Source organism: Nocardioides aequoreus (genome assembly GCF_000720335.1).
Classification (GTDB): domain Bacteria; phylum Actinomycetota; class Actinomycetes; order Propionibacteriales; family Nocardioidaceae; genus Marmoricola; species Marmoricola aequoreus.
Window position 1 is genome coordinate 340,382 of record NZ_JOJN01000001.1, and the last position, 54,904, is coordinate 395,285.

General features: G+C 72.6%; 64 protein-coding genes (2 of these 64 cut by a window edge). 48 read left to right on the top strand and 16 right to left on the bottom strand.

Annotated features, from left to right (window positions below; all coding sequences use genetic code 11):
• From IG63_RS21210 to IG63_RS0101615, 18 genes are all read left to right on the top strand, one after another.
• Positions 1-56: the end of a hypothetical protein gene (locus IG63_RS21210; RefSeq protein ID WP_051706026.1), read on the top strand. Its footprint begins 283 nt before the window's first position; the window shows 56 of its 339 coding nt (coding positions 284-339); the start codon falls outside the window, past its left edge; its stop codon occupies positions 54-56.
• A gap of 1 nt (position 57) precedes the next feature.
• Positions 58-426, top strand: coding sequence for a response regulator (locus IG63_RS0101535; RefSeq protein ID WP_030482620.1), 369 nt, complete (start codon positions 58-60; stop codon positions 424-426).
• An 11-nt stretch (positions 427-437) separates the two neighbouring features.
• The gene (locus IG63_RS0101540) at positions 438-959 is read left to right on the top strand and encodes a hypothetical protein (protein WP_051706027.1); all 522 of its coding nucleotides are present in this window, start codon (positions 438-440) and stop codon (positions 957-959) included.
• Between the two features lie 128 nt (positions 960-1,087).
• Positions 1,088-1,456: a flagellar basal body rod protein FlgB gene (gene flgB, locus IG63_RS0101545; protein ID WP_030482622.1), complete on the top strand. Its 369-nt coding sequence runs from the start codon at positions 1,088-1,090 to the stop codon at positions 1,454-1,456.
• Positions 1,456-1,848, top strand: coding sequence for a flagellar basal body rod protein FlgC (locus IG63_RS0101550; protein WP_030482623.1), 393 nt, complete (start codon positions 1,456-1,458; stop codon positions 1,846-1,848). Before flgB ends, IG63_RS0101550 begins: the two co-directional genes overlap by 1 nt.
• Positions 1,848-2,183, top strand: a complete 336-nt coding sequence (gene fliE / locus IG63_RS0101555) for a flagellar hook-basal body complex protein FliE (protein ID WP_030482624.1) — start codon at positions 1,848-1,850, stop codon at positions 2,181-2,183. Before IG63_RS0101550 ends, fliE begins: the two co-directional genes overlap by 1 nt.
• A complete protein-coding gene (gene fliF, locus IG63_RS0101560) occupies positions 2,183-3,769 on the top strand; it encodes a flagellar basal-body MS-ring/collar protein FliF (protein WP_030482625.1) in 1,587 nt (528 codons plus the stop codon). The genes fliE and fliF overlap by 1 nt, the downstream gene beginning before the upstream one ends.
• Positions 3,769-4,782 carry a flagellar motor switch protein FliG gene (fliG, locus tag IG63_RS0101565; protein WP_030482626.1) on the top strand — a complete coding sequence of 338 codons (1,014 nt, stop codon included), beginning with the start codon at positions 3,769-3,771 and terminating at the stop codon, positions 4,780-4,782. Before fliF ends, fliG begins: the two co-directional genes overlap by 1 nt.
• A complete protein-coding gene (locus IG63_RS23765; protein ID WP_030482627.1) occupies positions 4,766-5,470 on the top strand; it encodes a FliH/SctL family protein in 705 nt (234 codons plus the stop codon). The genes fliG and IG63_RS23765 overlap by 17 nt, the downstream gene beginning before the upstream one ends.
• Entirely contained in the window at positions 5,467-6,783 is a 1,317-nt protein-coding gene (locus IG63_RS0101575) for a FliI/YscN family ATPase (protein ID WP_051706028.1), read from the top strand. The genes IG63_RS23765 and IG63_RS0101575 overlap by 4 nt, the downstream gene beginning before the upstream one ends.
• A gap of 20 nt (positions 6,784-6,803) precedes the next feature.
• On the top strand, positions 6,804-7,220 hold the full coding sequence (locus IG63_RS0101580) for a flagellar FliJ family protein (protein WP_169741742.1): 417 nt from the start codon (positions 6,804-6,806) through the stop codon (positions 7,218-7,220).
• On the top strand, positions 7,217-8,209 hold the full coding sequence (locus IG63_RS0101585) for a transglycosylase SLT domain-containing protein (protein WP_030482630.1): 993 nt from the start codon (positions 7,217-7,219) through the stop codon (positions 8,207-8,209). The genes IG63_RS0101580 and IG63_RS0101585 overlap by 4 nt, the downstream gene beginning before the upstream one ends.
• Positions 8,206-9,627 carry a flagellar hook-length control protein FliK gene (locus IG63_RS23770; RefSeq protein WP_030482631.1) on the top strand — a complete coding sequence of 474 codons (1,422 nt, stop codon included), beginning with the start codon at positions 8,206-8,208 and terminating at the stop codon, positions 9,625-9,627. The genes IG63_RS0101585 and IG63_RS23770 overlap by 4 nt, the downstream gene beginning before the upstream one ends.
• Before the next feature lie 9 nt (positions 9,628-9,636).
• Positions 9,637-10,116, top strand: a complete 480-nt coding sequence (locus tag IG63_RS0101595; RefSeq protein ID WP_051706029.1) for a flagellar hook capping FlgD N-terminal domain-containing protein — start codon at positions 9,637-9,639, stop codon at positions 10,114-10,116.
• 42 nt (positions 10,117-10,158) lie between these two features.
• Positions 10,159-11,013, top strand: coding sequence for a flagellar hook-basal body complex protein (locus IG63_RS0101600; RefSeq protein ID WP_030482633.1), 855 nt, complete (start codon positions 10,159-10,161; stop codon positions 11,011-11,013).
• Between the two features lie 112 nt (positions 11,014-11,125).
• On the top strand, positions 11,126-11,500 hold the full coding sequence (locus IG63_RS0101605) for an ArsR/SmtB family transcription factor (RefSeq protein ID WP_157209990.1): 375 nt from the start codon (positions 11,126-11,128) through the stop codon (positions 11,498-11,500).
• A complete protein-coding gene (locus IG63_RS0101610; RefSeq protein WP_084596481.1) occupies positions 11,497-12,231 on the top strand; it encodes a cation diffusion facilitator family transporter in 735 nt (244 codons plus the stop codon). The genes IG63_RS0101605 and IG63_RS0101610 overlap by 4 nt, the downstream gene beginning before the upstream one ends.
• Before the next feature lie 64 nt (positions 12,232-12,295).
• Positions 12,296-13,204 (top strand): cation diffusion facilitator family transporter, encoded by a 909-nt coding sequence (locus tag IG63_RS0101615; protein WP_030482636.1) that lies wholly within the window; start codon positions 12,296-12,298, stop codon positions 13,202-13,204.
• Positions 13,205-13,243: 39 nt separating this feature from the next.
• Here IG63_RS0101615 and IG63_RS21220 read toward each other — a convergent pair whose 3' ends face one another.
• A complete protein-coding gene (locus tag IG63_RS21220; protein WP_051706030.1) occupies positions 13,244-13,924 on the bottom strand; it encodes a M23 family metallopeptidase in 681 nt (226 codons plus the stop codon).
• A gap of 86 nt (positions 13,925-14,010) precedes the next feature.
• Complete coding sequence (locus IG63_RS0101625) at positions 14,011-14,568, bottom strand: TlpA family protein disulfide reductase (protein ID WP_051706031.1); 558 nt, start codon at positions 14,566-14,568, stop codon at positions 14,011-14,013.
• A 231-nt stretch (positions 14,569-14,799) separates the two neighbouring features.
• Between IG63_RS0101625 and IG63_RS0101630 the strand changes: the two genes are divergently transcribed.
• Both IG63_RS0101630 and IG63_RS0101635 read left to right on the top strand, forming a co-directional pair.
• On the top strand, positions 14,800-15,462 hold the full coding sequence (locus IG63_RS0101630) for a DsbA family protein (protein ID WP_036194277.1): 663 nt from the start codon (positions 14,800-14,802) through the stop codon (positions 15,460-15,462).
• A gap of 91 nt (positions 15,463-15,553) precedes the next feature.
• Positions 15,554-16,333, top strand: coding sequence for a cytochrome c biogenesis CcdA family protein (locus IG63_RS0101635; RefSeq protein ID WP_030482640.1), 780 nt, complete (start codon positions 15,554-15,556; stop codon positions 16,331-16,333).
• A gap of 18 nt (positions 16,334-16,351) precedes the next feature.
• Here IG63_RS0101635 and IG63_RS0101640 read toward each other — a convergent pair whose 3' ends face one another.
• The 4 genes from IG63_RS0101640 to IG63_RS0101655 form a co-directional block, all read right to left on the bottom strand.
• Positions 16,352-16,972 (bottom strand): DUF305 domain-containing protein, encoded by a 621-nt coding sequence (locus IG63_RS0101640; protein WP_211249163.1) that lies wholly within the window; start codon positions 16,970-16,972, stop codon positions 16,352-16,354.
• 86 nt (positions 16,973-17,058) lie between these two features.
• A complete protein-coding gene (locus IG63_RS0101645; protein ID WP_030482642.1) occupies positions 17,059-17,709 on the bottom strand; it encodes a thioredoxin-like domain-containing protein in 651 nt (216 codons plus the stop codon).
• A 162-nt stretch (positions 17,710-17,871) separates the two neighbouring features.
• Entirely contained in the window at positions 17,872-19,671 is a 1,800-nt protein-coding gene (locus tag IG63_RS0101650; protein WP_169741744.1) for a bifunctional copper resistance protein CopD/cytochrome c oxidase assembly protein, read from the bottom strand.
• A 280-nt stretch (positions 19,672-19,951) separates the two neighbouring features.
• Positions 19,952-20,524 carry a copper resistance CopC family protein gene (locus IG63_RS0101655; RefSeq protein WP_030482644.1) on the bottom strand — a complete coding sequence of 191 codons (573 nt, stop codon included), beginning with the start codon at positions 20,522-20,524 and terminating at the stop codon, positions 19,952-19,954.
• A 202-nt stretch (positions 20,525-20,726) separates the two neighbouring features.
• Between IG63_RS0101655 and IG63_RS0101660 the strand changes: the two genes are divergently transcribed.
• The 23 genes from IG63_RS0101660 (at position 20,727) to IG63_RS0101770 (ending at position 41,703) form a co-directional block, all read left to right on the top strand.
• On the top strand, positions 20,727-21,092 hold the full coding sequence (locus tag IG63_RS0101660; protein ID WP_030482645.1) for a BlaI/MecI/CopY family transcriptional regulator: 366 nt from the start codon (positions 20,727-20,729) through the stop codon (positions 21,090-21,092).
• 5 nt (positions 21,093-21,097) lie between these two features.
• Entirely contained in the window at positions 21,098-22,075 is a 978-nt protein-coding gene (locus tag IG63_RS0101665) for a M56 family metallopeptidase (RefSeq protein WP_051706033.1), read from the top strand.
• A gap of 62 nt (positions 22,076-22,137) precedes the next feature.
• Entirely contained in the window at positions 22,138-23,721 is a 1,584-nt protein-coding gene (resB, locus tag IG63_RS0101670) for a cytochrome c biogenesis protein ResB (RefSeq protein ID WP_084596487.1), read from the top strand.
• On the top strand, positions 23,718-24,710 hold the full coding sequence (ccsB, locus tag IG63_RS0101675) for a c-type cytochrome biogenesis protein CcsB (protein ID WP_030482648.1): 993 nt from the start codon (positions 23,718-23,720) through the stop codon (positions 24,708-24,710). Before resB ends, ccsB begins: the two co-directional genes overlap by 4 nt.
• 170 nt (positions 24,711-24,880) lie before the next feature.
• Positions 24,881-25,183 (top strand): flagellar FlbD family protein, encoded by a 303-nt coding sequence (locus IG63_RS0101680; RefSeq protein WP_030482649.1) that lies wholly within the window; start codon positions 24,881-24,883, stop codon positions 25,181-25,183.
• Positions 25,183-25,950: a motility protein A gene (locus IG63_RS0101685; protein WP_030482650.1), complete on the top strand. Its 768-nt coding sequence runs from the start codon at positions 25,183-25,185 to the stop codon at positions 25,948-25,950. The genes IG63_RS0101680 and IG63_RS0101685 overlap by 1 nt, the downstream gene beginning before the upstream one ends.
• Positions 25,951-25,952: 2 nt before the next feature.
• Positions 25,953-26,840, top strand: a complete 888-nt coding sequence (locus tag IG63_RS0101690; RefSeq protein ID WP_030482651.1) for an OmpA/MotB family protein — start codon at positions 25,953-25,955, stop codon at positions 26,838-26,840.
• Positions 26,837-27,283 carry a flagellar basal body-associated FliL family protein gene (locus IG63_RS0101695; RefSeq protein ID WP_030482652.1) on the top strand — a complete coding sequence of 149 codons (447 nt, stop codon included), beginning with the start codon at positions 26,837-26,839 and terminating at the stop codon, positions 27,281-27,283. The genes IG63_RS0101690 and IG63_RS0101695 overlap by 4 nt, the downstream gene beginning before the upstream one ends.
• Positions 27,284-27,328: 45 nt before the next feature.
• Complete coding sequence (locus tag IG63_RS0101700) at positions 27,329-28,249, top strand: flagellar motor switch protein FliM (protein ID WP_036194140.1); 921 nt, start codon at positions 27,329-27,331, stop codon at positions 28,247-28,249.
• Positions 28,250-28,277: 28 nt separating this feature from the next.
• Positions 28,278-29,105 (top strand): flagellar motor switch protein FliN, encoded by an 828-nt coding sequence (fliN, locus tag IG63_RS22965; protein ID WP_051706036.1) that lies wholly within the window; start codon positions 28,278-28,280, stop codon positions 29,103-29,105.
• 2 nt (positions 29,106-29,107) lie between these two features.
• Positions 29,108-29,725 carry a flagellar biosynthetic protein FliO gene (locus IG63_RS21225; RefSeq protein WP_051706037.1) on the top strand — a complete coding sequence of 206 codons (618 nt, stop codon included), beginning with the start codon at positions 29,108-29,110 and terminating at the stop codon, positions 29,723-29,725.
• Complete coding sequence (gene fliP, locus IG63_RS0101715) at positions 29,722-30,594, top strand: flagellar type III secretion system pore protein FliP (RefSeq protein WP_030482656.1); 873 nt, start codon at positions 29,722-29,724, stop codon at positions 30,592-30,594. The genes IG63_RS21225 and fliP overlap by 4 nt, the downstream gene beginning before the upstream one ends.
• A gap of 8 nt (positions 30,595-30,602) precedes the next feature.
• Positions 30,603-30,872: a flagellar biosynthesis protein FliQ gene (gene fliQ, locus IG63_RS0101720; RefSeq protein ID WP_030482657.1), complete on the top strand. Its 270-nt coding sequence runs from the start codon at positions 30,603-30,605 to the stop codon at positions 30,870-30,872.
• A 1-nt stretch (position 30,873) separates the two neighbouring features.
• Positions 30,874-31,641 carry a flagellar biosynthetic protein FliR gene (locus tag IG63_RS0101725; protein WP_030482658.1) on the top strand — a complete coding sequence of 256 codons (768 nt, stop codon included), beginning with the start codon at positions 30,874-30,876 and terminating at the stop codon, positions 31,639-31,641.
• A gap of 3 nt (positions 31,642-31,644) precedes the next feature.
• Positions 31,645-32,814 (top strand): EscU/YscU/HrcU family type III secretion system export apparatus switch protein, encoded by a 1,170-nt coding sequence (locus IG63_RS0101730; RefSeq protein ID WP_030482659.1) that lies wholly within the window; start codon positions 31,645-31,647, stop codon positions 32,812-32,814.
• An 81-nt stretch (positions 32,815-32,895) separates the two neighbouring features.
• Positions 32,896-34,935, top strand: coding sequence for a flagellar biosynthesis protein FlhA (flhA, locus tag IG63_RS0101735; protein ID WP_030482660.1), 2,040 nt, complete (start codon positions 32,896-32,898; stop codon positions 34,933-34,935).
• On the top strand, positions 34,932-35,201 hold the full coding sequence (locus IG63_RS0101740) for a hypothetical protein (RefSeq protein ID WP_030482661.1): 270 nt from the start codon (positions 34,932-34,934) through the stop codon (positions 35,199-35,201). The genes flhA and IG63_RS0101740 overlap by 4 nt, the downstream gene beginning before the upstream one ends.
• 82 nt (positions 35,202-35,283) lie before the next feature.
• Positions 35,284-36,309, top strand: coding sequence for an AAA family ATPase (locus IG63_RS0101745; protein ID WP_281174258.1), 1,026 nt, complete (start codon positions 35,284-35,286; stop codon positions 36,307-36,309).
• Positions 36,309-37,253, top strand: coding sequence for a DUF58 domain-containing protein (locus tag IG63_RS0101750; protein WP_030482663.1), 945 nt, complete (start codon positions 36,309-36,311; stop codon positions 37,251-37,253). Before IG63_RS0101745 ends, IG63_RS0101750 begins: the two co-directional genes overlap by 1 nt.
• Complete coding sequence (locus tag IG63_RS0101755) at positions 37,250-38,209, top strand: VWA domain-containing protein (RefSeq protein ID WP_030482664.1); 960 nt, start codon at positions 37,250-37,252, stop codon at positions 38,207-38,209. The genes IG63_RS0101750 and IG63_RS0101755 overlap by 4 nt, the downstream gene beginning before the upstream one ends.
• A gap of 89 nt (positions 38,210-38,298) precedes the next feature.
• Positions 38,299-39,639 (top strand): crotonyl-CoA carboxylase/reductase, encoded by a 1,341-nt coding sequence (ccrA, locus tag IG63_RS0101760; protein WP_030482665.1) that lies wholly within the window; start codon positions 38,299-38,301, stop codon positions 39,637-39,639.
• Between the two features lie 34 nt (positions 39,640-39,673).
• Positions 39,674-40,318: a dihydrofolate reductase family protein gene (locus tag IG63_RS0101765; RefSeq protein ID WP_030482666.1), complete on the top strand. Its 645-nt coding sequence runs from the start codon at positions 39,674-39,676 to the stop codon at positions 40,316-40,318.
• A gap of 122 nt (positions 40,319-40,440) precedes the next feature.
• Entirely contained in the window at positions 40,441-41,703 is a 1,263-nt protein-coding gene (locus tag IG63_RS0101770) for a coiled-coil domain-containing protein (RefSeq protein ID WP_030482667.1), read from the top strand.
• A gap of 96 nt (positions 41,704-41,799) precedes the next feature.
• Here the strand turns inward: IG63_RS0101770 and IG63_RS20310 are convergent, their stop codons facing one another.
• The 5 genes from IG63_RS20310 to IG63_RS0101795 form a co-directional block, all read right to left on the bottom strand.
• Positions 41,800-42,000 carry a hypothetical protein gene (locus IG63_RS20310; RefSeq protein WP_036194142.1) on the bottom strand — a complete coding sequence of 67 codons (201 nt, stop codon included), beginning with the start codon at positions 41,998-42,000 and terminating at the stop codon, positions 41,800-41,802.
• Positions 42,001-42,095: 95 nt separating this feature from the next.
• The gene (locus tag IG63_RS0101780) at positions 42,096-42,962 is read right to left on the bottom strand and encodes a hypothetical protein (protein ID WP_030482668.1); all 867 of its coding nucleotides are present in this window, start codon (positions 42,960-42,962) and stop codon (positions 42,096-42,098) included.
• A 38-nt stretch (positions 42,963-43,000) separates the two neighbouring features.
• A complete protein-coding gene (locus IG63_RS0101785) occupies positions 43,001-44,383 on the bottom strand; it encodes an MFS transporter (protein ID WP_211249164.1) in 1,383 nt (460 codons plus the stop codon).
• Positions 44,380-45,462 (bottom strand): PDR/VanB family oxidoreductase, encoded by a 1,083-nt coding sequence (locus tag IG63_RS0101790; RefSeq protein WP_084596488.1) that lies wholly within the window; start codon positions 45,460-45,462, stop codon positions 44,380-44,382. The genes IG63_RS0101785 and IG63_RS0101790 overlap by 4 nt, the downstream gene beginning before the upstream one ends.
• A 3-nt stretch (positions 45,463-45,465) precedes the next feature.
• Positions 45,466-46,593, bottom strand: a complete 1,128-nt coding sequence (locus IG63_RS0101795) for an aromatic ring-hydroxylating dioxygenase subunit alpha (RefSeq protein WP_030482671.1) — start codon at positions 46,591-46,593, stop codon at positions 45,466-45,468.
• A gap of 47 nt (positions 46,594-46,640) precedes the next feature.
• Between IG63_RS0101795 and IG63_RS23170 the strand changes: the two genes are divergently transcribed.
• On the top strand, positions 46,641-46,802 hold the full coding sequence (locus IG63_RS23170; RefSeq protein ID WP_211249165.1) for a hypothetical protein: 162 nt from the start codon (positions 46,641-46,643) through the stop codon (positions 46,800-46,802).
• A gap of 15 nt (positions 46,803-46,817) precedes the next feature.
• Here the strand turns inward: IG63_RS23170 and IG63_RS0101805 are convergent, their stop codons facing one another.
• Complete coding sequence (locus IG63_RS0101805; RefSeq protein WP_030482672.1) at positions 46,818-47,762, bottom strand: helix-turn-helix transcriptional regulator; 945 nt, start codon at positions 47,760-47,762, stop codon at positions 46,818-46,820.
• Positions 47,763-47,823: 61 nt separating this feature from the next.
• On the opposite strand from IG63_RS0101805, the gene IG63_RS0101810 reads away from it, so the two are divergent.
• On the top strand, positions 47,824-48,384 hold the full coding sequence (locus IG63_RS0101810; RefSeq protein WP_211249166.1) for a DinB family protein: 561 nt from the start codon (positions 47,824-47,826) through the stop codon (positions 48,382-48,384).
• Here the strand turns inward: IG63_RS0101810 and IG63_RS0101815 are convergent.
• Together IG63_RS0101815 and IG63_RS0101820 are read right to left on the bottom strand one after the other, a co-directional pair.
• Complete coding sequence (locus IG63_RS0101815) at positions 48,369-50,162, bottom strand: 3-hydroxyacyl-CoA dehydrogenase family protein (RefSeq protein ID WP_030482674.1); 1,794 nt, start codon at positions 50,160-50,162, stop codon at positions 48,369-48,371. The genes IG63_RS0101810 and IG63_RS0101815 overlap by 16 nt on opposite strands.
• Before the next feature lie 47 nt (positions 50,163-50,209).
• Positions 50,210-51,136 carry an FAD-dependent oxidoreductase gene (locus IG63_RS0101820; RefSeq protein WP_030482675.1) on the bottom strand — a complete coding sequence of 309 codons (927 nt, stop codon included), beginning with the start codon at positions 51,134-51,136 and terminating at the stop codon, positions 50,210-50,212.
• A 31-nt stretch (positions 51,137-51,167) separates the two neighbouring features.
• Here IG63_RS0101820 and nucS point away from each other — a divergent pair, with 31 nt between their 5' ends.
• The 3 genes from nucS to IG63_RS0101835 all read left to right on the top strand — a co-directional run bounded on the left by nucS (position 51,168) and on the right by IG63_RS0101835 (position 52,984).
• A complete protein-coding gene (gene nucS, locus IG63_RS0101825) occupies positions 51,168-51,851 on the top strand; it encodes an endonuclease NucS (protein ID WP_030482676.1) in 684 nt (227 codons plus the stop codon).
• 83 nt (positions 51,852-51,934) lie between these two features.
• Positions 51,935-52,450: a hypothetical protein gene (locus IG63_RS21230; RefSeq protein ID WP_030482677.1), complete on the top strand. Its 516-nt coding sequence runs from the start codon at positions 51,935-51,937 to the stop codon at positions 52,448-52,450.
• Between the two features lie 36 nt (positions 52,451-52,486).
• Complete coding sequence (locus tag IG63_RS0101835; protein WP_030482678.1) at positions 52,487-52,984, top strand: hypothetical protein; 498 nt, start codon at positions 52,487-52,489, stop codon at positions 52,982-52,984.
• A 9-nt stretch (positions 52,985-52,993) separates the two neighbouring features.
• On the opposite strand, the gene IG63_RS20320 is transcribed toward IG63_RS0101835, so the two are convergent.
• The gene (locus tag IG63_RS20320) at positions 52,994-54,448 is read right to left on the bottom strand and encodes a PAS domain S-box protein (protein WP_036194147.1); all 1,455 of its coding nucleotides are present in this window, start codon (positions 54,446-54,448) and stop codon (positions 52,994-52,996) included.
• Positions 54,449-54,580: 132 nt separating this feature from the next.
• Positions 54,581-54,904, bottom strand: the final stretch of a protein-coding gene (locus tag IG63_RS0101845; RefSeq protein WP_030482679.1) for a protein meaA. Its footprint extends 1,686 nt past the window's final position; 324 of the gene's 2,010 nt are visible here — the last part of the coding sequence; its start codon lies off the right edge, out of view; it ends in the stop codon at positions 54,581-54,583.

Genomic DNA, 54,904 nt, shown 5'->3' on the forward strand with positions numbered 1-54,904 from the left:
TCACCACCGCCCAGCCCGCCGACGAGCGGCCCCGCTACATCGACCTGGTCGGTTGAGGTGAAGATCCTGGTCACCGACGACAGCCGCGTGATGCGGCAGATCGTCGTGCGCACCCTGCGCCAGGCGGGGCTCGGCGGGCACGAGGTGGTCGAGGCCGAGAACGGCCGCGACGCCCTGGAGAAGATCCGCACCGAGGAGCCCGACGTGGTGCTCTCGGACTGGAACATGCCGGTGATGGACGGCATCACGCTGCTCGCCACGCTGCGCCGCCGCGGCCACGCCCTGCCCTTCGGCTTCGTGACCTCCGAGGGCTCGCCGGAGATGCGCGCGCGGGCCGAGCAGGTCGGCGCCGACTTCGTGATCGCCAAGCCCTTCACGCCCGACGCCTTCGCCGAGGCGCTCGCGCCCGTCCTGGGCGGTCGTTGAGCCGTGGCCCCGTGACGACCGGCTCCGTGACCACCGGCTCCAGCACGCTGGTGCACCTGCCCACGTCGCAGGAGGTCCGCGAGCTGCTCGAGGGCCTGCTCGGGCGGGCCGTCGAGGTCGCCCCGTGCTCCCCGCTGGCCTCCAGCGCGCGCAGCCCCGTCACCGTGGCGTCGTACGTCGACGACCGGGGACTGCCACGCGGCGTCTGCTGCATCGACCTCACCCTCGGCGCCGCCGCCGGGGCGGCGCTGGGCCTGGTGCCGGTACGCCGCGTGGTCGCCGCGACCCGCGAGGGGATGCTCGACCCGGAGCTGGAGGAGAACCTCGACGAGGTCCTCAACGTGTGCGCCACGGTGCTCAACGCCCCCGGCGCGCTGCACACCCGGCTGGCGCACGTGCACCACCCGGGGCGGCTGCTGCCCGCCGAGCTGCACGTGCGCACGCTCACCCTCGGACGTCGCCTCGACCTGGCCGTCGAGGTGCAGGGGTACGGCGCGGGACGACTGTCCTTCGTGCTCGACGTCCCGCGATAGGGACGTATATCCCTATTCGGACCAAAAGCCTCAGTTCCTGACGCTGCTGGCCGAGAGTTCTCGTGAGCAAGGAACGCTCACCCCCCGCCGAAGGACCGGCACCCGTCACCTCCTCAGAGAGGCACACCGTGTCCTTCGCCGTCTCCGATGCGGTCAGCCGCATCCTCGGCACCGCGCTGGACGGCGTCTCGCTCCGACAGAGCGTGATCGCCGACAACATCGCGAACGTCGACACCCCCGGCTACCGGGCCTCGAGCGTCGACTTCGAGTCCTCGCTGCGCCGGGCCGTGGAGGGGGGCGGCTTCGACGCGCCGGGCACCGGCGGGGTCGAGATCGAGAAGACCGCCACCAACACCCCGGTGGGCGTCAACGGCAACAACGTCGACCTGCGCAAGGAGACGCTGGCCGCGGTCCAGTCGCAGTTCCAGTACCAGATCGTCTCGCGTGCGGTGACCGACCGCCTCGAGGTCCTGCGCAGCTCCATCGGGGGCGTGTGATGGGCGCCTTCGACATGCTGCGCATCGCCGGCTCGAGCCTCGGCATGCACCAGACCTGGCTGGACTCGCTGGCCAACAACATCGCCAACGTCAACACCGTCAAGCCCACCGACGAGGAGGCCTTCCGGGCGCAGTACGTGCGCGCCGGGGCCGTGCGGGGCGGCGGCGTCGAGGTCGAGGCCATCGTCGAGGGCGACCCCGAGGGCCGCATGGAGTACTCCCCCGACCACCCGATGGCCGACGAGAACGGCTACGTCCGCGCTCCCGAGATCGACCTCGCCAGCCAGATGAGCCAGCTCGTCATGGCCCAGCGCGGCTACCAGGCCTCGGTGCAGGTCACCAAGCAGGCCCAGGACACCTACACCACGGCACTCCAGATCGGACGCGGCTGATGAGCATCGGTGGCATCGAGTCCCTCGGCGGCTTCCGGCCGCTGGCCACGCCGTCCCTGGACGCCGCGACCGCCGGACCCACCGTCTCGGCGACGCAGGGCCCGGAGGGTCCCAGCGGCGAGTTCGGCGCCCTGCTCGTCGACGGCATCGACCGGCTGCAGCAGGTCCAGTCGACCAGCGACAACCTCGCCGTCCAGGCCGCCACCGGTGACCTCGACGCGATCCACCGCTACACCATCGCGGCCTCCGAGGCCGCGGTCACCACCCAGCTGACCGTCGCGATGCGCAACAAGGCGCTCGAGTCGTTCACCGAGATCATGCGGATGCCTGTCTGATGAAGACCTCCCTGACCCGTTCGCTCGGCAAGCTGTCGGAGAGCCTCGCCACCTTCACCCTCGCGCAGAAGGTCATCGCCGGCGTCGGCATCGTCGCGCTGCTCATGGGCGGCGTGATGCTCTTCCGCTGGGTCGCGCAGCCGCAGTACTCCCCGCTCTTCACCAACCTCGCCCCGGCCGACGCCTCGGCCGTCGTCGACCAGCTCGAGACCAACGGCACGCCGTACGAGCTCGGCAACGACGGCACCACGATCCTGGTGCCCCGCGACGAGGTCTACGGCACCCGCATCGCCCTGAGCGGCGAGGGCCTGCCCGCCAGCTCCGGCGACGGCGGCTACTCCCTGCTCGACGAGCAGGACCTGTCGACCTCGCAGTTCCAGGAGCAGACCGACTTCAAGCGGGCCATGGAGGGCGAGCTCTCCAAGACCATCATGGCGATGGACGGCGTCTCGAGCGCGGTCGTGCACCTCGCGCTGCCGGAGAAGGAGGTCTTCTCCGACGAGCAGGCCCCGCCCACCGCGTCGGTGCTGCTCAAGACCCGGGCCGGCCAGACGATGGGCCCCGAGCAGGTGCAGTCGATCGTGCACCTGGTCGCGTCGAGCATCGACGGCATGGAGCCCGAGAAGGTCACCGTGGCGGACTCCAGCGGCACCCTGCTCTCCGCCGACGACGACAACGGCGGTGCCTTCGCCAGCTCGCGCGAGCAGTACACCCAGGACGTGCAGACCAAGTACAAGCAGCAGGTGCAGTCGATGCTCGACCGCGTCCTCGGCCCCGGCAACTCCACCGTCGAGGTGACCGCCGACATCGACTTCGACAAGTCCACCACCGAGTCGCGCACCTACCGCCAGCCCGAGGGCGGCGGCCTGGCCCTCTCGACCAACCGCAACACCGAGCGCTACACCGGCACCGCCCCCGGCGGCGGGGCGACCGGCGTCGTCGGCCCCGACGGCCAGATGGACCCCGCGGCGGCCGGCACCGGCGGCGACGCCTCCAGCTACGACAAGACCTCCGAGACCTCCGACAACGCCGTCGACACCACCGTGGAGCAGCGCGAGAGCGCGCCGGGCTCGTTGGAGTCGCTCAACATCGCCACGGTCATCGACCGCACCGCGGCCGCCAACAACGACCCGCAGGAGATCGAGCGGATGATCGCCTCCGCCCTGGGCATCGAGCCCGAGCGCGGCGACACCAACCGGGTCTCGGTGCTGCCCTTCGACCGGACCGCCGAGGAGGCCGCCGCCGCCGAGCTCGAGGCCCAGGAGGCCGCCGCCGCGCAGGCCGGGCGGATGGACATGTTCCGCAACATCGGCATCGCGGCCGCGGCCGTGCTGGCCCTGCTGCTCGGCTGGCTGCACAGCCGCCGCCGTGCCAAGCAGCGGCGCGAGGCCACCAACTACGTCGTCGAGCACCTGCGCGCCGAGCCCGTCCAGCAGGCCCCCGAGGCCCTGGAGAGCCCCGCCTCGGCCCTGCTCAGCCTCGAGCGGGCCCAGGACCAGGACACCCGTGAGGAGCTCATCGCGCTGGTCGAGAGCCAGCCCGAGGACGTCGCCAACCTGCTGCGCGGCTGGCTGGTGGAGCGCTGATGCCCGCCACCATGACCACGAACGGCGCCCGCAAGGCCGCCATCGTGCTGATCCAGCTCGGTCCCGAGCGTGCCGCCACGGTGCTGAGCCGGCTCAGCGAGACCGAGGTCGAGGCCGTGACCTCGGAGATCGCCCGGCTCAAGGCAGTGGAGGCCGAGGAGTCCTCGCAGGTGCTCAGCGAGTTCCGCGACCTGGCGATGGCGCGCGCGCACATCGCCACCGGCGGGCTCGACTTCGCCAAGAGCCTGCTCGAGCAGTCCCTCGGCCCCGAGCGGGCCGCCGCGATGGTCGAGCGGCTGCAGGCCGTCGCCATCCAGCTGCCCTTCCAGTTCCTGCACCAGGCCGACCCGATGCAGCTGCGCTCCTTCATCGCCGACGAGCACCCCCAGCTGATCGCCCTGGTGATGGCGCACATGACGGCCGACAAGGCCTCGATGCTGCTCGCCGGCCTCCCCCCGCAGCAGCAGGCCGACGTCGCCCACCGGCTCGCGGTGATGGACCGGACCTCGCCCGACATCGTCAAGATCGTCGAGGCCCGGCTCGAGCGCCGGATGTCCTCGATGCTGCAGCCCAGCAGCGCCTCCCGCGTCGGCGGCATCGACCCGCTGGTCAACATCATCAACCGCTCCGACCGCTCCACCGAGCGCCAGATCGTCGAGGGCCTGGAGTCGCTGGACGCCGCGCTCGCCGAGGAGCTGAAGAGCCGGATGTTCATGTTCGAGGACATCGTCACCATCGACGACCGCTCGATGCAGCTGGTGCTGCGCCAGGTCGACACCGGCCAGCTCGCGCTGGCGCTCAAGGGTGTCGCCGACGCCGTGCGCGGCAAGATCACCGGCAACCTCTCCGAGCGGGCGGCCACCGACCTGCTCGAGGAGATCGACATCCTCGGGCCGGTGCGCCTGAGCCAGGTCGAGGAGGCCCAGCAGCTGGTCATCCAGACCATCCGGGAGCTCGAGGAGCAGGGCCAGATCACCATCCACCGCGGGGGCGACGATGACCTCGTCGTCTGAGCGGACCGCGGCCCGCGTCTACCCCGCCGGCACCGGCACCGTCACGAGCGTGGCGACCCCCGACCTGCGCAGCGGGCAGTGGACGCGCCACGTCGGCGCCACCCTCAGCGGCGCCGGCCTGGGCGACGAGGTCACCGAGCGCACCCTCGCCGCCGCCGCCGACGAGGCCCGACGGGTGGCCCGCGCCCAGGGCTGGAGCACCGGCTGGGCGGAGGGCGTGCGCGCCGGCCGCGAGGCCGCCGCCCGCGACGCCGAGCGCCGCGACGCGCTGGCGCGCCAGGAGCAGGCGGTGCTGCGCGCCGAGCTGGCGGGCTCCGCCCAGGCTCTCGTCGACGCCGCCCGCGCGCTGGAGCGGGGGCTCGCCGCCCACGAGCAGCGCACCACCGAGACCGCGCTCGACCTCGCCTTCGCCGTCACGGCGGCCGTGCTGGGAGAGGCGGCCGCCGCCCAGCTCCCCCAGGAGGTGCTGCGCCGCGCCCTGGCCGAGGTACGCCGCGGCGAGACCGCCGTCGTCCGGCTCGCCCCCGCGGTGGTCGACGCGGTCGACGTCACCGACCTGCCCGCCACCGTCACCCTGCGTGCCGACGGCGCCCTGGGTCGCGGCGACGCCGTCGTCGACCTGCCCGACTCCGTGGTCGACCTCCGCGTGGAGACCGCGCTCGACCGGGTGCGCGAGGTGCTCCGGTGAGCGCCACCGCCGCCACGGTCGCGACGGGCCTGGTCGAGCGTGCCGCCGCCGCGGCCCGCCCCGCACGGCTGGGCCGCGTCTCCGAGCTGCTGGGCCTGCAGCTGCGCGTCACCGGCGTCGACGCCGCGGTGGGCGAGCTGGTGCAGGTGCAGGGCCGCCACGAGCCGCTGCTGGCCGAGGTCGTCGCCGCCGACGCGCGCGGGCTCTCCTGCCTGCCGCTCGGCGAGACCGCCGGCCTCGTCCTCGGCTCGCCGGTCCGCGCCTGCGGCGGACCGCTCACCATCCCCGTCGGCGAGGAGCTGCGCGGGCGGGTGCTCGACGGCCTCGGACGCCCGATCGACGGCGGCCCGCCGCTCCACCACCTGCCCTTCGTCCCGGTCGACCACCCCGTCCCGGAGGCGCTCTCGCGCCCGCGCATCGACCAGCAGATCGGCGTGGGCGTGCGCGCGCTCGACGCCCTCGTGCCGGTCGGGCGCGGTCAGCGCGTCGGCATCATGGCCGGCTCCGGCGTCGGCAAGTCGAGCCTGCTCTCGATGATCGCCCGCGGCACCGACGCGCAGATCTCCGTGATCGCCCTGGTCGGCGAGCGGGGCCGCGAGGTCCGCGAGTTCATCGAGAACGACCTCGGTCCCGAGGGCCTGGCCCGCTCGGTCGTCGTCGTGGCCACCTCCGACGCCCCGCCCGTCGAGCGGCTCCGCTCGGCCTTCGTCGCCAGCCGCATCGCCGAGCACTTCCGCGACGCCGGCAACGACGTGCTGCTGATGATGGACAGCCTCACGCGCGTCGCCATGGCGCAGCGCGAGATCGGGCTCTCCGCCGGCGAGCCCCCGGCGACGCGCGGCTACCCGCCGAGCGTCTTCGCGCTGCTCCCCCGGCTGCTCGAGCGCGCCGGCACCAGCGCCGCCGGCAGCATCACCGGCCTCTACACCGTGCTCGTCGAGGGCGACGACCTGCAGGACCCGATCGGCGACACCACGCGGTCGATCCTCGACGGCCACGTCGTGCTGGCCCGCCGCCTGGCCACCTCGGGCCACTTCCCCGCCATCGACGTGCTCGAGTCGGTCTCGCGCGTCTCCTCGGCGGTCACCGACCGCGCCCAGCAGTCCGACGCCCGCACCCTGCGCCGGCTGCTCGCCGCGCACCGCGAGGTCCGCGAGCTCGTCGAGATCGGTGCCTACGTCGCCGGTGCCGACGCCGACGCCGACCGGGCGCTGCAGCTGCTGCCGCAGATCGACGGCTTCCTGCGCCAGGACATGGACGACGCCAGCGAGGTCGCCCCGACCTGGTCCCGGCTGCGGGAGCTGGTGGCCTGATGGCGCGGCACCGTGACCCGATGGAGAGCGTCGCCCGCGTGCGGCGCGTGCGCGAGCGCGACAGCCTGCTCGGCCTGCTCCAGGCCCACCGCGAGGCCGACGCGGCCCACGAGCGCCACGCCGCGGTCGTCGCCCGGCTGACCCACGACGCGGCGACGGCGGTCGTGCCGGCCGACGCGGCGGCGTACACCGCATCCCGGCTGGCGCTGACCGAGCTCGAGCGCCACGGCACGCAGCTCCGCGAGGCCGACGAGTCGGCCGGGCTGATCGCCGCCGCCGCGCAGTCGCACTGGCAGCACGACCGGGTGCGCCTGGAGGCGATCGAGATGCTGCTGGAGCGGCGTACCGCCGCCCGGCTCGCCGAGCGCCGGGCGCACGAGGCCCGCGAGCAGGACGAGATCGCGCTGCAGACGTGGGTCCGGGGGGCGGGCGCATGAGCATCGCCGACGTGACCTCGCGCATCCAGCAGCTGCAGTCGCAGCTGGCCGTGATGCGTCCCGTGCAGCCGGCCGCCACCTCCGGCGCCTTCGCGACCGCACTCGACAGCGCCCTCGCCGGTGGCGCCACGACCGGTGGCACCACCGCCGGCCAGGCCGTCGTCGACGCCGCCAGCAAGTACATCGGGCTCCCCTACGTCTGGGGCGGCACCGACCCGACCAAGGGCATGGACTGCTCGGGCCTGGTGCAGACGGTCTACAAGCAGTTCGGCATCGACCTCCCGCGCGTCTCCGCCGACCAGGCCCGCCAGGGCACGCCGGTGGCCAGCCTGGCCGAGGCCAAGCCCGGCGACCTGATCGCCTGGGACCGCTCCAACCGCAACGTCGGCGCCGACCACATCGCCATCTACGCCGGCAACGGCAAGATGATCGAGGCCCCGCGCACCGGCCTGGACATCCGCCTCGTCGACGTCCCCTCGGAGCCGACCTACATCCGGCGCGTGCTGCCCAACCCCGACGCCCCCGTGGCGGGCGGCGTGGGCGGCGTGGGCGGCGTCGTCAACGCGAGCACCGCCGGGGCCCGCACCGCGGGGACGGCCCAGGTCGGCGGGGTGCCGTACGCCGACCTCTTCAACGCCGCCGGCGCCCGCTACGGCGTCAGCCCGACGCTGCTCTCGGCCGTGGCCAAGCAGGAGTCCGGCTACCGGTCCGACGCGGTGAGCCACGCCGGGGCCCAGGGCCTGATGCAGCTGATGCCCGCCACGGCCAAGGGCCTGGGCGTCACCAACTCGATGGACCCGGCCCAGGCCGTCGACGGCGCCGCCCGGCTGCTCAAGGACCTGCTCGGCCGCTTCGGCAGCACCGACCTCGCGCTCGCGGCCTACAACGCCGGGCCGGGTGCGGTCATGAAGTACGACGGCATCCCGCCGTACGCCGAGACCCAGAACTACGTGCGGAAGGTCATGGCCTCCGCCGGGATGAGCGCATGAGCCCCCAGATCTCCACCCCCGCCGCCGGCAGCGCCGGCCCCGCGAGCGCGCTCGCCGCCGTGGCCCCCGACGGCACCCCCAGCACCCAGGCCGCGGGCGACGCCTTCGCGGCGCTGATGTCGATGATGCTCGGCCTGGGCACCGCCGGTCCCGCCCAGCCCGCGCTCCCCCAGGGCGAGGTGCCGGTCGAGACGACCGCGCCCGGCCAGGCCGACGCCGCGGGCGAGCCGACCGACGCGGACGCCGACGCCACCTCCACCGGCACGGGTACCGGCGGCACCGTCACCCTCGCCACGACCGACGCCGCCCTGCTGCTGGCGCTCGGGGGCCTGACCAGCGGTGTCACCCCGGCCGTCACCAGCGCCGTCACCAGCGCCGTCACGAGCGCCCCTGGGACCACCGGCGACGCCGTCGTGGACGCCGTCCAGGCCGGCGCCCAGACCGGCGCCCAGACCGTGGTCGCCACCGCACCGACGACCGAGCCGGGCACCAGCGCACAGCCCGTGACCGAGCAGCCCGCCGACGCCACGACCCAGCCCGCCACCGAGCAGCCCACCACCGAGCAGCCCGCCACCGAGCAGCCCACCACCGAGCAGCCCACCACCGAGCAGCTCCTGACTGAGCAGCTCCTGACTGAGCAGCCCGCGACCGAGCAGCCCACCACGGAGCAGCCCGCGACGGACCAGCCCGCGACGGACCAGCCGGTCGACGCCCCCGTCGAGAGCCCCGTCGAGAGCCCCGTCGCCGCGGCACCCACGGCGGTGCCGGCCGAGGCCCGCACGTCGGGCGCGCTGGCGGACCCGGCGCCGGTCACCGGCGTCGGCGCGACCGCGGCCCCCGCGGCTCCCGCCACCCCGGCTGCGGCTCCGCCCGCCGACGCCGCTCCCGCCCGCGCCGTCGCGGCCCAGGTCGTCCCGGAGGTCGCCCGGCTCGCCACCCGCGGCGACGGCACCCACCGGATCACCCTCGAGCTCAACCCCCGGGCGCTCGGCGAGGTGCGCGTGGTGATGACCGTCCGTGACGGCGCCGTCCAGGTCCGCCTCGCCGCCGGCGAGCGCACCCGCGACCTGCTGACGCACGCCGCCGGCGACCTCGTCCGCGCCCTCGAGCGGGCCGGCTTCGAGGAGCACCGCATCGTCCTCGCGACCAGCGGCGATGCCGCGGCCGCCTCCGTCGTCCGCGAGCGCGGCCACGACGACCGCACGCCCCACGAGGGCTTCCACGACCAGCTCCAGCAGCACCGACGAGGAGGAGACGCCCAGCAGCACGAGCACGACCACCACTCAGGGAAGGGTGTTGGTTCCAGTTCCACCGCCATGGAAGGCAGTCCCATCCGCAGCACCGTCGCCGCAGCGACCGTGCCCAGCTCCCCACTCGAGGCCCACGGCGTACGCCGCGCGCTCGACGTGAGGATGTGAGGAGGAGCCATGTCAGTCTCGGCCACCGAGGCGATGGGCACGGCCGGCATGTTCGGCCCCACCGCCACCGGCACCACGACTGGAGCCACCACGACCACGAGCTCGTCCGCTGACAAGGACATGTTCCTGCAGCTGCTCGTGGCGCAGATGAAGTACCAGGACCCGATGAACCCCACCGACTCCAGCCAGTTCCTGGCCCAGTCGGCTCAGTTCACCGCCCTGGAGAAGATGCAGACGGTCGCCGACCAGACCGCCCAGCTGGTCACCACCCAGATGGCCTTCGGCGCCAGCAGCCTCGTCGGCCGCACCGTCAGCTGGACGAACGCCGACGGGACCACCGCCACCGGTGCCGTCAGCGGCGTCAACTTCGGGACCAACGGACCCGTGCTCGCCGTCGGCGGGCAGGAGGTGCCGCTCGGCCAGGTGACCTCGGTCGCCCAGACGGCCTCCGCGGCCGCCTCCGACGGCTCCACCGCCGCGTCCGCCTGACCACACCCACCCCAGCACCACCCCTTCCCGAGAGGAACCACCATGCTTCGCTCGCTCTTCGCCGGCATCAGCGGTCTGCGCGTCAACCAGGTCGCGCTCGACGTCACCGGCAACAACATCGCCAACGCCAACACCGTCGGCTACAAGTCCAGCAGCACCGTCTTCCAGGACACGCTGAGCCAGATGCTCACCGCGGCCTCCGGCGAGAACGCCGCCCGCGGCGGCACCAACCCGGTGCAGGTCGGCCTCGGCGTCTCGGTCTCCGGCACCGCGCTCAACCTCAACCAGGGCGGCACCCAGACCACCGGCCGCACCACCGACCTGCTGATCCAGGGCGACGGCATGTTCGTGGTGAAGAAGAACGGCGAGAACCTCTACACCCGCGCCGGCTCCTTCACCTTCGACGAGGGCGGCACCCTGACCACCCCGACCGGCTCGCGGGTGCAGGGCTACGCCCTCGACGGCAACGGCAACCCCACCGGCGGCCTGATCGACATCACGCTCGACACCGCGAACGCGACGCCGCCGGTGCCCAGCGGCGTCGCGATGACGTCGTTCACCATCGGCAGCGACGGCAAGCTGCGCGGCGTCTTCAACGACAACGTGCAGCGCGACCTCGCGCAGGTGGCGTTGGCCACCTTCAACAACCCGATGGGCCTGGAGAAGGTCGGCGAGACCAGCTTCCGCGAGTCCGCCAACTCCGGCAACCCGCAGCTGGGCATCCCCGGCGAGGGCATGCGCGGCGACATCGTGGGCGGCGCGGTCGAGATGTCCAACGTCGACCTGGCGGCCGAGTTCACCAACCTGATCCTGGCCCAGCGCGGCTTCCAGGCCAGCTCGCGGGTGATCACCACCTCCGACCAGGTGCTCGAGGAGCTCGTCAACATCAAGCGCTGAATCTCGAGGAGGGTCGTGCGCGGGTCTCGCCGCCGGCTCACGACCCTCCTGCGCCGGATCCGTCACGGGTTGACAGATCAATGCCCCCACGGAATAACATCGCTCCATGGCGATGCACAGTTCAACCGCGCTCCCTCTCACCCCTGACCTCGACGAGAGGGCCGCCGGCAGCGCGGCAGCCTGCCTGTTCCGCGGGATGAGCGACCCCTCGCGCGTGGCGATCCTCAGGCACCTGCTGCTCGGGGAGCACAACGTGACCGAGCTGACCGCGCATCTCGGCCTGGCGCAGTCGACCGTGTCGAAGCACCTCGCCTGTCTCCGCGACTGCGCCCTGGTCGAGTCCCGACCGGTGGGCAGGGCGTCGGTCTTCTCCCTGACGCACCCGGATGCCGTGCTGAAGGTCTTCGCCGCCACGGAGGAGCTGCTCGCCGCCACCGGCGACGCGGTGGTGCTGTGCCCGTCGTACGGCGAGCAGGTGGACCCGTGAGCACGTCGCCGGGTGCGGGCGAGCGACTCTCCGACCCGGCACGGCGGCGACTCGAGCGCCGCGCACAGCTGCTGGCCGCCGGCTCGGTCGCCTACAACGTGGTCGAGGCGGTCATCGCTGTCACGGCAGGACTGGCCGCAGGCTCCGTGGCCCTGGTGGGCTTCGGTCTCGACTCCGTCGTCGAGGTCAGCAGCGGCCTGATCATCCTGTGGCAGTTCCGCCACCACCTCCCCGAGAGCCGGGAGCGGCTCGCCCTCCGACTGATGGCGGTGTCGTTCTTCGCGCTGGCGGCCTACGTCACGGCCGAGTCGCTCCGAGCGCTGCTCGGCGGTCACGAGCCCGACGCGTCCTCGGTGGGCATCGGGCTGGCAATCGCGTCGCTGATGATCATGCCGTTCCTCTCGTGGGCGCAGCGCCGCACCGGACGCGCCCTGGGATCCGGCGCGGTCGTCGCCGACTCCACCCAGACGCTCTTGTGCACCTATCTGTCGGCCGTCCTCCTCGCCGGACTGGTGCTCAACGCGACGTGGGGCTGGAGCTGGGCCGACCCCCTCGCGGGGCTCGTCATCGCCGCGGTCGCGGCGCGGGAGGGCCTGTCCGCGTGGCGAGGCGAGGGGTGCACCTGCGGACCTGGTGTCGCAGCGTCCCAGCCCCTCCTCACGACGACCTCCGCTGGGACGTGCGCCGACGCCCGCTGTGCCCACGGCGCGTCCGCCGCTCGAGAGGGATGAGGACGGTGGAGCGGCGTGCACTCCTCCCGGCAGTGAGGCACACGTGCGGACGGACGGTCGCCTGATGGGACACGGTCACGGTCACGCGCCGTCTGGACACGCGGGCGGCAAGCACCGTCGGCGACTCGCGCTCGCTTTCGCGATGGTGGCGACCTTCTTCATCGTCGAGCTGATCGCCGGCCTGTGGTCAGGATCGCTCGCGCTGATCTCGGACGCGGGGCACATGGCGGCCGACGTGGTGGCCCTCGGTGCCGCGCTGGTGGCGACGCGGATCGCCACCCGGGTCGACACCTCGGGGCGTCGTTCCTACGGGTCCTACCGTGCCGAGGTGTTCGCGTCCGGCCTCACGGTGCTGATCATGTTCGGGGTCGCCGTCTACGTCGTGGTGGAGGCGCTGTCCCGCGTCGGATCGAGCGTCGACGTGCAGACCGGCACCATGCTCGTCGTCGGTGCGCTAGGGCTGGTCGTCAACGTCATCTCGATGGTCCTCCTCAGGGCGGGAGCGGCGGAGTCGCTCAACGTGAAGGGCGCGTACTACGAGGTCGTCGCCGACGCCGCAGGCAGCGTCGGGGTGATCGTGGCGGGACTGTTGGTCATGGCAACCGGGGCGGTGTGGTGGGACACCGTGGTGGCCGTCGCAATCGGCCTCTTCGTCGCCGTGAGGGCCGTGGTCCTGGGTCGGCAGGTCTTGGCCGTCCTCGGGCAGCACGTGCCTGCCGAGGTAGAGCTCGCTCGGGTGATTGCCGATCTTGAGGGCGTCCGTGGCGTGCTCGATGTGCACGACCTCCACGTGTGGACGTTGACCTCGGGGATGAACGTGGCCACGGCCCATCTGGTGGTGGGCCCGCTCGGTGACGCACAGACGGTCCTCGTCGAGGCCCAGCATGTGCTGTGGACCGCACACCATGTCGAGCACGCGACCCTGCAGGTGGAGTCCGCACCGACCCGTCAGTGCGACGAGGTGCAGTGGTAGGACGCGGCTGGGCTCCTTGACCCCTTGGTGGGTGTGCCGTCAGGGTCGCAGTCCACGCGCGCGCATCGCGCTCTCGGGGTCGCCCGGACTGCCCGCCGACCGCACCTCGAGATGCAGGTGAGAGCCGGTCACGTTGCCGGTCGCACCCACGGCACCGATCAGCTGCCCCGCCACCACGACGTCACCGACCCCGACGTCGAGGCGGCTCTGATGGCAGTACCACAACTCCTCGCCGGAGTCGGCGCGCACGACCGTGCGCAGTCCATAGGAGCCGGCGTCGCCGGCACTCGTGACGGTGCCTGCGGAGATGCTCCGGATCGACGTGCCTGTGGGCGCGGCAAGGTCCAGTCCCGTGTGAGTGCTGGACCAGAGCCCGCTGCTTTGGCCGAAGCGAGCCGTCTTGCGGTAGGCCGCGATCGGGAGCACCCACCGTCTGGCGGCCGCCAACTCCTCGGTCCGGCGGTCGGCCTGCCTGCCGAGACGGGTGCGCGCCTCCCGGAGCTGACGCACCTCAGCACGCAGGAGCCGAGCCCCAGGTGGCGCGGCGGAGCCGCGCACGGCGTCCCGGCTCACGGCGCGTTCGCGCCGTTCGGGATCGGTCTCGATGAGGGGCGTGCGCACCGCGACGCGCGACGGTTGCTCGTCGTCGGTGGCCACACCCGTGAGGTCCAGGAGCCCGGCGTCTCCATGACCCACGTGCGGAATCAGCAGGCCCACCACCCCCGTGACGACGATCGCCGCCCTGGCCAGGACGACCGCTCCCGCACGGCGTCCGAGGTGGGGTCGGGCGCCGCGTCGTTCGTGACTCACCGCTCCTCGCCGAGCGTCGTGTCGATCAGTGCTCGCAAGGTCCCGGCAGACACCTCGCCGGTGACGCGTGCGGCGACCCGTCGATCCGCGCTGATCACCAACGTGGTCGGGACGGCACTTGCCGAGAGGAGCCCCCCGAAGGCCAACGACACCCGCGGCGAGTCGGCGGAGGTGATGCTGGGATAGCCGATCTCGAAGCGCTTCTCGAAGGCGCGTGCAGCAGCGTCGTTGTCGCGTACGTTGAGCCCGAGGAACTGCACGCCACGCTGCTCGTAGCGCTCGTGAGCCGCCCGGAGCACCGGCGCCTCGGCACGGCACGGGGCGCACCACGACCCCCAGACGTTCACGACGGTCACCCGCCCCACCAGGTCGTCCGAGGAGGTCCGGCCCCCGCCGAGCAGTTCACCCTCGAAGTCGTCGACCAGCGCGCGGTCGCCGGGCTCGTACTCCTGGACATAGCCCCCCGCGCCGTTGGCGATCGCCGGACTGTCGGGGGCGTCGGCCTCGCGCGACCTACCGGAGCAGGCGGAGGCCACGAGCACGAGCGGCAACACCGCGACGACGAGGCTCCGGCCGCGACGCGATGAGCGTGCGGGACGTGGGCAAGTGAACACGCTGACCCACAGTACTATGCCACTTAGTAATGGCCGAATCCCGCGCACCTCGACTCCGCGAGCGCCGCTGGGCCGGATCCGAGGCCTCGCCTTCCTTGCTCCAGGGCCCGACCAGCGCCTTGTGGAGGCACGACTACTATCGCATCTAGTAATCGTGGAATGGAGCGACGCGTGCGCACACAGACGAAGCTGGCCGTGGCCCTGGGCACCGCCGTCGTCCTGATCCTGGCCGTCCTCGTGGTCGGGGTGCTCCGACAGAGCGGCGAGGGGCCTCGGGCGGTGGAGACCGGAGGCACGGCGGACACACCGCTCATGCGTGCGGACAGTCGGATCCTGGGCGGCGCAGGCAGCAGCGCCGTGACGGTGGTGGAGTTCCTCGACTTCGAGTGCGAGGCGTGCGGCGCCGCGTACCCCGTGGTGGAGCAGCTGCGCGACGACTACCAGGGCAAGGTGACCTTCGTGGCCCGGTACTTCCCGCTCCCGGGGCACTTCAACTCCGAGCGAGCAGCATGGGCCGTCGAGTCGGCTGCTCGGCAGGACAGGTTCGAGGAGATGTACCAGAAGATGTTCGAGACCCAGGCCGAGTGGGGCGAGCAGCGCGTGGGCAAGGACCGGCTGTTCCGTGGCTTCGCCGAGGACCTTGGCCTGGACATGGCGAAGTTCGACCGTGACTACGCCTCGGACGAGGTGCGCGAGCGCGTGCAGCGCGACGTCGACGACGGCGAGGAGTTGGGGGTGACCGGTACGCCCACGTTCTACATCGACGGCGAGCCGTTCCAACCCAGCAGCGTCCAGGACTTCTACGACCGCATCGACGACGCGCTGTCCGCGTGACGCGGCGGGCACTCAGCAGCCACCGAGCGGCGGATCCGGTCGTCGGGCGACCAGGCGCCCGGCTCCGTCCGAGCCGTCGACGGCGCGTGTGATGCAGCAGGTGCAGGACGCGATCATCGACGGCTCCCTGCTCGTCGCGACCCCGATCGCCGTCGCAGCCGGCGTGCTGTCCTTCTTCACCCCGTGCTCGTTGCCCCTGGTGCCGGCGTACCTGTCGTACGTGGCCGGAATGTCGGGCGCAGAGGTGCCCCCGGGTCACGAGGGAGGCACGACCGTCCTGACCGGGCGTCGTCGGACGGTGATCGGCGCCGGGCTCTTCGTGCTGGGGTTCGCCACGGTCTTCACCGCCTACGGTGCGCTGTTCGGGGCACTGGGCTCCCAGCTGGTCCTCCACCAGGAGGTCGCGCTGCGGGCGACCGGGGTGCTCACCATCGCCCTCGGCCTGCTGTTCGCCGGGGTGGGACAGAGGCTGCCCGTCATGAGCCGCACGCTGCGACCGCAGTGGCGGCCGCGCGTGGGGCTGGCGGGCGCTCCGCTGCTGGGCGCCGCCTTCGGGGTCGGCTGGACGCCCTGCATCGGTCCTGCGCTCGCCGCGGTGCTGGCCCTGGCCACGTCGTCGGCGACCGCCGGACGCGGCGCCCTACTCTCCCTCGCCTACGCTCTGGGGCTCGGTCTGCCGTTCATCGTCGCGGCACTGTCGATGGACCGGGCCATGCAGGCATTCGCGTGGGTACGACAACGCTCTCGCGCGATCTCCACGGCGGGCGGGGTGATGCTGGTGGCAGTCGGCCTGCTGCAGGTCACTGGCGCGTGGTCGGCACTGATCGCGTCACTGCAGGGTGTCGTGACCAGCTGGCGGCCGCCCATGTAGGACTGCCGAGGGCGAGCCTCATTCCCGTTGGCCGAGCAGCCCGCGCATCAGGCTGATTTCGGACTGTTGCCCCCGCTGCATCGACCTCGCCAACTGGCCAACCTGTTGGTTCTCCACCACGCCGAGAGCCGACTGTGCCATGTCGACGCCGGCCTGGTGGTGACGGATCATGAGCTCGAGGAACTGCCGTTCGGCTGTGGCCCCGCGACTCGTCCGAAGCTCGTCGAGCTCGGCGGTCGTAGCCATCCCCGGCATGGGAACCTCGCGGTCCACCCCCGCGCCCCCCATGTCCATCTCGTCCATGCCGCGACTCTCTCCACCGTCGGGCATCCAGGACATGTACCCGTCCAAGGGCACTTGGGAGAGGTCCCACGACCGCAGCAGGGCGTACATCTGGCCGACCTGCTGCTGCTGCCCCAGGGCGATGTCATAGGCCAGGCGGCGCACGTCGGGATCGTCGGTACGGTCGCGCACGATCATCGACATCTCCACCGCTTGCGCGTGGTGGACCTGCATGTCGCGCAGGAACCCCGCCTCGACGCTGCCGTCCGCAGGCTGTTCCTCACCTCCGAGCCGGACCCCGAGCAGGAGGGCACCCGCCGCGACGGCCGCGGTGACGACGAGAGCGATCCCACGCACCAACGCCAGGCGAGTCGGGCTCGGCCCGTCCCCTCCGCCCCCCTCGCGGTCACCCTGGCTCGACGACGGGGACATCTTCTGACCGCTCAGCTCTCCACCGACTCGCCTTGCAGCGGGACTGCGGTGTCGACGCCACCCGTGCAGGCAGCCCCGGGCTCAGGGACGTCGCCCGCTTGCGTGAACTCGCGGATGAACTGCTCGAGCCGGGGGTCATCGGCGCCGTCGAGCTGGATCTGTCGTCCCCAGGCGGAGGCGACGACGGGAGCCGGCAGGTCGGGGTAGGGCGAGAGGATGCCGTAGGTCGAGGGCATCGCCTCCGTGAGCCGCTCGATGTCGTCGGCGGGGAGCTCGGGGTCGTAGGTGACCCACACAGCACCGTGCTCCTGCGAGTGGACGGCGTTCTCACTCTGCACCGGCTCGTCGTAGATGCCGCAGTTCAGCCAGGCGCCGTTGTGCTTCCCTCCTGCCGGAGGCGTCTGCGCGTAGTCGACCGGGGAGGCGACGTGCTCGCTGTCGACATCGAACTCCTCGACCGTCGCGGCGAAGGCGTCCTGCTCCTGGGACGCCGACCGCAGCCCCCAGGCCGTGCCACCCGCGAGGAGGACCAGCACCGCCGCGACACTCAACCAGATCACCAGGGTGCGCCTGCGCTCACCGCGCCGCTGCTGCGCGCGCAGCTGCTCCGCGCGCTCCCTGCGTGTCTGCTCCACCTCGCGGCGCGAGCTCTTCTTCGGCATCAACATCTCCCGTCGGGTTGCGGCACCACGTGCCGAGGAACGTGCAGAAGCAGCATGCACCGTCGACCAAGTCTCACGGCGCGAGGTCGGCGCGGCCGGGATGCGGCACAACGACCGGTGCGAGCCGGGCCTTCCGGCAGGTGCGATCACCATCGAGGATGCTCAACCGCGCTCCCGTCGTGAGACCGTGTCGCGGGTCTGGGCCAGCTCCGCCAAGTACGCGTTGTACGACGCCAACGTGGCGTCGCCGTCACGATCGACCCGGCGATCGACCTGTCGTTGCTCGCGCAGGTCGTGGCGGAACCACTGGACGATGAGGGCGACGCCGATGATCAGCAACGGATAGTCGCCCAACGCCCAGCCTATCGAGGCCCCGGTGTACTGGTCGCGCTCCAGCGAGGCGCCCCAGTCACGACCGAGCGAGGCGAACCAGTCCTCGGCGAGGATGGTCGTGCTGGCCATCAGCGAGACCGAGTAGAACGCATGCGCCCCGAACGTCACCATCAGGATCAGCACACGGTAGGGGAAGGCCGGTCTGCTGATCCCCGGATCGATGCCGATCAACCCCGAGGCGAACAGGTATCCGGCGACCACGAAGTGGATCACCATCACCACGTGCGCGGTGTGAGATCGCAGCGACAGCTCGAAGAGCCCCGTGGAGTAGAAGACGACCAGGCTGCCCACGAAGGCCGGTGCCGCGACGAGCGGGTGCGACAGGAGCCGGGCGAGCGGCAGGTGCACCAGGACCAGCAGCCACTCCCGAGCGCCGCGACTGCCGTCACGGCGACTCGGGATCGCGCGCAGTGCCAGGGTCACTGGTCCGGCCAGGACGAGAAGCGCGGGCACGGCCGTCGCGATCGTCATGTGCTGCACCATGTGCATGCTGAAGAGCACACGGCCGTACACCCCGGGGGCGCCGCTGGTGGCCCACACCAGCAGCCCCCATCCGGCGACCCAGGCCAGGGTGCGGCCCACGGGCCAGCGGTCCCCACGGCGGCGCAGGCGCCGAACCTGTCGGAGATAGACCCATAGCGCGAGCAGGGCGAAGGGTGCGAAGAAGGTGTCGATCCGCCAGTTGAGCAGCCAGTCCGACGCTTCCAAGGCTGGGGGTAGCGCGAAGCCGAGCAGGGCCTCGGGGGTGGTCAGCGCCCTCGCAGGGCCGCCGGCGGGGTCGGTGCGGGACAAGACCACCCCGAGACCCAGCGCCAGGCACAGCACGACGACCTCGCCGGCCACCATGCGCACGAACGCACCCGGTCGACCGGCGTCGAGCTGGTGCAGCAGCCGCCCACGGTGCCAGCAGCCGGCTATTCCGAGCAGACCCAGCAGCAGCACCTTCGTCGTCAGCAGCGCTCCGTACGGGGAGGCCAGCTGACCGGGCGTGTCCACCTGGAGCAGTGCGGACGTCAGACCGGACGCCGCGACCAGGACGAAGCATGCTCCCGCGATGGGTGAGAAGTGGCGCGCCGCGGCGGGCAGGCTGTCCGGCGCCCGGCGCGCGAGGATCCCCAACCCCACCACGCCGCCCGCCCACACGGTGATTCCCACGAGGTGACCGAAAAGGGAGTTGACGCCGACATCGTGATTGAGGTCTCCGGCGGAATGACCCACCGTGGCCAACGGCCAGAGCGCCACCAGCGCCATGACGGCCAGGACGCCGAGGGCCGTGGTGCGCCGGACCCGCATGGCAGCGACGGCGATGGCCGCTGCGAAGGTGGAGCTCACGAGCAGTGCGCGTCCGAGCTCGAACTGCAGTGCGAAGTGGGCGACCTGCTCCAGCGCTCCCGGCGTCAGCAGCGGCCAGCCGGCGGCATCGGACCACGAGAGTGCCAGCAGGGCCAGGCAGGCAACGCTCCAGCCGGCCGCCGCCACCGCGACCGGTGCCAGCAGCACGGCCCGCGCACCGTCGACCGCGCCGGGGTTGCTCGCGCTGCGCCCCGTGGCGCAGGTGGCCGCCAGCACCAGCAGTCCCACCGTCAGGGCAGCCGCGAGGTCGCGCAGCGACTGCGCGATGCGAAGTCCCCACGTCGTGACCACCCCCGGATCGGGCAATCCCTGCAGCTCGGTGCTGGGCACTCCCCCGGCCGCCCAGGTCGCAGCGAGGACGACGAAGGGCGTGAGCAGGAGCGTCAGGGCGATCACCGGCCAGGCGCGTCGAGCAGTGACCGTCGCTGGTCTCGAGGCACGGGTGACGCGCACGGTCTCCCGATCCAGCCTCGTCGCCATCGTCGTCGTCCTGCCCTCAGTCGCGACGCCGCGGCCCGCGCGACAACAAGCTGAGCGCGGCGACCACGACCACCACCGTGATCCCACCGATGATCAGCGTCGACATCCACGCCCTGTCGTTATCGACACCGGCATCGGCGGCGTTCTGCCCCGGCGTCACCTCGTCGGGGGAGGTGTCCGTCGCCTCCGGCTCGGGCGTGGTGGGCGGCGCTGTCGAGGTCGGCGCTTCCTGGCCACCGGTAGCGGCGACGGTGAACCTGAGCGATCCGGTGATCGGGTGTCCATCGGCGGAGACGACGCGGTAGTCGACCTGCCATCGGCTCGCACCCGCGGACTGGGCTCCCATCGCGGGCATCTCCGCCGTGATCTGAGCGCCGTCGGTGCCAGCGCTCAGACGCTCCGGGGTAGCGCCGTCCCTGCGCAGACTGACGGCGACGAAGGACGGCTCGATGTCTTCCGAGAACCTCAGCGTCACCGTCTGCGGGACCTGGTCGAGCACAGCGCCGTCGCCAGGGTCGGTCGCGACCAACGCGGCATGGGCTACCGCCGGCCCGGCACCGAGCACGACATGTACAGCCAGCAGGCTCACGACAGCGAGCAATCCCCACGGACGACGCACAGCCCTCGAGGAGCCGAGGAGACGTGCGCTGACCCGAACCATGTGATGTCCTCTTCCCGCGACGGCGGACGCCGTGGCGGGAATCTACTATGACGCCTAGGACTTGGCGGCTCGTCGGCGGGTCCGGCAGGTCCGGCGAGTCGGGCGGCGACAGCAGAACGGAGGTTTCGACATGCGGGACCTGGGGACGCTCGAGGCGGCCGTGATGCAGCGTCTGTGGGCCTGGGACCGCGAGGTCACCGTGCGGAAGGTGGTGGAGGACCTGGAGCGTGAGCGTGACATCGCCTACACCACCGTCATGACCGTGATGGACAACCTGCACCGCAAGGGCCTGGTACGCCGCACCAAGGTGGGCCGCGCCTTCCGGTACGCCGCGGTCGAGACCCGCGAGGCGCACACCGCGGCACTCCTCGAGGACGTGCTGGGCGGTGCCAACGACCGCACCGCGACACTGCTCCGCTTCATCGACAACCTCGAGCCCGCCGAGCAGGCGGAGCTGCGCCGCCTGCTCGACGCCGACGAAGGACCGAGGAGTTGACGGCGATGACCGGACTGTGGACCGCACTGGCACTCCTCGCCGTGGCCGGCCTCGGATCGGCGGCCGCTCATCGTCTCGCCGACGCCCGGTGGCCGATGCGTGCCCCGGGGCTCGGCATCCTGGCCTGGCAGAGCCTGAGCCTGAGCCTCGTGTCGAGCCTCACCCTCGCCAGCATCGCTCTGGTGATCCCGCAGCTGCCTGCCAAGTCGAGCCTCGCCGAGCTCATGCACCTGTGCACCACGGTGCTCACCGAGCAGCTCCGGCGTCCCGAGACCGGGGTCCTGACCGTGCTGGGCCTGGCGGGCGTCGTCGGCCTCACCACCCGCTTCGGCTTCCTCCTCGTGCGCGGTCGGCTGACAGCGCGTCGACGACGCCGCCGCCAGCATGCTTCGCTGCTCCTCACCGGCACCCACCGCGTCGACGGTCTGATCGTCATCGAGCACCACACGCCCGTCGTGTACTGCCTTCCCGGTCGACGGTCTCGCATCATCGCGACCACCGGTGCCACCGAGTCGCTCACGGCCGTTGAGCTCGACGGAGTGATGGCGCACGAGCGCGCCCACCTGCGACTCCGTCACGACCTTGCGCTCGCCGTCGCCCAGGCGCTTGCTCGCACCTTCCGAGGCGTTCGCACCTTCGAGCTCGCCGCCTCCCAAGTCGCGCGTCTCGTCGAGATGCAGGCCGACGACGCTGCGGGGATGACAGCCCGCCCCCATCTGGCGCGAGCCATGCTGCACCTGGCACAGGGCCCGTCGGGCGCACTGAGTGCCGGGGGAGCCACCGTCGACCGAGCTCGTCGTCTCCTCACGCCCATGGCGCCACTGCCACCCGCCCACCGCCTCCTCATCGCCGGCACCGCGCTCGCCGCGATCGTCGCCCCCGTGGCGCTCGGCCTGCTGCCCAGCGCTAGCACCATCGGTCAGCAGTGCTGCCTGACGACGAGCGACACCAGTCACCGCTGGGACCTCGAAGGGCGACACTGAGACCGGCGGACCCTCCGCTCGGGCGTCCGATCTACTACACGTCCTAGTAGTAGGCTGCACTCGTGCCCGCCACCTCCCCCACCATCCTCGCCAGGTGGGCATGGCGCCAGCTCACCTCGATGCGCACGGCAGTGGCGCTGCTGGCCCTGCTGGCCCTGGCCGCCGTGCCCGGGTCCTTGCTCCCCCAGCGCAACGTGGCCAGCGATCCCGGCGCCGTCGCCGCGTTCATCCGCGAAAACCCCCGCATCTCCCCGCTCCTGGACCGGCTCGGCCTGTTCGAGGTGTACGCCTCACCCGGCTTCGCCGCGGTCTACGTGCTGCTGCTGGTCTCCATGACGGGATGTGTGGTGCCCCGCTGCCTGAAGCTCTGGCGTGACTCACGCCGATCCACTCCGGCTGCCCCCCGCACCCTGGTCGGGACCACGTCCGGTCGACGCGTTGCCCTCGAGACCGACGTCTCCACCGCACTGGACTTGGTCGTCCCGCTGCTGCGCCGCCGGCACCGCCGAGTGCGTGTGGTCGACCACGAGGTGCGCGCCGAGCGCGGACAGGTCCGCGAGCTCGGCAACCTGCTGTTTCACCTCTCCATCTTGGTCCTGCTCGCGGGCATCGCGCTCGGCAAGCTGGCGGGATTCGAAGGACGCGTGGCGATCATCGAGGGGCAGAGCTTCACCAACTCGGTCGCCCAGTACGACGAGTTCACGCCGGCAGCGCTCACCGACGTCGACGCCCTGGAGCCGGTCTCCCTCACCCTGGAGCAGTTCGACGCGAGCTTCGCCGGAGACCCGGAGTCCCGGGGCGAGCCGCGCTCCTTCGAGGCGACGGTGCGGTGGTCGGGCGCCGACGGCGAGGAGGCCGAGCAGGTGATCCGTCCCAACGCCCCACTGGACGTCAACGAGACGAAGTTCTTCCTGACCGGACACGGCTACGCCCCGCGCATCACCGTCACCGACGGCCGCGGTGAGGTCGTCTTCTCAGGCCCCACGATCTTCTATCCCATCGACAGCAGCTACACCTCCGACGGGATCCTGAAGGCACCGGACGCGCGCCCCGGACAGCTCGCCTTCCAGGGCCTGTTCCTCCCGACGGCCGAGCAGGTCGACGACGGGGCGCCGTTCTCCTCGTTCCCGGCGCCCGTCAACCCACGGCTGCTGCTCACCGGCTGGACCGGGGACCTGGGACTGGACACCGGAGAGGCCCAGAACGTGTTCACCCTTGACACCAGTAACTTGGAACGCATCGGTGGTGGTGACGACCGGACGATGCTCGCGCCGGGGGAGACCATGCGGCTGCCCGACGGACTGGGCAGCGTCCGGTTCGACGGGGTCAGCCGCTTCGCCAACTTCCAGATCGCCCACGACCCGGGCAAGGAGATCTCCTTGGTCGCGGGGCTGATGCTGCTGCTCGGCCTCACGGTCTCGCTCACGGTGCGGCGGTGGCGCGTCTGGGTGCGGGTGCAACCCGACCCGCAGGTCTCCACGGGGCTCGTGATCGTCGAGGTCGGCGGTCGCTCGCTCACCAAGCGGCGGTCGGACGAGCAAGCCCTGGCCGCCGAGATCGACCGGATCACCGACGATCTCGTCGAGGCAACAACGCCGATTCCCGGCCGGGCATCGACACGTGAGCACGAGGGAGCCATCCAGTGACGAGCTCGACCTACGCCCTTGTCAGCGACCGACTCGTGCTCTGCGCCATGGTCGTCTACGTCCTGGCGATGCTGTCGCTCGCCGTCGGCAGCGCCCTGACGTCGCGTGGTCGACGACGCGCCGCGGTCGCGGACCGGCTGCCCTCGGCCGTCGCCCTCACCGCGGCACGGGGAGCGACCGTCACCGTCGACCGTGGTCTGCCGGAGCCGGACCTCCACGGATCGTCGCCCCGATCGGCACCGGGCACCACCCGCCTGACCGCGATCGGCACCTCGCTGCTGGGGCTTGGCCTCGTGCTCACGGTCGCGGGCATCGTCGCTCGCGGCGCGGCTGCCGGACGGGTGCCGTGGAGCAACATGTACGAGTTCACCGTCGTCGGGGTCGCCGCGTTCATGGCGGCGTACCTCGTGCTCGTGGCTCGACCCCGCACGCGCGTGCTCCTCGCGGCAGGCGTCTGGATCGCCGGCGCGGCGGGTCTGTTCCTGGGCCTGGCACTGACCGTCCTCTACACACCGGCGGCCGGACTCATCCCCGTGCTGGACTCCGCGTGGCTGGTCATCCACGTGGCAGCGGCCATCGTCGCCGGCGGGTTGTTCACGGTCGGCGCCGTGGCCTCGGTGCTCCACCTGGTCCAGCTCCGTCGCGAGCGACGACGCGGCGTCGGCAGCGCATCGTCCCGAGCCGAGACCCTCGAGCAGGCGGCCCAGACGGCTTACACCATCGCCTTCCCGATCTGGACCTTCGCCGTCATCGCGGGCGCCATCTGGGCGGAGAACTCCTGGGGGCGCTACTGGGGCTGGGACCCGAAGGAGACCTGGGCGTTCATCACCTGGGTCTTCTACGCCGCCTACCTGCACGCCCAGGCCACCGCCGGATGGCGGGGCAAGAAGGCCAGCTGGCTCGGCCTCGCCGGCTACCTCGCCTTCCTCTTCAACTTCATCGGCGTCAACATCTGGGTCGGCGGTCTGCACTCCTACGCCGGCGTCTGAGCCTCGCGCACCCACCGGTCCGCGTCGCCTGGGGGCAGACGCCCCCCGGCGTCGGCAGTAGCTGCGCAATTCGGTCAGCAGTCCGCCTCAGGTCGCACTCGATCCGGCCGATGAGACCCCCTGAAGGCCACGGAAGGCCGGAGCAGCAACCACTAGGAGGGTGGAGCAGCATGATCATGCTCACGAGGATCTCGGGACAGCAGTTCGTCTTGAACGCTGACCTGATCGAGCGGGTGGACGTCACGCCCGACACCGTCGTGACCCTCGTCGACGGCAAGAAGTACGTCGTGTGCGAGAGCGCGGCCCAGATCATCTCCGAGGTCCGCGTCTTCCGCGGCGAGGTGATCGCGCTGAGCCAGCGCATCTCGGTCGAGCACCTGCTCCCGAGCCAGGAGGAGGAGCGCGCCGAGGACGCCGAGCGGTCGTCGGTCGTCGCGCTGCACAGCGCCACGCGCCCGGCGGGGGTGCTCTGATGGATCCGGCACCCGCGATCGGCATCGGCCTGGGCTTCGTCGTCATCGGCGGCGCGAACATGCTCGAGGGCGGCAACCCGATGAGCATGTTCCTGCTGCCGCCGCTGCTGCTGGTCTTCGGCGCCACGATCATGATCACCATCGCCGGCGGCACCATGGCCGACGCCAAGGGAGCTGCTGTCTCCTTCAAGCGGGCGTTCACGTCGAACGCCGCGAGTGCGGACGACCTCGTGCCCGAGGTGGTCGCGCTCGCCGACCGCGCCCGTCGCGAGGGTCTGTTGTCTCTCGAAGAGAGCGTGCGCTCCCTCGACGACGAGTTCCTGCGCCGCGGCGTCACCATGGCGATCGACGGCACCGACCCCGAGGAGCTGCGCGAGATCCTCGAGTCGGAGGTGCACGCCAAGCGCAAGGCCGACAAGCACGCCGCGAAGTTCTGGAGCGACGCCGGCGCCTACGCGCCCACCATCGGCATCGTCGGCACCGTGATGGGTCTCGTGCACGTGCTCGAGAACCTCGCGGAGCCGGAGAAGCTCGGCCACCTGATCGCCGCGGCGTTCCTCGCGACCTTCTGGGGCGTCTGCTCGGCCAACGTGATCTTCCTGCCGCTCGGCAACCGCCTCAAGCGGCTCGGTGAGCTCGAGGCCGCGAGGATGGAGGTGGCGATCGAGGGGATCGCCGCCATCCAGGCGGGCTCCAACTCGCGCGTAGTTGCGCAGAAGCTGCGCTCGATGCTGCCCGGCCGGGCCCCGGCCCAGGAGGCCGCGTAGCCATGGCCCGCAAGCGGTACGAGGAGCCCGAGGAGCACGAGAACCACGAGCGCTGGCTGGTCAGCTACGCCGACATGGTCACCCTGCTGATGGTGCTCTTCATCGTCATGTTCGCGATGAGCCAGGTCGACGAGAAGAAGTTCAACCAGGTCAAGGTCGGCCTGGCCGCCGGCTTCGGCACCTCGGTGAGCGTGCTGGACGGCGCGGAGAGCGTGCTCGAGCAGCCCGGCGACTCCGCGGCCGCCTCGATCAAGCCGGTCGACACCACCTCGGTGTCCGACCCCGCGAAGGCGCAGGCGGTCCAGGAGGCGATCACCGACTACGAGAAGCGGGCCGCCGGACGCCGCGCGGCCGCCGCGGAGATCGAGGCCGACCGCCTCGCCGACGTGGCCGGCCGGCTGCAGCGGACGCTGCGCGAGCAGGGTCTCCAGGACGACGTGCAGACCCGGATCACCGACCGCGGCCTCGTGGTCAGCCTGGTCTCCAAGCACGTCACCTTCGAGCCCAACGTCGCCGACCTCTCGCGCCGCGGCCGCTCGGTCGTCGACGCCCTGGCGCCCGTGCTGCTCGAGCTGCCCGACCCGCTGGTCATCGAGGGCAACACCAACCAGGTGCCGGTCAAGCCCAAGTTCTACCCCACCGACTGGGAGCTGTCGGCGGCCCGTGCCGTCAACGTGCTGCGCTACCTCACCGAGCAGTGGCGGCTCCCGGCCGAGCGCCTGACCGCGACGGCCCACGGCCACGAGAACCCGCTCGTCGACCCTGACGAGCCGGGCTCCCAGCAGGTCAACAAGCGCGTCGACATCGTCGTCGAGACCTCCCTGCCCACCGACACCAAGGTGCTGCTCTCCGAGGCAGCGACCGAGACCTCACGAGGAAGCCACTCATGACCGTCACCCAGATGCCCCCCACACCGGCCGAGCCTGAAGCAGAGGTCCCGAAGAAGAGCAAGAAGAAGCTGCTGATCGTCGTCGTTGTGCTGCTGCTCCTGGGGGGCGGCGCCTACTGGAAGTTCCTCGGTCCCGCCGCGGCCAGCGAGCCCGAGGAGCCCGTGCCCGGCGAAGTGGTGGCCCTGGACCCCATCCAGGTCAACCTCGCGGCCGACCACTACCTGAGCATCGGCATCGCGCTCCAGCTCACCGAAGAGGCCTACGAGGTCGACGGCAGCAAGGCGCTCGACGCCACGATCGAGCTCTTCAGCGGTCGCCCGCTGGCCGAGGTGACCGAGGAGAAGAGGCGCTACGGGCTGAAGAAGAAGCTCAGCAAGGAGGTGGAGGAGCTCTACGAGGGCAAGGTCATGAAGGTTTACTTCACCGAGTTCGTCACCCAATGACCGGAAATCTCTCAGGTATGCCCGTCACGTGACGATTCGGGGGGTGTGACCCCCCCTGTCAGCGCCGCCAGCAGCACCGGGCGCCCCGTCGTGCCCTACGACTTCCGGCGTCCGATCCAGCTCTCGCGGGAGCACTCGCGGATCCTGCAGGTGGCCTTCGAGGACTTCGCCCGGCAGGCCTCGACGGCCCTGACGGCGTCGCTGCGGCGGATCTGCGGCGCCAGCCTGCGCTCGATCGAGCAGCGCAGCTACGGCGAGTACGTCGCGTCGCTGCCGCCGACGACGTACCTCACGGTCTTCTCCGCCGACCCCGTCGAGGGCCTGGCGGTGCTCAACCTGCCGATGCACGCCGTCATGACGTGCGTCGACCACATGCTCGGTGGTCCCGGTGCCGCGACGCAGCCCGAGCGACCGCTCACCGACATCGAGAGCGCCATCGCCGGCGGCCTCACCGACCGCCTGCTGCAGGAGCTGCGCACCTCCCTGGAGGGCACCGTCGAGGTGCGCCCGGCCAAGGTCGAGGTCGAGTACAGCCCCCAGTTCATGCAGGCCGGCTCCCCCAACGACGTCGTCGTGGTGGTGACGCTGGACCTGCTGCTCGGCGAGGCGACCAGCGAGCTGACGCTCTGCCTGCCCTTCAACGGGCTGCTCCCCCAGCTCGAGGTCGCCGCGGCGCCCGCCCCGGTCTCCGAGCGCGAGCGCGCGACCCGCGCCCGCTCGGCCACCCTGCTGCACGAGCAGTTCCAGGGCCTGCCCATCGAGGTGGCCGTCCGCTTCCGGCCCACGCCCCTGCACCCGGTCGACCTCGACGACCTGGCGGTCGGCGACGTGATCCGCCTCAGCCACCCCGCGGTGGCCCCGCTCGAGGTCTCGGCCGACGGCGCGACCTTCGCCTACGCCTCCCCCGGCACCCAGGGGCAGCGCCTGGCCGCCCTCGTCGTGAACACGCCCACCGACCACTCCTGACCATCACCCGCCTCTCCAAGGAGCACCCGTGACCACCGCCCCCACCGCCGACGCCAGCGCCGGCACCGCCGCCCTCGAGCTGCTCGCCCGGGCGGCCGCGGACGCCGTCGCGACGCTGCCCTCGGTGACCTCGTTGACCCCGGCCGCCCCGCAGCCCGGCGACGACCAGGTCGCCGCGGTCTTCCCGCGGGCGCTGGTCGCCGACGCGGTCGGTGCCTCCGCCCGGGTCGGCCTGCTGGTCGGCGAGGAGCTGGCGCAGGCGCTCGCCTCGCAGCCCGGCGCCGACCTCGCCTCCACCTTCCAGCCCGCGCTCGACGCCGTCGGTGCGGCGCTCGGCGTCCGGGTGGGCGCCGCCCAGGAGGTCGCGCCCGCCGACGTCGCCGCCGCCCTGGGAGGCGCCTGGAGCGTCGTGCCGCTGATCGGCGAGGGCTTCGCCGGCGGCATCGTCGCCTCCGACGTCCTGGTCTCGCAGGTCACCGCCGCCCCGGCCGCGCCCGAGCCGGTCGCGGCGAGCGCCGCCCCCAGCGTGCCCGCCTCCGCGGTCACCCACGAGCCCACCCTGTCGCAGGGCGTCACCTCGCCCCGCCCCGCCACCGGCCGCACGCCGTCGAGCCGTGGCATCGAGATGCTGCACGACGTCGACATGGAGGTCACGGTCGAGCTCGGCCGCACGCGGATGCTGGTGCGCGACCTGCTGACCCTGGCCCCGGGCGACGTCGTGGAGCTCGACCGTGCCGCCGGGAGCCCCGCCGACCTGCTCGTCGGCGGCCGGCTGATCGCCCGTGGCGAGGTCGTCGTGGTCGACGAGGACTTCGGTCTCAGGATCACGCAGATCATCGAGCCCACGGCCGGCTGAGGATGCTCGAGCTCACCCTGCGCCTGGTCGCCTCGCTGGCCCTCGTCGTCGGCCTGCTGCTGCTGGTCGTCCGCATCGGCGGACGCCGCTTCCAGGGCCGCGCCGACGCCCCCGTGCGCGTGGTGCACCGCCAGGCCCTGAGCCGCGGCAGCTCCGTCGCCGTGCTCGAGATCGGCGGCCGGGTGCTGGTGGTCGGCACCACCGATCACCAGGTCAGCATGCTGACCGAGCTCGACCCCGAGGACCTCGCCACCGCCGAGGGCGGAGCCGCGGCACCCTCCGCCACCGCCTTCGACACCGCGCTCGACAGCGCGGTGCGCGAGCTGCACGTCGTCCCCCCGACCGAGACCGAGGTCGAGGTCGAGACCCCGGCCGAGGACGCTCCGGAGGAGCCGCTCGCGGCCACCGGCACCGACGCCGCCCCCGTCGTACGCCGTCGCGGCGGCGCGCACGCGGCCCGCCGGTCCGACCGCATCGCCCGCAGCAGCCGCACCGACCGCAGCAACCGCAGCAACCGCAGCAGCACCGCCCTGCCGGGCGAGGGCGGGCCGCTGGCCGGCTCGGTGCTCTCCCCCGACACCTGGAAGCAGGCCGTCGCGGCCGCGCGGGGGCGACGGTGACCCTCGCTCCCCCCGCCGCGCGCCGCCTGGTGCTGCTCCTGGCCGCCCTCGTGGGCGCGCTGGCGCTGAGCCTGGGCATGGCCTCGAGCGCCGAGGCCGTCGCGCCGACCGACCACGTGGTCGTCGCCGCCGTGCAGGTCCCGCTCGCCGACGTCGAGGGACCCGAGGGAGCCAGGGGCCCCGCCGGCGCCACCAACGGCACCGACGTCACCGTCGACTTCACCGGGGTCACCGACAAGCCCAGCAGCTCGGTCTCGGTGATCCTGGCGGTCACCCTGATCTCGCTGGTGCCGGCCATCCTCTTCACCTGCACCAGCTTCACCAAGATCCTGGTGGTGCTGAGCCTGACCCGCAACGCGCTGGGGCTGCAGCAGACACCGCCCAACCAGGTGCTGGTGGGCCTGGCGCTCTTCCTCAGCATCTTCATCATGAGCCCGGTGCTGAGCGAGATCAACACCGTCGCCGTGCAGCCCTACCTGGCCGGCGACCTGAGCTCCTCGGCGGCCTGGAGCACCGGCATCGAGCCGCTGAAGACCTTCATGCTCAAGAACACCGATGACTCCGAGCTGCGGATGCTCACCAACATCGCCGACCGGGACCTGCCGGCCAACCGCACCGAGGTCTCGCTCGACACCCTGGTGCCGGCCTTCATCCTCAGCGAGCTCAAGGACGCCTTCACCATCGGCTTCATCATCTTCCTGCCGTTCCTGGTGATCGACATCGTCGTCAGCGGCGCGCTGATGGCGCTCGGCATGATGATGATGCCGCCGGTGATGGTCTCGCTGCCCTTCAAGCTGCTGCTCTTCGTGCTGGTCAACGGCTGGGGCCTGCTGCTCACGGCGCTGGTCTCCAGCTACGGGACCGGGTAGGCCGGACGATGACCGACACCACCATCATCGACCTCGCGATGCAGACCATGATGGTCGCGCTGAAGCTCTCGGCGCCGATCCTGGTCACCTCGCTCGTGATCGGCTTCGCGATCTCGCTCTTCCAGTCGATGACGCAGATCCAGGAGTTCACCCTGGCCTTCGTCCCCAAGCTGCTCGGGGTCGGCGTGGCGCTGCTGCTGTGCGGCAACTGGATGCTGCACACGCTGATGACCTTCACGACCAAGCTCTTCGAGTCGATCCCCTCCCTGCTGGGCTGACATGACGATCTCGCTCGCCGGAGAGGCGTACGTCGGCTACCTGCTCGGCTCGGTGCGCATCCTGGCCTGGCTCGTCGTGGTGCCCCCCTTCTCCTCGCGCTCCTTCCCCTCCTCGGTCAAGGTGGTGCTCGCGCTCGGCCTGGCGATGGCCAGCACCCCCGCGCTCGCCGAGACCCAGGTGCCGATGCAGGCCTTCGCGCTCGTCGTCGAGGTGGTCACGCAGGTCGCCATCGGCGCCGCGATGGGCCTGGTCACGATGATCCTGCTCGCGGCCATCGGCGCCGCCGGCAGCCTGATCGACGTCTTCGGCGGCTTCTCGCTCGCCCAGGGCTTCGACCCCCTGTCGATGAACAGCAGCACCGTCTTCGGCACCTTCCACCAGCTCATGGCCACCACGCTGCTCTTCGTCACCGGGCTCCACCTGATCGTGGTCGGCGGGCTGCTCAAGACCTTCCAGGCGCTGCCCATCGGCGAGAGCCCGGACCTCTCCGGTGGCAGCCAGGTGGTGATCAGCGTCTTCGAGATGTTCTTCGTCGTCGCCGTCCAGATCGCCCTGCCCGTCATCGCGGTCATGTTCATGGCCGACCTGGGGCTGGCGCTGCTCACCAAGGTCGCGCCGCAGCTCAACGCGATCAACGTGATGTTCCCCGCCAAGGTGGGCCTGACGCTGCTCGTGCTGGGCATGTCGTTCACGGTGCTCCCCGGCGCCCTGGAGCGGCTGGTCGAGCACGTGCTCGACGCCATGGCCGCGGTCGCAGGGCTGGGCTGACCCGTGGCGGACAGCGGAGGCGGCGGTGAGAAGACCGAGAAGCCCACCCCCAAGCGCCTGAAGGAGGCGCGCAAGGAGGGGCAGGTCGCCCGGACCCCGGACCTGGGCGGCTGGGCCACGGTCCTGCTGCTCTCGCTGCTGGTGCCGAGCATGCTCAGCCACGAGGTCGACGCGCTCACCGGCTACATGGCCGAGACGCTGCGGGTGGTCGAGGAGCCCAGCGTCTCGCGCGCCACGACGCTGCTCGTGGAGGGCGCCGGCCACGCCTTCGTCTCGCTGATGGTGCTCGGGTCGGTCGTCATGGTCGTCGGCGTCGCCTGCGCCCTGGCGCAGGGCGGCTTCGCCCTGGCCACCAAGCAGGTCAAGCCCAGCGCGAAGAAGCTCGACCCGATCAAGGGCGCCAAGCGGATCTTCGGTCCGCAGGCGCTGTGGGAGGGCGTCAAGATCCTGGTCAAGAGCACCGTCGTGGCGCTCATCGTGTGGTCGGGGATCAAGACCATGCTGCCGCTCGTCGGCGGCCTGGTGCCGACCAGCACCGTGCTCGACCTGGTCGGCGAGAGCGTGGTCGACCTGCTGCGCACGATCGCCCTCGCCGGCCTGGTCATGGCCGGGCTCGACTACGCCGTGCAGCGCCGCCGGATCGGCAAGCAGACCCGGATGAGCCACCAGGAGATCAAGCAGGAGCACAAGCAGACCGAGGGCGACCCGCACCTGAAGGGGTCGATCCGCGCCAAGCAGCTGGCGATGTCGCGCAACCGGATGATCGCCGACGTCGCCACCGCCGACGTCGTCCTGGTCAACCCCACCCACGTCGCCGTGGCGCTGCGCTACGAGGCCGAGCGCGGGGCACCGCGCGTGGTGGCGCGCGGCGCCGGCGCGGTCGCGACCAAGATCCGCGAGCAGGCCGCGGAGCACGGCGTCCCGATGGTCCGCGACGTCCCCCTCGCCCGCGCGCTGCACCGCTCGACCGAGGTCGGGCAGACCATCCCCGCCGAGCTCTTCGCCGCCGTCGCCAGCGTGCTGGCCTTCGTGATGACCCGCGCCGCGACCCCGGGCCACCGCGTCACGGTGACCGGCACCCACCGCTCCCCCCGCCCCGACGAGCCGCTGCCCGAGATCGGCCCGCGACGTCGTGCGCGAAACCTCTCAGCATCGCCGGCGGTCGGCCGATGAAGCACGTGGGCCAGGAGGGCTGACGACGCGCCAGGGACGGTGCGACCGGACGTGCACGTCGTGAAAGGCGGCCCTCGCTACATGAAGCGCCTCACCCAGCTCGGCGTCCCGGTCGGCATCGTGCTGATCGTCGTGATGCTGGTCGTGCCCCTGCCGCCGGTCGTGCTCGACCTGCTGATCGCCTTCAACATCACCGTGAGCCTGCTCATCCTGCTCACCGCGATGTTCGTCCACCGGCCGCTGGACTTCAGCTCCTTCCCGGCCCTCGTGCTGGTGATGACGCTCTTCCGGCTGGCGCTCAACGTCAGCGCCACCCGGCTGGTGCTGCTCGACGGCTACGCCGGCAAGGTCATCGACACCTTCGGCCACTTCGTGGTCGGCGGCTCGCTCATCGTCGGCATGATCATCTTCGCGATCCTGCTCGTCATCCAGTTCGTCGTCATCACCAACGGCGCCGGCCGGGTCGCCGAGGTCGGCGCCCGCTTCACCCTCGACGCCATGCCCGGCAAGCAGATGGCCATCGACGCCGACCTCAACTCCGGCCTCATCGACGAGGACGAGGCCCGCCGGCGTCGCGCCGAGGTGCACGCCGAGGCCGACTTCTACGGCTCGATGGACGGCGCCTCGAAGTTCGTCAAGGGCGACGCCATCGCCGCGATCGTGATCACCCTGGTCAACCTGCTGGGCGGCTTCGCCGTCGGCGTGATGCAGCACGGCATGACCATGGGCGACGCCATCACGACCTACAGCCTGCTCTCGGTGGGCGACGGCCTGGTCTCGCAGATCCCCGCGCTGCTGCTCTCGGTCTCGACCGGCCTCATCGTGACCCGCGCGACGAGCGACTCCGACATGGGCTCGGAGATACTGCAGCAGATCAGCCGCAACCCGGTGCCGCTGCGCGTCGCCGGTGGTGCCGCCCTGGCGCTGTGCCTGATCCCCGGCCTGCCCAAGCTGCCCTTCGTGCTGGCCGGCGGCCTGATGCTGATCGTCTCCAACCGGGTGGCCCGGGCGGTGCCGGAGCCCGACACCAGCACCCTGGACGCCGCCCCCGCGGCCGGCGAGCTGGAGCGTCCCGAGGACCTCGTGGCCGAGATCCAGGTCGACCCCCTCGGCCTCGACCTCTCCCCCGACATCGTCGACGTGGTCGACCCCGACCACGGCGACCTGCTCAAGCGGGTCAAGGCGCTGCGCCGCAAGATCGCCGGCGACGTCGGCATCCTGATCCCGCCGCTGCGCACCCGCGACAACCTCGACCTGCCCGCCCAGACCTACGCCATCAAGCTCTTCGGCATCGAGGTCGCCCGGGGCGAGGCCCCGCGCAACCAGGTGCTGGCCATCGGCGACTACCTCGGCACCCTGCCCGGCACCCCGACCCAGGAGCCCGTCTTCGGCCTCCAGGCCAAGTGGGTCGCGGCCGAGCTGCGGCACCAGGCCGAGCTCAGCGGCGCCACGGTGGTCGACCGGGCCTCGGTCATCACCACCCACCTCGCCGAGGTCGTCAACCAGCACGCCGCCCGGCTGCTCGGCCGCGAGGACGTGCGCCTGCTCGTCGACGTGCTCAAGCGCACGCACCCGATCGTGGTGGAGGAGCTCACCCCCACCCAGCTCAGCCTGGGCGAGGTGCAGCGCGTGCTGCAGAGCCTGCTCGACGAGGGCATCTCGATCCGCGACCTGGTGCGCATCTTCGAGGCGATCTCGCTGCGCGCCCAGCGCACCAAGGACGTCGACGAGCTCGTCGAGACCGCCCGCGCCGCCCTCGGCCCCGCCGTCGCCCGGCCCTACCTGCACGAGGGCAGCGTGCACGCGATCAGCCTCGAGCCGCTGCTGGAGCAGCGGATGCTGGAGGCCCAGCGGGCCACCGAGGCCGGCAACGTGCTGGCGCTCGACCCCGACACCGCCGGCGTCCTGCTCCACCAGCTCGACCGGCTGGTCAACGACGTCGAGGGTCGCGGCATCCGCCCGGTGCTCACCTGCGCCCCCATGATCCGGCCCGCGCTCCGCCGCTTCCTGCGCCCCACGATGCCGACGCTGCCCGTGCTCTCCTACACCGAGCTCGTCGGCGGCGGCCAGATCACCTCGGCCGGCGTCGTCACCCTCACGCCGCAGGCGGCCCTCGCATGAGCGTCCCCGCCCCCGTCTTCCTCGCCGTGACCGCCACTGTGTCCTCCCCGCTGCTGGTGCTGCTGCACCGGGGCCACATCGACGTCGACGGCGCGCTGCAGCGCCTGGCCGTGATCGCCGTGGTGTGCTGGGTGGCGCTGCGCGTCGTGGTCTCGCTGGCCTTCCCCAGCGCCGAGGAGCGACTGCGGCCCGTGCCGCCCGCCGGCGACGCCGCGGGAGCCCCGACGACCGTGCTCCCCCCGACCCCTGCGACGCCCGGAGCCTGAGCCCACGCCTCCGATCCGCGGTCGCGACCTTGGCTGGTGACCACCGGGGTGCTCCCATGGACACCGACACCCAGGAGGTCACGTGACCGAGGAGCAACCCGACGTCCCCGCCGCCGCGGCCCGGCTCGAGCGCGCGATGTTCGAGGTCAAGCGCGTCGTGGTCGGCCAGGACCACATGGTCGAGCGGATGCTCGTCGGCCTGCTCGCCCGCGGCCACCTGCTGCTCGAGGGCGTGCCGGGCGTCGCCAAGACGCTCGCCGTGCGCACCCTCGCCGACACCGTCGGCGGCACCTTCCACCGGCTGCAGTTCACCCCCGACCTGATGCCGGGCGACATCGTCGGCACACGGGTCTGGCGGCCGAGCGCGGAGGCCTTCGACGTCGAGCTCGGCCCCGTCTTCGCCCACCTCGTGCTCGCCGACGAGATCAACCGGGCGCCCGCGAAGGTGCAGTCGGCGCTGCTCGAGGCGATGGCGGAGGGCCAGGTCAGCATCGGGTCGACCACCTACCCGCTGCCCCAGCCCTTCTGGGTGCTGGCCACGCAGAACCCCATCGAGTCCGAGGGCGTCTACCAGCTGCCTGAGGCGCAGCGCGACCGCTTCCTGATGCGGGTGGTGGTCGGCTACCCCGACGAGTCGGAGGAGCTGGCCATCCTGCAGCGGATGAGCGTCGACCCGCCCCGGCCGCGGCAGGTGCTCAGCACCGACGACGTGCTCGCGCTGCAGCGCGCCGCCGACCACGTCTTCGTGCACCACGCCGTCGCGCAGTACGCCGTGCGCCTCGTCGTCTCGACCCGGGAGCCGGCGCGCTACGGCCTGGCCCCGATCGCCCCGCACGTCGAGTACGGCGCCAGCCCGCGCGCCACGCTCGGCCTCGTCGCGGCCGCCCGGGCGCTGGCGCTGCTGCGCTCGCGCGACTACGTGCTGCCGCGCGACGTCGCCGACGTCGCGCGCGACGTGCTGGCGCACCGGCTGGTGCTCAGCTTCGACGCCGTCGCCGAGGGCATCGACGCCCGCCAGGTCGTCAACCACGTCCTCGCGGTGGTGCCGCAGCCACAGGTCGCCCCCGGCGACGCGTCGGGGCCCTCCCCCAGCACCGGCGCGGCCTGATGGTGGTCGCCTCCCGGCGTGCCGAGGCCGCGCGCGCCTTCGCCTCGCTCGAGCTCGCCGTGCACCGACGCCTGGCCGGCCGGCTGCACGGGCGGGAGGAGGGCCTGCGGCTCGGCGCCGGCACCGAGCCCGAGGAGGTCACCCGCTACACGCCCGGCGCCGACGACGTGCGCCGGATCGACTGGAACGTCACGGCCCGCAGCAGCGAGCCCCACGTGTGGCGCACCCGCGCCCAGCACGAGCGCGAGACCTGGGTGCTGGTCGACGACACCGCGAGCATGCACTTCGGCACCGCCGAGGCCGAGAAGCGCGACCTGGCCGCCTGGGTGACCGGCGCCGTCGGCCTGCTCAGCGACGGACCGGGCAACCGCTTCGGCGTCGCGCGACTGCTCCCGACCGGCGTCACCTGGACCGCCCCGATGCCACCGCGCCGCGCCGCGATGCACGCCCTGGCCACCACCGCCCGCCCCCCGACGACGGACCCGGCCCCCAGCAGCGTCGACCTCGCCGACGCGGTCGCCCAGCTCGAGCGCCGCCACCGCAGCCCCGGGGTGCGCGTCGTGGTCAGCGACTTCGTCGAGCCCGACGGACGCACCGAGCGACCCTTCCCGTGGGAGTCGGCCCTGCGCCGCCTGTCCTACCGCCACGCCGTGCTGGTCGTCGAGGTGGTCGACCCGCGCGACGTGACGCTGCCCGACGTCGGCCCGCTCACCCTCGTCGACCCCGAGTCGGGGCGCACCGCCGAGGTGCACACCTCCAGCCGTCGCGTCCGGGAGCAGTACGCCGCCCTGGCGGCCGCCCACCGGGCCGCGCTCGCCGAGGCGGTCCGGTCGGCCGGCGCCGACCACGTCACCGTGCGCACCGACACCGACTGGGTCGCCGACCTCGCCCGCTTCCTGCAGCGCCCCCGTGCGCCTCGGCGCGTGCAGCGGGGTGGCCGGTGAGCGCACCCGTCGGCTTCGCCGCCCCCTGGCTGCTGCTCCTGCTGGTGCCGGTGGTCGCGCTGCTCGTGGCCTACCTGGTCCAGCAGCGGCGGCGCAGCCGCTACGCCGTCCGCTTCGCCTCGCTGCCGATGCTGCAGCGGGTGGCGTCGGCCCGGCCCGGGTGGCGGCGCCACTTGCCCGCGGCGCTGCTGCTCGTCGCCTTCGCCCTGATCGCCCTCTCGGTGGCCCGGCCGTACGCCGACGTGCGCGTCCCGCGCGAGACGGCCACCGTGGTCGTCGCGGTCGACGTCTCGCTCTCGATGCAGGCGACCGACGTCGACCCGAGCCGCCTCGAGGCGGCCAGCGTGGCCGCGACCCGCTTCGTGGAGGACCTGCCGGAGGGCTTCGCCGTCGCGGTCGTCACCTTCTCCGGCCAGGTGACGGTGGTGGCGCCGGCGGGCTCGGAGCGCAGCCAGGCGGTCGAGGCGCTGGAGAGCCTCACCCTGGCGGAGTCGACCGCGATCGGCGAGGGGGTCTTCACCTCGCTCGACCAGGTGCGGCAGCAGGCCGAGCGCACCGGCCGCGACGACGTGCCGGCCCACGTCGTGCTCCTCTCCGACGGCACCAACACCGTCGGGCGCCCGCCCGAGCAGGCCGCCGCCGCCGCGGTCGAGGCCGGGGTGCCGGTCTCGACGATCGCCTACGGCACGCCCTCCGGCGCGGTCGAGGTGGAGGGCCAGCTGGTGCCCGTGCCGGTCGACGAGACCTCGCTCGCCGCGCTCGCCGAGCAGGCCGGCGGGGCGGCGTACACCGCACGCAGCGGCGACGAGCTGAGTCAGGTCTACGACGACATCGGCTCCGCGATCGGGTGGACCACCGAGGAGCGCGAGGTCACCACCTGGGTCGCGACCCTGGCGCTGCTGCTGGGCCTGCTGGCGGCCGGGTTGTCGCTACGGTGGTTCTCCCGGCTGCCGTGAGACGTCCTTCACAAAGCCGGGTGCGTCACGGTTAGTGTCCGGTAACTTCCGGTCACCCCACGCCCACCCGTGACACCGGAGGAGCCGCCGTGCAGCAGATCCTTGACGCCGTCCTGGCCGACGACACCGCCGCGGAGGACTTCGCGTCGCTGCCGCTGCCCGACCACTACCGGGCCGCGACCGTGCACAAGGACGAGGTCGACATGTTCGAGGGCCTCGCCAGCCGCGACAAGGACCCCCGCGCGTCGCTGCACGTCGAGGACGTCCCGCTCCCCGAGCTCGGCCCGGGCGAGGCGCTGGTGGCCGTGATGGCCAGCGCGATCAACTACAACACCGTCTGGACCTCGATCTTCGAGCCGGTCTCCACCTTCGGCTTCCTCGAGCGCTACGGCCGCCTCTCCGAGCTCACCAAGCGCCACGACCTGCCCTACCACGTCGTCGGCTCCGACCTCTCCGGCGTCGTGATCGCCACCGGCCCCGGCGTCACGCGGTGGAAGCCCGGCGCCCGGGTCGTGGCCCACTGCCTCTCGGTGGAGCTCGAGGACCCCGACGGCCACAGCGACACCATGCTCGACCCGCAGCAGCGGATCTGGGGCTTCGAGACCAACTTCGGCGGCCTCGCCGACGTCGCCCTGGTCAAGGCCAACCAGCTCATGCCCAAGCCGGAGCACCTCACCTGGGAGGAGGCCGCCTCCCCCGGGCTGGTCAACTGCACCGCCTACCGGCAGCTGGTCAGCCGCAACGGCGGCGACATGAAGCAGGGCGACAACGTGCTGATCTGGGGCGCCTCCGGCGGCCTGGGCGGCTTCGCCACGCAGTACGCCCTCAACGGCGGCGCCACCCCGGTGTGCGTGGTGTCCAACGAGGAGAAGGCCGCCATCGCCCGTCGGATGGGCGCCGAGCTGATCATCAACCGCTCCGAGGAGGGCTACCGCTTCTGGAACGAGGAGGGCACCGCGCAGGACCCGAAGGAGTGGAAGCGCTTCGGCGCCAAGATCCGCGAGCTCACCGGCGGCGAGGACATCGACATCGTCTTCGAGCACCCCGGGCGCGAGACCTTCGGCGCCAGCGTCTACGTCACCCGCAAGGGCGGCACCATCACCACCTGCGCCTCGACCAGCGGCTACATGCACGAGTACGACAACCGCTACCTGTGGATGAACCTCAAGCGCATCATCTCCAGCCACTTCGCCAACTACCGCGAGTCGTGGGAGGCCAACCGGCTGGTCGCCAAGGGCAAGATCCACCCCACCCTCTCGCGCACCTACCCGCTCACCGAGGTCGGCCAGGCGGCGCTGGACGTGCACCAGAACGCCCACCAGGGCAAGGTCGGCGTCCTCTGCCTGGCTCCCGAGGAGGGGCTCGGCGTCCGTGACCACGAGCTGCGCGAGCGGCACCTCGACAAGATCAACGCCTTCCGCGGGGTGTAGATGACTTCCGGCCTCTCCCGGGGTCGGTCCTGGCATGGGTGACCAGCTGCTCCGCGTCCACAACCTCACCGTCTCCGCCGACGGCTACGGCGCCGGGGAGGGCCAGAGCCTCGAGCGACCCTTCGGCCACGCTGACCCCGAGGCGCTGCACGCGTGGGCGATGGCCACCGCGAGCTTCCCGCACCGGGTCGCGGGGGGCAGTCGCGGGCTCGACGACCTCTTCGTGCGGGAGTTCCACCGCAACATCGGCGCCGAGATCATGGGACGGGGCAAGTTCGGCCCCCAGAGCGGCCCGTGGACCGACCTCACGTGGCAGGGCTGGTGGGGCGAGGATCCGCCCTTCCACACCCCCGTCCTCGTCATGACCCACCACCTCCGCCCGTCCTTCACGCTCTCCGACACCACCTTCCACTTCACCGACGCCCCGCCCGCGGCCGTGCTCGAGCAGGCGCGGGCGGCCGCCGAGGGGCGCGACGTCCGGCTGGGGGGCGGAACCACCGTGGTGCGGTCCTTCCTGGAGGCCGGCCTGGTCGACACGCTGCACGTCGCGGTGGCGCCGCTGGAGCTCGGCGCGGGCTCCCGGCTGTGGGAGGACGCGGCGGAGCTGGAGGCCGACCACCACCACGAGGTCGTGCCGAGCCCGAGCGGCGTCGTGCACCACCTCTACTGGCGCCGCTGAGTCCCGTCGGGCGCAGCGGCGCAAATCGGTCGGCGCGTCGTACGGCGAGGGTCCGCGCTCGTCATGCCCGGTGAGCGACACTGGGCCGGACGCCACCACCACGGGGATTTGAGGGAACACCAATGAGCAACCAGGGCCTGTCCATCTTCGACCGCGAGCCCGAGCGCGGGGAGTCCACCGACGCCGAGTCGACCACCCAGGTCATGCCCGTGGTCGAGGAGTCGGGCGCGAAGGCGCAGGACTCCGGCACGACCCGCACCAAGTCGCGCCCGGCGGCCCCCACGCAGCGGCAGCAGGAGCAGCCCTCCGGGCAGCGTCCCGCCGCCTCCCCGGCCCCGCGAGCGGCGGCGTCCGGCTCGTCGTCGGCCCCCACGTCGACCCCCGCCTCGGCCGCACCCCAGCTGCCCACCGTGCGTCGCGGGGGCTACGACACCGGCGCGGTCGACTCCTTCGTGCGCACCACCACCGCCGAGAAGGCCGGGCTCACCGCGAGCCTGCAGGAGGCCCAGTCGCGGCTGCGCGCCCTGGAGTCGGAGGTCGAGAGCCTGCGCACGCAGGTCGAGGAGAACGAGAACCCCACCTACGCCGGCCTCGGCGCCCGCGCCAACGAGATGCTGCGGCTGGCCGAGGAGCAGGCGGCCGACGTCGTCAACGAGGCGAAGGCCCAGGCGACGCAGGTTCGCCAGCAGGCGCAGCGCGACGCCGCCACCACCACCTCGCAGGCCGAGGCCGACGCCGAGGACATGCGCATCGTGACGATGCGCGAGCTCGAGGAGACCCGCAACCGCACCACCGCCGACATCGAGGCCCACCGCACCCGCTCGCTGGCCGAGGCCGACGACGCGCTGGCCAGCGCCCGGCGCGAGGCCGAGCAGACCCGGCTCGCGGCCGAGCAGGAGACCAACGCGCTGCGCACCTCCGCGGCCCGCGAGGCCGAGGCCAAGCGCGCCGCCGCCGAGCGCGAGGTGGCCGAGGCCAAGCGCGAGCTCGCGGTCGAGCAGGAGCGGATGACGCGCGAGGCGGCCGAGAACCACGACCTCGCCATCGCCGAGACCCGCCGGCTCGTCGAGGAGGCCCAGCAGCGCGCCGACGCCGCCGAGGCCCGGGCCCGCGAGGCGGTCGAGGCGGCCAACGCGGCCCGCGAGCAGGCCGCCCAGGAGTCCGAGCAGGTCGTGACGCGCTCGCGCCGCGAGGCCGAGCAGATCGTCAGCGCGGCCAAGAAGCAGGCCGAGCTGCTGCGCAACAGCGCCCACACCGACCACGAGGCCGAGCTGCAGGCGCTGCAGGCCGAGGTGCAGCGACTCTCCCGCCGCCGCGACTCGATCACCGCTCAGCTGGCGGCGCTCCACGACGTCGTCTCCGGCTTCGGCAAGGACGACGACTGACGCGCCCACCCTCACGGCGTACGACGACGCCCCCGGTGCACCGCGAGGTGCGACCGGGGGCGTCGTGCGTGGGTCGGGCGTAGGTCGGGTGGCCGCTCAGGCGGACCAGCGGACGGACTCCTCCACGATGTCGGCGAAGGCATGGACGCCGCGGAGATCGGCGCGGGTCTGCAGCAGCGAGCTGACGCCCTGCAGGTGGCGTGAGGCGAGGTCGCGGGTGGCACCCTCGCGGCTACGGCGGACAGGCGTGGAGACGAGCGTCAGGTCGGTGACCTCGTCGATCATGGAGGCGGTCATGGATCCAGGGTGACCGCCGAAGGTCACCGGACGGTTGACGCCGAGTTACGGGTAGGTCACCAGTCTGGATCGATCCAATCGCACGAAACCGGCCCTCAGAAGTCGAAGCCGCCGCCGTCGAAGCCGCCGTCGAACCAGCCGCCACCGCCGGCGTCGGCGGAGCCGCCGCCCTCCCAGCCCCCGAAGCCACCGGCGTCGCCGCCGCCGTCGCCACCCCAGTCGCCGCCACCGTCGCCGCCCCCGTCGCCGCCGTCGGCGCCACCGCCCTCGGCGCCGTCCCAGCCCCCGAAGCCGCCCATGGCGCCGCTGAAGAGCATGCCCATGAACATCCACTGCATCGGCGCGAAGGCCGCGAAGTAGCCGGCGGCGTACGGCTCGTAGGCACGTCCGCCCTCCCAGTAGGGCACCCGCTGCGCCCCCACCAGCACCTTGCGGGAGTCGGGCTCCGCGCCGGCCCTGACCCGCTCGGCGTCGAGCGCGCAGGCGGGCACGTCACGCTGGGCGCCGCCGGGCGGGGCGTACGGCACGTCCTCGACCGAGAGGCCGTGGCGGGGGTCGAAGAAGCAGGGCGGACGCCGGGTCGGGAGCGGCTCGCCCGCCACGCGAGCCCGCACGCAGGCCATCGCGTAGCGGCCGTCCTCGAGGATCTCGGTGACGTGCTTGACCTCGTCGGGCGAGGAGATGTTGTCTGCGGCGGTCTTGGCCGACTCGTAGGCGTCGAGCGCGCGCTGGTAGTCGGCGCGCTGGCCGGCGTCGAGCTCGCGGCCGGCGACGTCGGCGTCGAGCTGCTGCAGCTCCTCGCCGAGCACCGTGACGTCCTCGAAGACGAGCGTGCGCACGGGCGCCAGCTCGGCCTCCCGCTGCTCCAGCTCGCGCTGCTTGCTGGCGGCGCTCGCCCGTCGCAGGCCGACGACGAGGCCGGCACCCAGCACCACGATCAGGAGGAGCAGCAGCAGGTCCATGCCCCGAGACTACGTCCGGGCTGGCAGCGCCCCCAGGCTCACGACCGCACGAGCGTCGCCCGCCGGGAGGGAGCCGCGCCGAGCGCCAGCACCGCACCCGCCGCCACCAGCAGCACGCACGCGGCGCCGACGTAGAGCTGGGTGGCACTCCACCCGGCGTCGACCAGCCGACCGGTGAGCAGCGGCGCGAGGATCGCCCCGATCCGCCCGACGCCGATGCCCCAGCCCATGCCGGTGCCACGCACGCGGGCGTCGTACAGCCCGGGGGTGACGGTGTAGAGCCCCGCCACGCAGCCGTTGACCAGCGCGCCGACCACCACGCCGACGACCAGGGCGAGCGCGAGCACCGAGATGCTCAGCACCAGCGCCACCATGGCGACGGCGGCGAGCACGGTGAAGACGACCAGCACCCGGCGCGGCGCCCGGCCGGCGGTGACGAGGCCGTAGAGGACCGACCCCGCGGCACCTCCCAGCGCCAGCGCCATCCCGGCCGAGGCAGCCTGATCGGGCGAGAGACCGGCCCGCGACAGCAGCGTGGGGGTCCAGCTGTTGACGAAGTAGAAGCCGAACATGGTGGCGAAGAAGGCCAGCCACACCAGCAGCGTCGGGCGCCGCAGCGGACCCGCCAGCAGGCTGCCGACCTGCCGGGCCGGCGGCGGGCCGGAGCCGTCCGCCGCGTCGGCGGGGTCGGGCAGCCCGTCGGCCAGCGACGCCAGCGGCTCCTGGCGCATCCGCACGAGCACCCGGTTGACCCGGGGCAGGTCGGAGGCGCGGCCGCGGTGCACCTGGTGGTCGACCGACTCCGGCAGCAGCGCCGCGAGCAGCACCAGCGCGCCCAGCGTCAGCACCGTCCCGGTCCAGAAGACGCCGCGCCAGCCGAAGGACTCCTGCAGCGTGATCGCCGCCAGTCCGCCGATGGTCGCGCCCACGCCGTAGCCGGCCGTGTAGATCCCGATCGCCAGGCCGCGCCGCCGGTCGTTGGAGAACTCGCTGGCCACGACGTTGGTGCAGGCCAGGATGCCGCCGACGCCGAGACCCGTCACCACCCGGGTCGCGCCGAGCGTGAGCGCCGTCGGGGCGAGGGCACTGCCGAGCATGCCGGCACCGGCGAGCGCCACGCACCCGAGCACCACCCCTCGGCGGCCCCACGTGTCGGCCAGCGGCGCGAGGAGCAGCGAGCCGAGGGCCATCCCGACCAGACCCGCGCTCAGCAGCAGGCCGATCTGGGTGCCGCTCAGCGCGAAGTCCTCCCCCACGGCGCCGGCGGTGAAGGCCATCGCCATCACGTCGAAGCCGTCGAGGGTGTTGAGCAGGACGCACAGGCCGACGACCATCCACTGGTAGGGCGACATCGGTGCGGCGTCCAGCCGAGCGCGGATCCCGCGTGCGTCGGCGGGCGGGTGTGCGGCGGGTGCGGTCACGGGAGCTCCAGGGTGAGGACGCCCCGTCTCTCGGGGGCGGTGTCGGCGGCGGGGTCGGAGGCGGGGTCGGGGTCGGCGGGGAGGGTGTCGGTGCCGGGCGGCACGGCCACGCGGGAGACGCACAGGCAGAGCCGCTCGCTCGCGGCCTTCTGCGTGTCGTCGAGGAAGACGTCGCGGTGGTCGACGCGGCCCTGCACGTCCAGGACGCGGGCGAGGCAGAGTCCGCACTCGCCCCGGCGGCAGTCGGCCATCACCGGGATGCCGGCCTCCTCGAGCGCCTCGAGCGCGGTGGCGTCGGGTGGCACGACGACCTCGCGTCCGTGCCCGGGCAGGCGCAGCACGAACTCCTGCGCCGCCCAGGAGCCGCTGTTGCCGAAGGTCTCGAAGCGCAGGTGCGTCGGCGGCAGGCCCGCCTCGCCCCAGCAGCGGCGCACCGCCTCCATCAGCCCGATCGGGCCGCACATGTAGAGCTCGGTGCGACGGGCGACGTCGGCGGCCGCGATCTCGCCGACCAGCCGCTCGACGGCCAGGGCGCCGCCCTCGTCGTCGACGTGCAGCGCCAGGCGGTCGCCGTGCCGCTGCCGCAGCTCCTCGAGGTAGGGCAGGACCGAGCGGCTCCGGCCGACCACCACGAGCCGGTAGTCGGCGCCGCGGGACCGGAGCGCCTCGGCCATGGCCAGCACGGCGGTGAGCCCGATCCCCCCGGCCAGGAGCACGTAGCGGGCGGCACCCACACCCAGGGGGAAGTTCTGCAGCGGGGCCGTCACCGGGAGGCGGTCACCGACCCGGAGCGCGTGCATGCGGCGCGACCCGCCCCGGCTCGTCGGCGAGAGCTGCACGGTCAGCGTCAGCCGGCGACCGCCGTCGTCGCTGCGCACGACCGAGTAGGAGCGCGTCAGGGTGCGGGGACCGTCCGGCTCGTCCGTCGCGGGCGGCGCCAGCCGCAGGTCGACGTGGGTGCCCGGGCGGGCCGGGGTCGGTCGCTCGGGGGCCAGCACCACCCGGCGCACGCCCTCGGCGACCTGCTCGGCCTCCACCACCTCGGCGGTCCCCCAGACCAGGGTGCTCTGCGTCGCCACGGCTCAGCGGCTCGCGACCGGGCGCAGGTGGTCACGAGGCGTCCCGGCGTCGGGCTCGCGGCCCTCGGCCCGGAGCATCTCGTCGAGGATGCGGCGCACCCACATGCCACCGCCGTCGACGTTGAGGCTGTAGAAGGCGTGGTCGGGGTTGGCGTCGATGGCGCGCTGCTGCGCGACGAGCATCTCCTCGTCCTCGGCGAAGACGCCCTGCACGCCGGAGCGCAGCTGGGTCGTGATCAGCTGGGAGTCGAGGCGGTAGTTGCGCATGAAGGCCCAGAAGTAGTGGCTGCTGCGCGCGGACTCGGGCGTGATCGTGTTCATCACGTAGCCGTTGACGCCCTGGCTGCGATCGCCCTCCGGGGCGCCCGTGCCCGCCTTGGCCACGCCGACGTCGATGCAGATCGTCGACGGCGCCTCGTAGTGGATGATCTGCCAGCGGTCGACCCTGCCGTCGAAGTCGGGGAAGCGGTCGCGCAGGTTCTTGCGCCAGAAGGGCGGCGGGTCGATGTCGCGCATCCAGCGGGTCACGCTCACACGGCGCTCGCCGTCGCGGGAGATCTCGAACTCCGACTCGCTGAGCTCGGCCTGCCCGATGCTCCCGGAGTGCACGAACTCCTCGTGCGTCAGGTCCATCAGGTTGTCGAGCACCAGCTGGTAGTTGCAGCCCGCCGCGATGGTGAGCCCGTCGCCGGCCCAGCCGGGGTCGTCCATCTGGTGCATGTCGGGCACCAGGTCGGAATCGGCCAGGTCGGGGTCGCCGGGCCAGACCCACACGTAGCGGTGCCGCTCGACCACCGGGTACGACGGGACCGCCGCGCTGGGGTTGACCGTCTTCTGCGCCGGCATCAGGGTGCAGCGGCCCGAGGAGCTGTAGCGCAGGCCGTGGTAGGGGCACTGCAGCTCGTCGCCCAGCACCTTGCCCATCGAGAGCGGCGCGAGCCGGTGCCAGCAGGCGTCCGCCAGCGCCACCGCGGTGCCGTCGGTGGTGCGCCACAGGGCGAGGGGGACGTCGGCGACCGTGCGGCCCAGCGGCTCTCGCGGGCTGACCTCGTGGTCCCAGGCGGCGACGTACCAGGCGTCGCGGGGGAAGTCGAAGACCTTGGCCGTGACCTGGCGGGGGGCGGAGCTCATGCGGCGTACCTCCAGAAGTACCTATGTCGATAGGTATGTAGCGGATCGTGGCCTGGAAGGTCTTCGCCTACGACGGCCTGGTCGACCAGGCGCGCCGTGAGATCGCGTGGGCCGAGCGCGGCCTCGCGCTCGTCGACGAGCTCGGCGAGGACGTGCCGCCGCTCGAGCCCCTGCCCGACGTCGCGGCCGACCTCCCCGGCCCCGGCTGACGGGCATCCCCCGGGTCAGCGTGCCGCGCGCCGCAGCCGCTCCCCCGCGCGGGCGACGGCCTCGCGCAGCTCGGGCGGGTCGAGCACGTCGAGCTCGGCACGCAGCGAGAGCAGGAAGACCACGATCGCCTCGAGGTCGTCGGCGCCGGAGGTCAGCAGGCACGCGTCGGGACCGTCCGGCTCCAGCCTGGCCACCTGCGGGCTCACCCAGGCACCGACCTCCTCGAGGGGACGGTGCACCCGCACCCGCGCCACGTGGCGGTACGGCGCCGCGCTGACCGACCGCTGCACGAGCTCGACCGGGTCGGGGTGCCCGCGCGGGGCGAAGCGCCACGTGGTCACCTCCAGCGCCGTCATCCGGTCGAGGCGGAAGGTGCGCCAGTCGTCGCGGTCGAGGTCGTGGGCGACCAGGTACCACCGGCGGCTCGTCGCCACCAGCCGCACCGGCTCGGCGCGGCGCACGGTCTCCTCGCCGGTGTGGCTGGTGTAGCCGAAGCGCACCCGGACCCGGTCGCGGCAGGCCCGGGCCAGGCGCAGCAGCACGTCGCCGTCGACCTGCGTGGTGCTGCCCACGAGGGTGTCGGTGGCGTCCTGGATCGCACGCACCTCCGCACGCAGCCGCGGCGGCATCACCTGGTCGAGCTTGGCCAGGGTGCGCACGGCGGCCTCGCTCGCCCCCGCGACCGTCCCACCGGCTGCGAGCCGCAGCGACACGGCCACGGCGACCGCCTCCTCGTCGGCCAGCAGCAGCGGCGGCAGCGCCTTGCCGGCCCCGAGCCGGTAGCCCCCGCCGGCGCCGTGCGTGGCCTCCACCGGGTAGCCGAGCTCGCGCAGCCGGTCAACGTCGCGGCGGATGCTCCGCGTGGTGACCCCGAGTCGCTCGGCGAGCTCCGGACCGGACCAGGTGGGCCGGGACTGCAGCAGGGCCAGCAGCGTGAGGACCCGCTCGGTGGTGCTCATGGGCCCATGCTCGCAGGCGCTGCGGACAGGAGCTGTCCTACTAGCACACGAGGCTGGGCGCATGACGACGACCCTGGACTGGACGACGCTGCTCCTCGACCAGCTGGAGTGGCACTGGCGCCACCAGCTGCGGCCCCGCCTCGCCGGCCTCACCGACGCGGAGTACCTCTGGGAGCCCGTGCCCGGCTGCTGGAGCGTGCGACCGCGGGGCACCGGATCCGCGCCGATCCAGGCCGGCGCGGGCGAGGTCACCATCGACTTTGAGATCCCCGAGCCCGACCCCGAGCCCGTCACCACCATCGCCTGGCGCCTCGGGCACGTGATCGTCGGCGTCCTGGCGATGCGCAACGCCACCCACTTCGGCGGGCCCGCCGCCGACTACGAGTCGTGGACGTACGCCGCCACGGCCGACGAGGCGCTGGCCCAGCTCGACGAGGCCCACGACCGCTGGGTCGCCGGCGTACGCCGCCTCGACGCCGAGGCGCTGGCGCGTCCCTGCGGGGAGCCCGGCTTCGAGCAGGACCCGATGGCCGCCCTGGTGCTGCACATCCACCGCGAGCTGCTGCACCACGGGGCCGAGATCGCCCTGCTGCGGGACCTCTACCGTCAGCGCCTCGAGTAGTCGCGGAAGCCGCGCTTGGTCTTGCGTCCGAGGTAGCCGGCCGTGACGAGGTGCTCCAGGAGCGGGGCGGGGGCGAAGCCGGGCTCGCGGAACTCCAGGTAGAGCTCGCGCTGGATCGCCAGCGAGACGTCATTGCCGACCACGTCGAGCAGCTCGAAGGGACCCATCGGCAGGGCACAGCCCTGCTTCATCGCGGTGTCGATGTCGTCGGCGGTGGCGTAGTGCGCCTCGAGCATCTTGATCGCGTCGTTGAGGTAGGGGAAGAGCAGTGCGTTGACGATGAAGCCGGCGCGGTCGCCGCAGGAGACCGGCACCTTGCCGACCGCGGCGCACAGCGCCTGCACCGTCTCGGCGACCTCGGAGCTGGTGGAGACGGTCGAGACGACCTCCACCAGCTTCATCACCGGCGCGGGGTTGAAGAAGTGCATCCCGATGACGTCCTGCGGCCGGTCGGTCGCGCCCGCGCAGGCGATGATCGGCAGCGACGACGTGGTCGTCGCGAGGATCGCGCCGGGCTTGCAGATCTCGTCGAGGTTCTCGAAGAGGGTGGTCTTGACCTTGAGGTCCTCGGCGATCGCCTCGACCACGAGGTCGGCGTCGGCGAGGTCGTCGAGCGAGGTCGTGCCGGTGAGGCGTCCGAGCACCTCGGGCTTGACCGACTCCTCCAGGCGGCCCCGCTGGATCGCCTTGTCGAGCGAGCGCTCGATGGTCGCGGCGACGCCGTCGACCTTCTCCTGGCTGCGGCCGACGTAGGTGACGGCGTACCCCGCCTTGGCGAAGACCTCGACGATGCCGCTGGCCATGGTGCCGGTGCCCACGACGCCCACCCGACGGATGTCGTGGCGCAGCTGCGGCGCCTCGTCGGCCGACGGCGTGCGCTCGTCGGGCACCACGACCGGGGAGTCGGCCGCCTCGTAGGTGTAGAAGCCGCGACCGGTCTTGCGCCCCAGCAGCCCGGCGGTGACCATCTGCTTGAGGATGGGCGCCGGCGCGTGCAGCCGGTCGCGACCCTGGCGGTACATCGTCTCGAGGATCTCGTAGGCCGTGTCGAGGCCGATCAGGTCGAGCAGCGCCAGCGGCCCCATCGGGTAGCCGCAGCCGAAGCGCATCGCGGCGTCGATGTCCTCGCGGCTGGCGTAGCGGTGCTCGAACATCGAGACCGCGTGGTTGAGGTAGCCGAAGAGCAACGTGTTGGCAATGAAGCCGGCCTTGTCGCCGCAGACCACGGGGTTCTTGCCCAGGGTGCGGACCAGCGCGGTGACGTCGTCGAGCACCTGCGGCTCGGTGACGACGGTGCGGACGACCTCGACGAACTTCTGCACCGGCGCGGGGTTGAAGAAGTGCACCCCGACGACGCGGCCGGGGTGCCGGTTGGCGGTCGAGATCTCCGTGACCGACAGCGAGGAGGTGTTGGTCGCGAGCACGGCGTCGGCGGAGACCACGTCCTCGAGCTCGGCGAAGATCCGCTTCTTGACCTCCAGCGACTCCACGACGGCCTCGATGACGAGGTCGGCGTCCGCGAGGTCCTTCAGGGAGGTGGCATAGGAGACGCGCCCGAGCAGCTCGTCGCGCTCGACGTCGGTCAGCTTCTCGCGCTTGACCGCCCGCGCCGTGGAGCCCTCGAGGTGCTGGCGGCCGCGCGCCGTGCCCTCCTCGTCGACCTCGACGCCGATCACGGAGTAGCCGTGCCGCGCGAAGACCTCGGCGATGCCCGCCCCCATGGTCCCGAGCCCGATGACGCCGACCGTGCTGAACTCGTGCTGCGCTGCCTCAGTCATGGCGGGCATCCTGCCAGGGTTAATGCTCGTTCACGATGTGGCGAGGGTCACGGCGCCGCGAGGTCGTCGACGAGCCGGACGACCTCCTCCGCGGTCCCCCACGACAGCGTCACCCCGGCGCCGCCGTGGCCGTAGCAGTGCACGGTGCGACCCTGCGCCTCGACGCGCACCGAGGTGCGCACCGGCCGCAGCCCGACCCGCTGGGCGACGATCCGCCCCCGCGCCAGCTCCGGCACGAGCGCGGTCGCCCGGCTCCAGATCGCCTCGGTGGTCTCGGGCGAGACGGTCCGGCTCCAGACGCCGGGCTCGTCGGTGCCGCCCACGACGACCACCTCGGTGCGCGGGATGACGTACGTCGGCCCGGCCGCGTGCAGCCACCAGCGGTCGAGGCGGACCCCCGCGACGTGGAGCACCTGCCCGCGGACCGGGCGCAGGTCGTCGTCGTGCGCGAGCAGGCGGGCGCCCAGGCCGGCGGCGTCGACCACGACCTCGTCGGCCCGCGGCTCGGGCAGCCCGCCGAGACTGGCGCGGGTCAGCGTGCCGCCCAGCTGCTCGAGCCGGGTGCGCAGCCAGACCAGGTAGAGCGGCATGTCGACCACGGGAGCCCGGAAGGACCACGCGTCGGCGTACGGCGCGGGCGCCGCCACCCGGGCGAGCCCCGGCACGGCGCCGGCCCACCACGGGTCTGGCTCCGGGCGCTCGAAGACCTCCGTGCCCGGCACCATCCGCACGCCCGTCGCCTCGCTCGCCACCTCGGCCAGCTCGGCGAAGACCTCGTAGGACCGCGCCGACCACGCCGTCACGCGCTCGGGCGGCAGCGCCTGGTAGGGCCCCCACACCGCGGCCGCGACCACGGAGGTGGTCTCGAGGGGCAGGTCGCGGGCCAGCACGTCGACCCGGTGGCCCGCCTCCGCGAGCCTGACCGCACAGGTCAGCCCGACGACCCCGGCCCCGACGACCACCACGCGTGCCACCCGCACAGGATGGCAGGTAGATTCGCCGACCGTGAGACTCGTCGTCGCGCGCTGCCAGGTCGACTACGCCGGCCGGCTCACCGCCCACCTCCCCATGGCGACCCGGGTGCTGATGCTCAAGGCCGACGGCTCGGTGCTGGTGCACTCCGACGGCGGCTCCTACAAGCCGCTGAACTGGATGAGCCCGCCGTGCACCCTGCGGGTGGGCGAGACCGAGGACGGCCGGGTCGAGTGGCTGGTCGAGGCCAAGTCCGGCGACTCGCTGCGCATCATCGTCGAGGAGGTCCACTCCGACACCAGCCACGACCTCGGGGTGGATCCGGGGCTGGTGAAGGACGGCGTCGAGAAGCACCTGCAGGAGCTGCTGGCCGAGCACCCGGCGACGCTCGCCGACGGCCTGACCCTGGTACGCCGCGAGTTCCCCACCGCCATCGGTCCGGTCGACCTGATGTGCCGCGCCGACGACGGCGCCTCGGTCGCGGTGGAGGTCAAGCGGCGCGGCGAGATCGACGGCGTCGAGCAGCTCACCCGCTACCTCGAGCTGCTCAACCGCGACCCCGCCCTCACCCGCAAGGGGCCGGTGCGCGGCATCTTCGCCGCCCAGGAGATCAAGCCGCAGGCCCGGGTGCTGGCCACCGACCGCGGCATCGGCTGCGCCGTCGTCGACTACGACGCCCTGCGCGGCATGGACGACCCCTCCCAGCGCCTCTTCTGACCTCCCGGCTCCGACCTCCTGCGCCCGGAGGCGCGACACCGGGCGTCGGCTGGAGCAGACTGGTGGCCGGAGGGGAGCCGCCGATGCCCGAGCCCACGCTGTCGCCCGAGGAGCCGGTGGTGCTCCACGAGCACCTCACCCCCCTGCGGCCCCTGCTCGGCCTCTGGCGCACCACCGGCACGGTGCACGGCCCACGCGGTGCGCGCAGCGCCCGGCTCGGCGGTCACGACTCGTGGACGGCGCTGCCCGGCGGGCGCTGGATCGCCCACCAGAGCGCGACGACGACCTCGGGCGTGCCCAACTACCTCCACGAGGTCGTGGGCGGCAGCCACCCCGACGGCGGCTGGCAGATGCTGGTCTTCGACGAGGGCCTGCTGCCCGAGCTCACCCGGGTCAGCCTCGACGGCCCGCACCACGTCGTGGTCGAGGGTGAGGGCACCCGCGGGGTCTTCGACCTCCGCCTCGCCGCGGAGGGCGTGATGACCGCGCACTGGGAGCGGGAGGTCGACGGGGCTCGGGTGCGCTGGCTCGACCTGCACTTCCACCGCCGCGGCACGGCCACGCCCTCCTCGGACGGGCTGTCGCGCGGCTCGGCGTAGGAGCACACTGGGGGCAGTCCGACCGGGGGAGGACCCATGGTGCCCGCACCGAGCCACCACGACGACGGCCCGTCGTCCGCACCGTCCGAGCAGGCCGAGGCCCTGGCCGACCACCTGCGCCCGCTGCTGCCGCTGCTCGGCCGGTGGCGCACCACGGGCACCGTCTTCGACCGCCAGGGCGACGAGGCGGCCCGCATCCGCGGGCAAGACTCGTGGGCGCCGCTGCCCGGCGGCCGCTGGATCACCCACCAGAGCGCCACCCGCGTCGGCGACCGCCTGGTCCACGTGCACCAGGTGATCGGCGGGGAGCACCCCGACGGGGGCTGGCAGATGCTGGCCTTCGAGGAGGGCTCGATGCCCGAGCTCACGCGGCTCAGCGATGCGGGCGACGGCGTGATGCAGGTGCTGGGTCCCGGCACCCGGGCGACCTTCCAGCTGCCGACCCGCTCGCACGACCCCCTGCTGGCGCACTGGGAGCGGCTGGTCGACGGCTACTGGCTGCCGTGGCTCCGGGTGCGCTACGAGCGCGTCTGAGCCCGCGGCTCAGGCCTCGTCGCTGCGCAGCGGGAAGGTCATCCGGAAGGTGGTGCCGGCGTCCTCGCCGGCGACGACCTCGATGCTCCCGGCGTGGGCCTCGACGATGGCCAGCGCGATGGTGAGGCCGAGCCCGGCGCCGGGTGTCTGCTGCGCCACCGCGGTCGGCGCGCGGAAGAGCCGCTCGAAGAGCTGCTGCGGGTCCTCCTCGCCGATGCCGACGCCGGTGTCGACGACGTCGATCTGCGCCTGCGAGGCGGTGTGGCGCAGCACGACGCGCACCCGGCCGCCGGCGGGGGTGAACTCGATGGCGTTGGAGAGCAGGTTGTCGAGCGCCTGACCGAGCCGGTCCCGGTCGCCCGCCATCGCGACGGCGTAGCCGGGGGTCTCGAGCGACAGGCTCAGCTGCGCCTCCTCGGCCCGCGGCCGTCCCGCCTCCACGGCGTCGCGGACCACCTGCTCGAGGTCGATGTCGGTGGCGCGGATCGAGAGTCCGGACTCCTCGATCGCCACGAGCGTCAGCAGGTCGTCGACGAGGCGCAGCTCGCGCTCCGCGCTGCGCATGATCACCGAGAGGAAGCGCTGCCCCTGGGGGCTGAGCTCCTCCAGGTCGCCCATCAGCTCGCCGTAGCCGATCATCGAGGTCAGCGGCGTGCGCAGCTCGTGGGAGACCGTGGCGAAGAAGTCGTCCTTGACCCGGTCGGTCTCCTCCTGCATCCGGCGGCGCTCGGAGATGTCGCGCACCGCCGCGAGCACGAGCAGGCCCTCGTCGGTCTCCAGCGGCGAGAGCGTGATCTCGACCGGCAGCTCCGAGCCGTCCTTGCGGCGGGCGCGCAGGTCACCGGCCAGGCCCATCGGGCGCGCCTGGGGCTCGGTGACGTAGCCCTGCCGGAAGGCCATGTGCATGCCGGCGTAGCGGTCGGGCACCAGCACCTCGACCTGCTGGCCGACCAGCTCGGACCGCTCGTAGCCGAACATCTGCTCGGCCTGCGCGTTGACCAGCGTGATGACCCCGCTGCGGTCGACGATGACCATGGCGTCGGGCGCCGCCTCGAGCAGCCCCCGGAAGAGCTTGGTCTGCTGCTGCTTCTCGCCGGCGTCGCGCATCACCACGGTGACCAGCGGGCCGTCGGAGGTGGACACGGGACCCACGGTGAGGTCGAGGTGGAGCCGCTCGCCGTCGGCGCGGAGCACCCGGCAGTCGCGGACGGTGACCTCGACCTGGTTGACCGTGACGGCCGAGACCATCGTGCGCTGGAAGTCGTGCATGGTGTCGCGGCCGAACTCGGTGATCGTCATGCCGGTCATGGCGCTCACGGGGACGCCCACGAGCGCGGACGCCGCGTCGTTGGCGACCAGGATGGCGCCCGTCGCGTCGCACAGCACCATCGCCTCCGGCGAGGCGCGCACCGTCGCCGTGAGAGCGTCCCGCTCCCACGGTCGGTCGTCGTGCGCCTGCAGCATGGGGGTGTGCTGTTCGCTTCCGTGTCGTCGCCCGAGTCGGCCTCGCCGGTGCGGTCTCCCGCACACTACGACGCCTGGGGCTCTCGGGTCGTCGGTTCGGCCAGGTCGGCCCCGGTTTGACCCGCAGGTCCTCTAGACCAGTCCGTGGGCGCTGCGGATGGCGCGCACGATGCCCCCCATGGCCTGGGTGAGGCTGAAGTCCTTGGGCGTGAAGACCTCCGCGACGCCGAGCTCCTTGAGCGCGCGCGCGTCGCGGTCGGGGATGATCCCCCCGACGATGACGGGGACGTCGTCGATCCCGGCCTCGCGCATCTGCGCCAGCACGTCCGGCACCAGCTCCATGTGCGAGCCGGAGAGGATCGAGAGGCCGACGCAGTGCACGTCCTCGGCCACCGCGGCCGACACGATCTGCTCCGGGGTGAGCCGGATGCCCTGGTAGACGACCTCGAAGCCCGC

What these genes read in the sequence shown, in the direction of transcription:
- IG63_RS0101550 (WP_030482623.1), top strand. Translation starts at nt 1,456, where the DNA reads ATGGGCGCCTTCGACATGCTGCGCATCGCCGGCTCGAGCCTCGGCATG.
- fliE (WP_030482624.1), top strand. Translation starts at nt 1,848, where the DNA reads ATGAGCATCGGTGGCATCGAGTCCCTCGGCGGCTTCCGGCCGCTGGCC.
- fliF (WP_030482625.1), top strand. Translation starts at nt 2,183, where the DNA reads ATGAAGACCTCCCTGACCCGTTCGCTCGGCAAGCTGTCGGAGAGCCTC.
- fliG (WP_030482626.1), top strand. Translation starts at nt 3,769, where the DNA reads ATGCCCGCCACCATGACCACGAACGGCGCCCGCAAGGCCGCCATCGTG.
- IG63_RS23765 (WP_030482627.1), top strand. Translation starts at nt 4,766, where the DNA reads ATGACCTCGTCGTCTGAGCGGACCGCGGCCCGCGTCTACCCCGCCGGC.
- IG63_RS0101580 (WP_169741742.1), top strand. Translation starts at nt 6,804, where the DNA reads ATGGAGAGCGTCGCCCGCGTGCGGCGCGTGCGCGAGCGCGACAGCCTG.
- IG63_RS0101585 (WP_030482630.1), top strand. Translation starts at nt 7,217, where the DNA reads ATGAGCATCGCCGACGTGACCTCGCGCATCCAGCAGCTGCAGTCGCAG.
- IG63_RS23770 (WP_030482631.1), top strand. Translation starts at nt 8,206, where the DNA reads ATGAGCCCCCAGATCTCCACCCCCGCCGCCGGCAGCGCCGGCCCCGCG.
- IG63_RS0101595 (WP_051706029.1), top strand. Translation starts at nt 9,637, where the DNA reads ATGTCAGTCTCGGCCACCGAGGCGATGGGCACGGCCGGCATGTTCGGC.
- IG63_RS0101600 (WP_030482633.1), top strand. Translation starts at nt 10,159, where the DNA reads ATGCTTCGCTCGCTCTTCGCCGGCATCAGCGGTCTGCGCGTCAACCAG.
- IG63_RS0101605 (WP_157209990.1), top strand. Translation starts at nt 11,126, where the DNA reads ATGCACAGTTCAACCGCGCTCCCTCTCACCCCTGACCTCGACGAGAGG.
- IG63_RS0101615 (WP_030482636.1), top strand. Translation starts at nt 12,296, where the DNA reads ATGGGACACGGTCACGGTCACGCGCCGTCTGGACACGCGGGCGGCAAG.
- IG63_RS0101635 (WP_030482640.1), top strand. Translation starts at nt 15,554, where the DNA reads ATGCAGCAGGTGCAGGACGCGATCATCGACGGCTCCCTGCTCGTCGCG.
- IG63_RS0101645 (WP_030482642.1), bottom strand. Translation starts at nt 17,709, where the DNA reads ATGCCGAAGAAGAGCTCGCGCCGCGAGGTGGAGCAGACACGCAGGGAG.
- IG63_RS0101660 (WP_030482645.1), top strand. Translation starts at nt 20,727, where the DNA reads ATGCGGGACCTGGGGACGCTCGAGGCGGCCGTGATGCAGCGTCTGTGG.
- IG63_RS0101665 (WP_051706033.1), top strand. Translation starts at nt 21,098, where the DNA reads ATGACCGGACTGTGGACCGCACTGGCACTCCTCGCCGTGGCCGGCCTC.
- IG63_RS0101680 (WP_030482649.1), top strand. Translation starts at nt 24,881, where the DNA reads ATGATCATGCTCACGAGGATCTCGGGACAGCAGTTCGTCTTGAACGCT.
- IG63_RS0101685 (WP_030482650.1), top strand. Translation starts at nt 25,183, where the DNA reads ATGGATCCGGCACCCGCGATCGGCATCGGCCTGGGCTTCGTCGTCATC.
- IG63_RS0101690 (WP_030482651.1), top strand. Translation starts at nt 25,953, where the DNA reads ATGGCCCGCAAGCGGTACGAGGAGCCCGAGGAGCACGAGAACCACGAG.
- IG63_RS0101695 (WP_030482652.1), top strand. Translation starts at nt 26,837, where the DNA reads ATGACCGTCACCCAGATGCCCCCCACACCGGCCGAGCCTGAAGCAGAG.
- IG63_RS21225 (WP_051706037.1), top strand. Translation starts at nt 29,108, where the DNA reads ATGCTCGAGCTCACCCTGCGCCTGGTCGCCTCGCTGGCCCTCGTCGTC.
- fliQ (WP_030482657.1), top strand. Translation starts at nt 30,603, where the DNA reads ATGACCGACACCACCATCATCGACCTCGCGATGCAGACCATGATGGTC.
- IG63_RS0101725 (WP_030482658.1), top strand. Translation starts at nt 30,874, where the DNA reads ATGACGATCTCGCTCGCCGGAGAGGCGTACGTCGGCTACCTGCTCGGC.
- flhA (WP_030482660.1), top strand. Translation starts at nt 32,896, where the DNA reads ATGAAGCGCCTCACCCAGCTCGGCGTCCCGGTCGGCATCGTGCTGATC.
- IG63_RS0101740 (WP_030482661.1), top strand. Translation starts at nt 34,932, where the DNA reads ATGAGCGTCCCCGCCCCCGTCTTCCTCGCCGTGACCGCCACTGTGTCC.
- IG63_RS0101750 (WP_030482663.1), top strand. Translation starts at nt 36,309, where the DNA reads ATGGTGGTCGCCTCCCGGCGTGCCGAGGCCGCGCGCGCCTTCGCCTCG.
- IG63_RS0101765 (WP_030482666.1), top strand. Translation starts at nt 39,674, where the DNA reads ATGGGTGACCAGCTGCTCCGCGTCCACAACCTCACCGTCTCCGCCGAC.
- IG63_RS0101770 (WP_030482667.1), top strand. Translation starts at nt 40,441, where the DNA reads ATGAGCAACCAGGGCCTGTCCATCTTCGACCGCGAGCCCGAGCGCGGG.
- IG63_RS20310 (WP_036194142.1), bottom strand. Translation starts at nt 42,000, where the DNA reads ATGACCGCCTCCATGATCGACGAGGTCACCGACCTGACGCTCGTCTCC.
- IG63_RS0101780 (WP_030482668.1), bottom strand. Translation starts at nt 42,962, where the DNA reads ATGGACCTGCTGCTGCTCCTCCTGATCGTGGTGCTGGGTGCCGGCCTC.
- IG63_RS0101795 (WP_030482671.1), bottom strand. Translation starts at nt 46,593, where the DNA reads ATGAGCTCCGCCCCCCGCCAGGTCACGGCCAAGGTCTTCGACTTCCCC.
- IG63_RS0101805 (WP_030482672.1), bottom strand. Translation starts at nt 47,762, where the DNA reads ATGAGCACCACCGAGCGGGTCCTCACGCTGCTGGCCCTGCTGCAGTCC.
- IG63_RS0101810 (WP_211249166.1), top strand. Translation starts at nt 47,824, where the DNA reads ATGACGACGACCCTGGACTGGACGACGCTGCTCCTCGACCAGCTGGAG.
- IG63_RS0101815 (WP_030482674.1), bottom strand. Translation starts at nt 50,162, where the DNA reads ATGACTGAGGCAGCGCAGCACGAGTTCAGCACGGTCGGCGTCATCGGG.
- IG63_RS21230 (WP_030482677.1), top strand. Translation starts at nt 51,935, where the DNA reads ATGCCCGAGCCCACGCTGTCGCCCGAGGAGCCGGTGGTGCTCCACGAG.
- IG63_RS0101835 (WP_030482678.1), top strand. Translation starts at nt 52,487, where the DNA reads ATGGTGCCCGCACCGAGCCACCACGACGACGGCCCGTCGTCCGCACCG.
- IG63_RS20320 (WP_036194147.1), bottom strand. Translation starts at nt 54,448, where the DNA reads ATGCTGCAGGCGCACGACGACCGACCGTGGGAGCGGGACGCTCTCACG.